Origin of the sequence: Peribacillus sp. AS_2 (assembly GCF_026891895.1) — a bacterium.
In the GTDB taxonomy this organism is placed as follows: domain Bacteria; phylum Bacillota; class Bacilli; order Bacillales; family DSM-1321; genus Peribacillus; species Peribacillus frigoritolerans.
In genome coordinates this window covers 57,672-115,342 of record NZ_JAPTGA010000001.1, presented here as the reverse complement: position 1 = coordinate 115,342, position 57,671 = coordinate 57,672, and the positions used below count along the sequence as shown (strand labels likewise).

The 57,671-nt window shown below is 42.9% G+C and carries 53 protein-coding genes, 1 tRNA gene, 1 pseudogene and 1 riboswitch (2 of these 56 cut by a window edge); of the genes and pseudogenes, 17 read left to right on the top strand and 38 right to left on the bottom strand.

The annotated features are described in order from the left end of the window. From OTG27_RS00535 to OTG27_RS00520, 4 genes are all read right to left on the bottom strand, one after another. Positions 1-241 carry the beginning of a heme ABC transporter ATP-binding protein gene (locus tag OTG27_RS00535; protein ID WP_268935948.1) on the bottom strand. The gene continues 1,232 nt to the left of window position 1, outside the view, so the window shows 241 of its 1,473 coding nt (coding positions 1-241); the start codon lies at positions 239-241; the stop codon falls past the left edge of the window. Positions 242-247: 6 nt separating this feature from the next. Next, positions 248-1,303 carry a FecCD family ABC transporter permease gene (locus OTG27_RS00530; protein WP_268935947.1) on the bottom strand — a complete coding sequence of 352 codons (1,056 nt, stop codon included), beginning with the start codon at positions 1,301-1,303 and terminating at the stop codon, positions 248-250. Then, on the bottom strand, positions 1,266-2,231 hold the full coding sequence (locus OTG27_RS00525) for an ABC transporter substrate-binding protein (protein WP_098185042.1): 966 nt from the start codon (positions 2,229-2,231) through the stop codon (positions 1,266-1,268). The genes OTG27_RS00530 and OTG27_RS00525 overlap by 38 nt, the downstream gene beginning before the upstream one ends. A 179-nt stretch (positions 2,232-2,410) precedes the next feature. Continuing rightward, a riboswitch (cobalamin riboswitch) is annotated at positions 2,411-2,585 on the bottom strand. Positions 2,586-2,671: 86 nt separating this feature from the next. Then, positions 2,672-3,520: a polysaccharide deacetylase family protein gene (locus OTG27_RS00520; RefSeq protein WP_307729986.1), complete on the bottom strand. Its 849-nt coding sequence runs from the start codon at positions 3,518-3,520 to the stop codon at positions 2,672-2,674. A gap of 228 nt (positions 3,521-3,748) precedes the next feature. Here OTG27_RS00520 and OTG27_RS00515 point away from each other — a divergent pair. Beyond that, positions 3,749-3,822: transfer RNA gene (locus OTG27_RS00515), tRNA-Arg, on the top strand. A gap of 486 nt (positions 3,823-4,308) precedes the next feature. Further along, positions 4,309-4,464, top strand: coding sequence for a hypothetical protein (locus tag OTG27_RS00510; RefSeq protein WP_268935945.1), 156 nt, complete (start codon positions 4,309-4,311; stop codon positions 4,462-4,464). Between the two features lie 65 nt (positions 4,465-4,529). On the opposite strand, the gene OTG27_RS00505 is transcribed toward OTG27_RS00510, so the two are convergent. Continuing rightward, positions 4,530-6,722: a DNA topoisomerase III gene (locus OTG27_RS00505; RefSeq protein WP_268935944.1), complete on the bottom strand. Its 2,193-nt coding sequence runs from the start codon at positions 6,720-6,722 to the stop codon at positions 4,530-4,532. Between the two features lie 216 nt (positions 6,723-6,938). On the opposite strand from OTG27_RS00505, the gene OTG27_RS00500 reads away from it, so the two are divergent. Next, entirely contained in the window at positions 6,939-8,489 is a 1,551-nt protein-coding gene (locus OTG27_RS00500; RefSeq protein ID WP_034316019.1) for an ABC-F family ATP-binding cassette domain-containing protein, read from the top strand. A 105-nt stretch (positions 8,490-8,594) separates the two neighbouring features. Here the strand turns inward: OTG27_RS00500 and OTG27_RS00495 are convergent, their stop codons facing one another. From OTG27_RS00495 to OTG27_RS00485, 3 genes are read right to left on the bottom strand one after another with little or no spacing between them, the layout of a single operon-like run. Next, positions 8,595-9,782 (bottom strand): class I SAM-dependent methyltransferase, encoded by a 1,188-nt coding sequence (locus OTG27_RS00495; protein WP_268935943.1) that lies wholly within the window; start codon positions 9,780-9,782, stop codon positions 8,595-8,597. 33 nt (positions 9,783-9,815) lie between these two features. After that, a complete protein-coding gene (locus tag OTG27_RS00490) occupies positions 9,816-10,730 on the bottom strand; it encodes a phosphotransferase (RefSeq protein ID WP_268935942.1) in 915 nt (304 codons plus the stop codon). A 15-nt stretch (positions 10,731-10,745) separates the two neighbouring features. Then, entirely contained in the window at positions 10,746-12,395 is a 1,650-nt protein-coding gene (locus OTG27_RS00485) for a DEAD/DEAH box helicase (RefSeq protein ID WP_268935941.1), read from the bottom strand. 300 nt (positions 12,396-12,695) lie between these two features. Here OTG27_RS00485 and OTG27_RS00480 point away from each other — a divergent pair, with 300 nt between their 5' ends. Continuing rightward, positions 12,696-13,988, top strand: a complete 1,293-nt coding sequence (locus tag OTG27_RS00480; RefSeq protein ID WP_268935940.1) for an NCS2 family permease — start codon at positions 12,696-12,698, stop codon at positions 13,986-13,988. A gap of 94 nt (positions 13,989-14,082) precedes the next feature. On the opposite strand, the gene OTG27_RS00475 is transcribed toward OTG27_RS00480, so the two are convergent. From OTG27_RS00475 to OTG27_RS00460, 4 genes and pseudogenes are all read right to left on the bottom strand, one after another. After that, a complete protein-coding gene (locus OTG27_RS00475; protein WP_268935939.1) occupies positions 14,083-14,625 on the bottom strand; it encodes a hypothetical protein in 543 nt (180 codons plus the stop codon). A gap of 8 nt (positions 14,626-14,633) precedes the next feature. Beyond that, positions 14,634-15,830, bottom strand: coding sequence for a ParM/StbA family protein (locus tag OTG27_RS00470; RefSeq protein ID WP_057278235.1), 1,197 nt, complete (start codon positions 15,828-15,830; stop codon positions 14,634-14,636). Between the two features lie 474 nt (positions 15,831-16,304). Continuing rightward, positions 16,305-16,501: pseudogene (locus OTG27_RS26600) on the bottom strand (ParB/RepB/Spo0J family partition protein); the annotation flags it as partial. 302 nt (positions 16,502-16,803) lie between these two features. Next, positions 16,804-16,926, bottom strand: coding sequence for a hypothetical protein (locus tag OTG27_RS00460; protein WP_268935938.1), 123 nt, complete (start codon positions 16,924-16,926; stop codon positions 16,804-16,806). 292 nt (positions 16,927-17,218) lie between these two features. Between OTG27_RS00460 and OTG27_RS00455 the strand changes: the two genes are divergently transcribed. From OTG27_RS00455 to OTG27_RS00445, 3 genes are all read left to right on the top strand, one after another. Further along, positions 17,219-18,739: an FAD-dependent oxidoreductase gene (locus tag OTG27_RS00455; RefSeq protein WP_268935937.1), complete on the top strand. Its 1,521-nt coding sequence runs from the start codon at positions 17,219-17,221 to the stop codon at positions 18,737-18,739. A gap of 112 nt (positions 18,740-18,851) precedes the next feature. After that, positions 18,852-19,046 (top strand): YwbE family protein, encoded by a 195-nt coding sequence (locus tag OTG27_RS00450; protein ID WP_034316239.1) that lies wholly within the window; start codon positions 18,852-18,854, stop codon positions 19,044-19,046. Positions 19,047-19,187: 141 nt separating this feature from the next. After that, a complete protein-coding gene (locus OTG27_RS00445) occupies positions 19,188-19,847 on the top strand; it encodes an SIMPL domain-containing protein (protein WP_268935936.1) in 660 nt (219 codons plus the stop codon). A 117-nt stretch (positions 19,848-19,964) separates the two neighbouring features. On the opposite strand, the gene OTG27_RS00440 is transcribed toward OTG27_RS00445, so the two are convergent. After that, complete coding sequence (locus OTG27_RS00440) at positions 19,965-20,114, bottom strand: hypothetical protein (protein ID WP_268935935.1); 150 nt, start codon at positions 20,112-20,114, stop codon at positions 19,965-19,967. Between the two features lie 90 nt (positions 20,115-20,204). Beyond that, positions 20,205-21,107, bottom strand: coding sequence for a formyltetrahydrofolate deformylase (gene purU / locus OTG27_RS00435; protein WP_034316032.1), 903 nt, complete (start codon positions 21,105-21,107; stop codon positions 20,205-20,207). A 466-nt stretch (positions 21,108-21,573) separates the two neighbouring features. Here purU and OTG27_RS00430 point away from each other — a divergent pair, with 466 nt between their 5' ends. The 4 genes from OTG27_RS00430 (at position 21,574) to OTG27_RS00415 (ending at position 25,748) form a co-directional block, all read left to right on the top strand. Beyond that, positions 21,574-22,353, top strand: coding sequence for a transporter substrate-binding domain-containing protein (locus OTG27_RS00430; RefSeq protein WP_098864442.1), 780 nt, complete (start codon positions 21,574-21,576; stop codon positions 22,351-22,353). Positions 22,354-22,379: 26 nt separating this feature from the next. Continuing rightward, positions 22,380-23,045: an amino acid ABC transporter permease gene (locus OTG27_RS00425; protein WP_034316037.1), complete on the top strand. Its 666-nt coding sequence runs from the start codon at positions 22,380-22,382 to the stop codon at positions 23,043-23,045. A gap of 11 nt (positions 23,046-23,056) precedes the next feature. After that, positions 23,057-23,797 (top strand): amino acid ABC transporter ATP-binding protein, encoded by a 741-nt coding sequence (locus OTG27_RS00420; RefSeq protein ID WP_034316039.1) that lies wholly within the window; start codon positions 23,057-23,059, stop codon positions 23,795-23,797. 298 nt (positions 23,798-24,095) lie between these two features. Then, the gene (locus tag OTG27_RS00415; RefSeq protein ID WP_053536958.1) at positions 24,096-25,748 is read left to right on the top strand and encodes a glutamine--tRNA ligase/YqeY domain fusion protein; all 1,653 of its coding nucleotides are present in this window, start codon (positions 24,096-24,098) and stop codon (positions 25,746-25,748) included. 49 nt (positions 25,749-25,797) lie between these two features. On the opposite strand, the gene OTG27_RS00410 is transcribed toward OTG27_RS00415, so the two are convergent. The 9 genes from OTG27_RS00410 to OTG27_RS00370 form a co-directional block, all read right to left on the bottom strand. Continuing rightward, a complete protein-coding gene (locus OTG27_RS00410; RefSeq protein WP_268935934.1) occupies positions 25,798-26,652 on the bottom strand; it encodes an STAS domain-containing protein in 855 nt (284 codons plus the stop codon). Between the two features lie 22 nt (positions 26,653-26,674). Continuing rightward, entirely contained in the window at positions 26,675-27,634 is a 960-nt protein-coding gene (gene msrB, locus OTG27_RS00405; RefSeq protein ID WP_098864445.1) for a peptide-methionine (R)-S-oxide reductase MsrB, read from the bottom strand. A 149-nt stretch (positions 27,635-27,783) separates the two neighbouring features. Further along, the gene (locus tag OTG27_RS00400; protein WP_063574601.1) at positions 27,784-28,968 is read right to left on the bottom strand and encodes a NupC/NupG family nucleoside CNT transporter; all 1,185 of its coding nucleotides are present in this window, start codon (positions 28,966-28,968) and stop codon (positions 27,784-27,786) included. Between the two features lie 264 nt (positions 28,969-29,232). Then, the gene (locus tag OTG27_RS00395; RefSeq protein ID WP_268935933.1) at positions 29,233-29,682 is read right to left on the bottom strand and encodes a hypothetical protein; all 450 of its coding nucleotides are present in this window, start codon (positions 29,680-29,682) and stop codon (positions 29,233-29,235) included. A gap of 112 nt (positions 29,683-29,794) precedes the next feature. Next, positions 29,795-31,033 (bottom strand): sensor histidine kinase, encoded by a 1,239-nt coding sequence (locus OTG27_RS00390; RefSeq protein WP_268935932.1) that lies wholly within the window; start codon positions 31,031-31,033, stop codon positions 29,795-29,797. Between the two features lie 10 nt (positions 31,034-31,043). After that, positions 31,044-31,715 carry a response regulator transcription factor gene (locus OTG27_RS00385; RefSeq protein ID WP_034316054.1) on the bottom strand — a complete coding sequence of 224 codons (672 nt, stop codon included), beginning with the start codon at positions 31,713-31,715 and terminating at the stop codon, positions 31,044-31,046. A gap of 108 nt (positions 31,716-31,823) precedes the next feature. After that, positions 31,824-33,002 carry an ABC transporter permease gene (locus OTG27_RS00380; RefSeq protein ID WP_308789431.1) on the bottom strand — a complete coding sequence of 393 codons (1,179 nt, stop codon included), beginning with the start codon at positions 33,000-33,002 and terminating at the stop codon, positions 31,824-31,826. Then, the gene (locus OTG27_RS00375) at positions 32,941-33,681 is read right to left on the bottom strand and encodes an ABC transporter ATP-binding protein (RefSeq protein WP_307729970.1); all 741 of its coding nucleotides are present in this window, start codon (positions 33,679-33,681) and stop codon (positions 32,941-32,943) included. Before OTG27_RS00375 ends, OTG27_RS00380 begins: the two co-directional genes overlap by 62 nt. Position 33,682: 1 nt before the next feature. Next, positions 33,683-34,651, bottom strand: coding sequence for an efflux RND transporter periplasmic adaptor subunit (locus OTG27_RS00370; RefSeq protein WP_268935931.1), 969 nt, complete (start codon positions 34,649-34,651; stop codon positions 33,683-33,685). Positions 34,652-34,876: 225 nt separating this feature from the next. On the opposite strand from OTG27_RS00370, the gene OTG27_RS00365 reads away from it, so the two are divergent. Then, positions 34,877-35,215 (top strand): DUF485 domain-containing protein, encoded by a 339-nt coding sequence (locus tag OTG27_RS00365; protein ID WP_063589618.1) that lies wholly within the window; start codon positions 34,877-34,879, stop codon positions 35,213-35,215. 14 nt (positions 35,216-35,229) lie between these two features. Continuing rightward, complete coding sequence (locus OTG27_RS00360; RefSeq protein ID WP_034316065.1) at positions 35,230-36,768, top strand: solute symporter family protein; 1,539 nt, start codon at positions 35,230-35,232, stop codon at positions 36,766-36,768. Positions 36,769-36,867: 99 nt separating this feature from the next. On the opposite strand, the gene OTG27_RS00355 is transcribed toward OTG27_RS00360, so the two are convergent. The 3 genes from OTG27_RS00355 to OTG27_RS00345 all read right to left on the bottom strand — a co-directional run bounded on the left by OTG27_RS00355 (position 36,868) and on the right by OTG27_RS00345 (position 39,177). Beyond that, positions 36,868-37,317: a threonine/serine exporter family protein gene (locus tag OTG27_RS00355; RefSeq protein ID WP_170946900.1), complete on the bottom strand. Its 450-nt coding sequence runs from the start codon at positions 37,315-37,317 to the stop codon at positions 36,868-36,870. A 16-nt stretch (positions 37,318-37,333) separates the two neighbouring features. Then, positions 37,334-38,089, bottom strand: coding sequence for a threonine/serine exporter family protein (locus tag OTG27_RS00350; protein WP_268935930.1), 756 nt, complete (start codon positions 38,087-38,089; stop codon positions 37,334-37,336). 281 nt (positions 38,090-38,370) lie between these two features. Next, on the bottom strand, positions 38,371-39,177 hold the full coding sequence (locus tag OTG27_RS00345) for an alpha/beta fold hydrolase (RefSeq protein ID WP_268935929.1): 807 nt from the start codon (positions 39,175-39,177) through the stop codon (positions 38,371-38,373). Between the two features lie 166 nt (positions 39,178-39,343). On the opposite strand from OTG27_RS00345, the gene OTG27_RS00340 reads away from it, so the two are divergent. From OTG27_RS00340 to OTG27_RS00330, 3 genes are all read left to right on the top strand, one after another. After that, complete coding sequence (locus tag OTG27_RS00340; RefSeq protein WP_268935928.1) at positions 39,344-40,612, top strand: dicarboxylate/amino acid:cation symporter; 1,269 nt, start codon at positions 39,344-39,346, stop codon at positions 40,610-40,612. A 462-nt stretch (positions 40,613-41,074) separates the two neighbouring features. Then, complete coding sequence (locus OTG27_RS00335; protein WP_230137644.1) at positions 41,075-41,293, top strand: hypothetical protein; 219 nt, start codon at positions 41,075-41,077, stop codon at positions 41,291-41,293. Between the two features lie 68 nt (positions 41,294-41,361). Beyond that, positions 41,362-42,093, top strand: a complete 732-nt coding sequence (locus OTG27_RS00330) for a DUF6060 domain-containing protein (RefSeq protein ID WP_268935927.1) — start codon at positions 41,362-41,364, stop codon at positions 42,091-42,093. Positions 42,094-42,550: 457 nt separating this feature from the next. On the opposite strand, the gene OTG27_RS00325 is transcribed toward OTG27_RS00330, so the two are convergent. The 3 genes from OTG27_RS00325 to gltC form a co-directional block, all read right to left on the bottom strand. Next, positions 42,551-43,750: a class I SAM-dependent rRNA methyltransferase gene (locus OTG27_RS00325; protein WP_268935926.1), complete on the bottom strand. Its 1,200-nt coding sequence runs from the start codon at positions 43,748-43,750 to the stop codon at positions 42,551-42,553. Positions 43,751-43,860: 110 nt separating this feature from the next. Beyond that, the gene (locus OTG27_RS00320; RefSeq protein ID WP_048685684.1) at positions 43,861-44,853 is read right to left on the bottom strand and encodes a PTS sugar transporter subunit IIC; all 993 of its coding nucleotides are present in this window, start codon (positions 44,851-44,853) and stop codon (positions 43,861-43,863) included. Between the two features lie 407 nt (positions 44,854-45,260). After that, a complete protein-coding gene (gene gltC, locus OTG27_RS00315; protein ID WP_268935925.1) occupies positions 45,261-46,166 on the bottom strand; it encodes a glutamate biosynthesis transcriptional regulator GltC in 906 nt (301 codons plus the stop codon). Positions 46,167-46,321: 155 nt separating this feature from the next. Between gltC and gdhA the strand changes: the two genes are divergently transcribed. Further along, complete coding sequence (gene gdhA, locus OTG27_RS00310) at positions 46,322-47,704, top strand: NADP-specific glutamate dehydrogenase (protein ID WP_268935924.1); 1,383 nt, start codon at positions 46,322-46,324, stop codon at positions 47,702-47,704. A gap of 194 nt (positions 47,705-47,898) precedes the next feature. Here gdhA and rbsB read toward each other — a convergent pair whose 3' ends face one another. From rbsB to OTG27_RS00265, 9 genes are all read right to left on the bottom strand, one after another. Continuing rightward, positions 47,899-48,819 carry a ribose ABC transporter substrate-binding protein RbsB gene (rbsB, locus tag OTG27_RS00305; protein ID WP_063574592.1) on the bottom strand — a complete coding sequence of 307 codons (921 nt, stop codon included), beginning with the start codon at positions 48,817-48,819 and terminating at the stop codon, positions 47,899-47,901. 15 nt (positions 48,820-48,834) lie between these two features. After that, complete coding sequence (locus OTG27_RS00300) at positions 48,835-49,779, bottom strand: ABC transporter permease (RefSeq protein ID WP_268935923.1); 945 nt, start codon at positions 49,777-49,779, stop codon at positions 48,835-48,837. Position 49,780: 1 nt separating this feature from the next. After that, positions 49,781-51,262 carry a sugar ABC transporter ATP-binding protein gene (locus tag OTG27_RS00295; RefSeq protein WP_268935922.1) on the bottom strand — a complete coding sequence of 494 codons (1,482 nt, stop codon included), beginning with the start codon at positions 51,260-51,262 and terminating at the stop codon, positions 49,781-49,783. Positions 51,263-51,280: 18 nt separating this feature from the next. Next, positions 51,281-51,673 (bottom strand): D-ribose pyranase, encoded by a 393-nt coding sequence (gene rbsD, locus OTG27_RS00290; RefSeq protein ID WP_034316088.1) that lies wholly within the window; start codon positions 51,671-51,673, stop codon positions 51,281-51,283. After that, positions 51,670-52,554, bottom strand: a complete 885-nt coding sequence (gene rbsK, locus OTG27_RS00285) for a ribokinase (RefSeq protein ID WP_268935921.1) — start codon at positions 52,552-52,554, stop codon at positions 51,670-51,672. Before rbsK ends, rbsD begins: the two co-directional genes overlap by 4 nt. Then, positions 52,551-53,537, bottom strand: a complete 987-nt coding sequence (locus tag OTG27_RS00280) for a LacI family DNA-binding transcriptional regulator (protein WP_063574589.1) — start codon at positions 53,535-53,537, stop codon at positions 52,551-52,553. Before OTG27_RS00280 ends, rbsK begins: the two co-directional genes overlap by 4 nt. Before the next feature lie 913 nt (positions 53,538-54,450). Beyond that, positions 54,451-56,262 (bottom strand): IucA/IucC family protein, encoded by a 1,812-nt coding sequence (locus OTG27_RS00275; protein WP_268935920.1) that lies wholly within the window; start codon positions 56,260-56,262, stop codon positions 54,451-54,453. A 21-nt stretch (positions 56,263-56,283) separates the two neighbouring features. Beyond that, positions 56,284-57,612 carry a lysine N(6)-hydroxylase/L-ornithine N(5)-oxygenase family protein gene (locus OTG27_RS00270; protein ID WP_268935919.1) on the bottom strand — a complete coding sequence of 443 codons (1,329 nt, stop codon included), beginning with the start codon at positions 57,610-57,612 and terminating at the stop codon, positions 56,284-56,286. Further along, positions 57,587-57,671, bottom strand: the 3' portion of a protein-coding gene (locus OTG27_RS00265; protein ID WP_268935918.1) for a GNAT family N-acetyltransferase. 500 nt of this gene lie beyond the right edge of the window; only the last 85 of its 585 coding nucleotides appear in the window; its start codon lies off the right edge, out of view — the gene reads right to left on this strand; it ends in the stop codon at positions 57,587-57,589. Before OTG27_RS00265 ends, OTG27_RS00270 begins: the two co-directional genes overlap by 26 nt.

Below are 57,671 nucleotides of genomic sequence, written 5' to 3'. Positions count from 1 at the left end.
GGAGCACGGCAATGACCTGTGCAAGTTGTTTTGACGAATAATCCTTCAAATCCCTGCCGCTTATCCGTACGCTTCCGCCTTTATAATCGAGCACCCCGCTAAGCATACTTAAAAGCGTCGTTTTCCCGCTGCCATTAGGACCAAGAATCCCGAATAATTCCCCTTTATGTACATCAAAAGAGACAGAGTCCAAAACAGCTTTGTTGTGATATCCACCTGTTAACCCTTTTACTTCAAGCATCCGTTTTTACCCTTCTCTCCGTCTCTTTAATAAAATCAGCGCAAATGCAGGTGCCCCGATAAGTGAGGTGATCACCCCGATCGGCAGTTCCGATGGGGCAATGATCGTTCGTGCTACAAAATCGGCCAATATCAAGAATCCGCCTCCTATCAACAATGACAACGGAAGCAAATGTTTATGGTCAGGTCCCCAAATCTTTCGGACAAAATGAGGAATGACCAATCCTACAAAACCAATCGCCCCTGAAACGGCAACGGCTGCCCCTGTCAATGTCGAACCGGCTATCAAGATCCACATTTTCCGCCGCTTGACGTTCACACCTAAGTGTTTTGCCCGGTCTTCCCCGAAAGTCATCGCATTCAATTCTTTTGTATTCATGATCAAGGTCAACGAGCCAATGATAAAAAACGGCAAAATGATTATGATATAATTCCAGCCGCGCATTGAGACGCTTCCCATCAGCCAGCCGATGATTTGTCTTAATTCATCACCCGTCAGCGCAATCATCAATGAAATGAAGGCACTTAAAAACGAGCTGAAAATGATTCCCGTTAAAATGATCGTTTCCACTTTCATCGACCGATCCATTCTTTTTGCAAAAGTCAGTACGCAGAGCATCGTGAGCACTGAACATAAGATGCTCAATGCCGGAAGAGTATATAAACCGATGAATGGCAGTGATATATTCAAAAATATCGTCAATACGGCGCCGACCGATGCTCCTGATGAAATACCTAATGTATAAGGATCAGCGAGCGGATTCCGGAGCAGTCCTTGAAAAGCCGCACCCGCGATCGCAAGTGATGCCCCAACCAAACCAGCGAGCAGCACCCGCGGCAAGCGGATGTTCATCACGATATTCGTAAGCATCACATCCGGATCGGCAGAAATCGGCAAGTGGAAAATCTCCTTGCCGATTATTTGTATAAGTACGGGAATCGGAACTGGCACCGAACCAAAGGAAATGCCTATCGTCATTGCGAATAACAAAATCAACAACGCAATCAAATAAGCAAACGCCCATTTAGTTGTCAAATTGGTTCGGATAGACTGCTTTGGCAAGTTCCTCTACTCCTTCTATTAAGCGTGGACCGGAACGGGTCACCAAGTCAGAATGGACATCAAAGACTTGGCCATTCTTAACAGCATTTACGTCTTGCCATCCTTTTCGGGCCTTCACTTCACTTACTGCATCTTTCGTATAATAACCATAAGTTGTAATGATGACATCAGGATTTGCAGCAATCATCGACTCTTCATCAATTTTTGCCCAACCGTCCAATTCAGCAGCCGCATTATCCGCTGAAATAATCTGGAGCATCTCATTCATGAACGTATTTTTTCCAGGTGTGTATATTTCCGGTGAAGGCGAAACTTCCACTAAAACGGTCTTCCTATCCTCTTTCTTTACGGATTTGGCTTTTTCCTGGATATCCTTGAGCTTCGTTTTCATATCCGCAACGATTTCGTTTGCCTTATCATGTTCTCCCGTTGCCTTTCCAATCATTTCAATAGATTCATAGACTTGGTCAAAGCTTTGTGCATCATTGACTACGAGCACATCTATTCCAGCATCCTTAAGCTGCTGTAAACCCTCATTTGAATTATGGGCACTTGATGCATGCGCAAGAACAAGGTCAGGCTTCATGGAGACAATCAGCTCCGTATTCATTTCCATTCCGCCAACTTTTTCAATTTCTTTCGTCTCTTCCGGGTAATTATCATTGTCGGAAACACCAACGACCTTTTTACCCAAACCAAGTGCAAAGACCACTTCCGTATTACTTGGTATCAACGAAACGATTTTCTTCGGTTCTTTTTCTATCGTAACTTTTTCCCCACTTGCATCTTTAATCGTAATCGGGAAAGCTTCGTGTTGAGCATGGTTCGTTTGCTCTTTTTCTTTTCCTTCATCAGCAGCACCACCGCAGCCTACCATCATGCCTGCAGTAAGCAACATTAACAGTATCAGACCAAAAATCTTCTTCATTTTCATTCCCCACAATCTTTTTATTTAATTTCTTCATACCTAACAGAGAAAACCAATACTGGAAGATACCCCCCAAAACAAAAAGCATCTCCCGTTAAACGGAAGATGCTTGCATGGCAACAATATCAATACGGACTCTTTCTTAGGGTCTGCCACACACCTTCCCATCCGCGTAGGTTACAGGTGTACGAATTCTGGCAGGTCTCCTGGCTCATGGTCATCGTCAACGGCACCTTCCCATATCTCATACAGTGGTACACAGCCGTCAGCTCCCATATACAGTGGCGGGACCGCGTTGGCATTTCACCAACTTCCCTTTTAAGTCATTAAGACACCAAATCGTTCATATGTATATAATTTTCACTGCCTTCATTATACACCATGTAAGAATCGATTATTATATGATTTTTCTGAACAAGTGCGAAATGCCTCATCCACCTTCAATGCTTTGAAGCATTTTCAATCAGCGACGCAAACCCATTGATCGATAACCCTGGTGAAATCCGAACTCGATGCAGAACATGCATCCCTTGGTCGCTTGAAGCCCCCCCAGGTTCGGTAGTGACTGCCATCTTGTATCCAGCTTCTTCTGACAGCCTGAGACTCTCTTCGTTATACCGGCCAACCGGATAGGAAAGCACTGTCGTGTTCTGGTCGAGGATATGGTCGAACAGCACCTTCGACTGAACCATTTCGGCTTCTTGCTGCTCTGCCGTCATGCGGTTCATCTCCAAATGGTTGATGGTATGGCTTTCAATTGAAATCCCATCCCTGCTCATCTCCAACATTTGATTTTCAGTCAGGTGATGACCTTTATCAATGGACTTCCCGATCATGAAGACAGTTGCTTTCATATCATGTTCTTTTAATATCGGGAAGGCCTCCGTGTAGTTATCTGTATAGCCATCATCAAAAGTAATCCAGACGCACTTCTCACTTGGCATCCGATTCTCGGTTAAAACGAGGAATGCTTCTTCAGGGGATAATGTATAGTAACCATTCTCCCGAAGCCAAGCCATCTGTGATCGGAATTCCTCCCTTGGAACCCGAAGGCCATTCCCTTCAGAAATACTGTGATACATCAATATCGGAAGCTGCACCGGGGACTCGGCCTTTAACCAGCCTCCCGTATCGATTTGCCCCTCCGAATCCTGCCCGGTCCCATTCTCAGCCGCTTCGGCCACTTCAATGTCATCTTCCGCAATCGGTGCAGCCGTCTTTGTGCCTATCCCCTCTAAAATCCCTTGTGTGCATCCAGGTAAAATCAAAACCCCCAGCAATGCCGCCATCCTTAACACTCTATATTTTTTCACTATTATTCTCCTGATTTTTTATAGTATAATAGTACCAGAAAACCAGTGAATAATAAAGTATTCCATTTGATGAAAAAAGAGGAAAAACGAAAGCTTAGCGACACGCTAAACATTTATGAGGATTTTTTTTCATAAGTATGTGCTATTAGCTTGAAAAGTTTGCCTATAAGAAATATAATAAATAAGTCGTCGACTTTAATATATGTCCCAGTAGCTCAGCAGGATAGAGCGACAGCCTCCTAAGCTGTAGGTCGTAGGTTCGATTCCTATCTGGGACGCTAAAGTTTATAAGCCCTGCTATAATGCGGTTCCTCCGTGTTGTAGCAGGGTTTTTTTCTGTTGATTTTTTGATGGGAACGCAGGTCCCAAAGCTGAATTATTTCATCAAGTCTTATAGAAATAAAATCTGATTGCAAAACTATGCATAAAGGTTGGAAATATTGGCGAACAACCATACAACTGTTTGAAAGTAAAAAAAGTCTTATTTATGACGTCAATATATACAAATACTGATTTCTGGATATAATCATGTTTTTTTAAAATATATGTTTTAACCTGTCCCATCCGGGTATACAAATACTGTAAGACATTCTCACCAAAGGAGATGATAGTGCATAATGAGTACAATCAGAAGCCAATGGAACAAAGAGAATGACGCAGCGGTGTTTAGTCCCGGTGATCAGCGTTAGAGTCAATTGAAGAGTTGGAAGATAATCAAGCATGGGAATTACTAGTCTTCTCATCCAAAGGAGGAAGATACGATCATGAGTATTTACAGCCTATGGAATCCAGAGAATGATGAAGCAATTTTCAGTCCGGGTGATCAGAAGCCATTCAGTACGCTCATACGAATAGATTCGGATAAACACACACACACACTGACAAAACACTTGAATATGAATTACATGGCACCGTACTGAATGAAATTTAGTCGAAGCAGGAATATACCGAAAAAGGATGGAGCGATTGCTCCATCCTTTTTCTTTTATTTATCGAATTTCAGTTTCGCCAAGGCATCTGCCAATGCAGTATTGATCGGCTCTTCTTTATTTTGCTTTTTCATATAATTGGATACTTCATTTTTGGATACTTTTTGATTTTTATTTTGCCCTCTTCGTTTATTGTAAGAAGATAGTTTTTCGTGAAAACCGCATTTACAGGTGAATGTCTGTGCTTCTCCTTGACCGCGCATTTCCATCTTTTTATGACATTGCGGGCATCTTGCATTTGTTACACGTGAAACACTTTTTTTGTGGCCGCAATCACGATCTTGACAGACAAGCATTTTTCCCTTTTTACTATTCACTTCCAGCATCAGCTTGCCGCAATCAGGACATTTCGTTCCTGACACGTTATCATGCTTGAATTTTTGGTCACTATTTTTGATTTCATGGACGATATTTTTGGCGTAGGAGCGCATATCGCCGATGAAAGCCTGTTTTGGCAGCTTTCCTTTTGCTATCGCAGTTAACTTTTGCTCCCACTGAGCTGTCAAAGCTGGAGAACGCAAGTCTTCAGGTGCCAATTGAAGAAGTTGTTTTCCTTTCGAGGTGACATGAAGGCCCTTTCCTCTCTTCTCGATCAGGAAGCTATTGAACAGTTTTTCAATGACATCCGCACGTGTTGCAACAGTTCCAATCCCGCCAGTTTCACCAAGAGTCTTGATGAGCTCTTTGCTTTCCCCTGCCATGAAACGAGCGGGATTCTCCATTGCCGAAAGAAGCGACCCCTCATTGAATGGTTCCGGCGGTTTCGTTTCACCCTCTGTTTGTTTCACAGTCGAAATGGTTAAACTGTCACCTTTTTGAACGTTCGGAAGAAGTTGCTCCGCAAGGCCCTCTTTAGCTTCTTCCTCATCGAATTGGTGATCATAAACTTCCTTCCAACCTGACTTCAGGATGACCTTCCCTCTTGCCATGAACATCTCCTGCCCCATCTTTGCGGTGATGGTCGTTTGTTCATATTCAAAAGGCGGCATCAATACAGCAAGGAACCTTTTAACGACCAAATCATAGATTTTCGATTCTTTGTCGCTCAGTTTTCCCGGCAGCGGCGTTTGCTCAGTGGGGATGATTGCATGGTGATCAGAAACCTTGCTATCGTCCACGAACGATTTATTTGTTTTAATCGGGCTGCGCAGGATCCTCGATGCATACTGGGCATATGGTTTAATGCTTACAGCCTGTAATCTTTCTTTTAGCGTATCAACCAAATCCGTTGATAAAAAGCGTGAATCCGTCCTTGGATAAGTCAAGACCTTATGGCTTTCATATAAGCGCTGCATGATCGATAACGTCTCTTTCGCCGAATAGCCGAATTTCTTATTGGCGTCCCGTTGAAGTTCTGTTAAATCATATAAAGAAGGGGAAAAACTTTTCTTATGTGCCTTGTTCACTTCAACCACTTCTGCACTTTTCCCCTTAACGGCTGCAAGAACCTTTTCTGCCTTGTTTTTATCAAAAGTGCGGATATCTTTTGATTGGGCATCTTGCCAGACGAGGCGCAAATTGGGTTCTGCAATTGCCGAAACGCCATAATATTTCTTAGGCTGGAACTGTTTTATTTCCTCTTCTTTTTTTGCAATCATCGCAAGTGTCGGCGTTTGGACCCTCCCGCAGGATAATTGGGCATTATGCTTGGTCGTTAGGGCACGCGTCGCGTTCATCCCAACGATCCAGTCCGCTTCCGCCCTTGCTACAGCAGAGGCAAATAGGTTTTCATACTCCTTGCCATCTTTCAGATTTTTAAATCCATCTTTGATCGCTTTATCCGTTACAGAGGAAATCCAAAGCCGCTTGACCGGCTTCTTCACATTCGCTTTTTCGAGAATCCAGCGTGCAACAAGTTCCCCTTCACGGCCTGCATCCGTCGCAATGATGACATCCTTGACATCATTGCGATTCAATTGTGTTTTAACCGATTGAAACTGTTTGCCTGATTGCTTGATCACGACTAATTTTAAAGCAGGCGGCAACATGGGCAGGTCCTCAAGGCGCCACGTTTTATATTTTTCATCATAAGATTCCGGATCTGCATGGGTAACCAAATGACCCAGTGCCCAAGTGACGATATACTGATCGCCTTCAAAAAAGCCATTTCCCTTTTTCCCGCAATTCAACACTTTCGCTATATCTCTGCCGACCGAAGGTTTCTCGGCCAGTACGACTGTTTTACTCATATTAACATCCTTTCGCTTTTAAACTGGTTCCTCTATTATCTCATATAATTTATGACAGGGCGATAATGCACCATGGCATTGGATCGGTTGGTTCACTTTAAGGATTCCCCGTACCCACATATATGTAAATTAATAGATTAGATAGCATTCCCGTGCAGATTTTAGTATGATGAAACGTAGGGATTTTTTCAAATTAATTGGGAGGTTCAATATAAAATGAGCTTACTTTCTATAGATAAATTAGCACACAGCTTTGGCGACCGTACCTTATTCAAGGATGTATCATTCCGCCTGATGGCCGGCGAACATGTTGGTCTGGTCGGGGCAAATGGTGTCGGGAAATCAACGATGATGAATATCATTACAGGGCAACTCATCCATGATGATGGCCGGGTCGAATGGACACCTGGTGTCGAATATGGCTATCTTGATCAACATACGATACTTTCAAAAGGTAAATCGATTCGCGACGTCTTACGGGATGCATACTTACCTTTATTCGAGCAGGAAAAAGCACTGAATGAAGTTACAGAGAAAATGGGTACTGCCACTCCGGAGGAACTTGAAGAACTCTTGGAACAAATGGGTGAAATCCAGGACAAGCTGGAAGCCGGCGGTTTTTACAATCTGGATATTAAAATTGAAGAAGCGGCACGCGGTTTAGGGTTGGATGCAATCGGTTTGGACCGTGATGTCTCTGCCCTGAGCGGCGGACAGCGGACAAAGGTTTTACTAGCCAAGCTACTTTTGGAACAGCCTGAAGTACTGCTCCTAGATGAACCGACGAACTACTTGGATGTGGAGCATATCCGCTGGCTGAGCAGCTACTTAAAGGAATATCCTAATGCATTCTTATTAATTTCGCATGATACCGAGTTCATGAACGGCGTCGTCGACGTCATCTTCCATCTTGAATTTTCTAAATTGACCCGTTACACGGCAACTTATGAAAAATTCCTTGAGCTGGCTGAATTGAATAAAAACCAACATATTAACGCCTATGAAAAACAGCGCGAATTCATTAAAAAGCAGGAAGATTTCATTGCAAAGAATAAAGCACGCTATTCAACGACCGGACGGGCAAAGAGCCGTCAAAAGCAATTGAATCGCATGGAACGCATCGATCGTCCGGAAACTGCAATGAAACCTACCTTTGACTTTAAAGAGTCACGTGCGAGCAGCCGTTATGTCTTTGAAGGTGAAGATCTGGAAATCGGATATGACCGCCCATTGCTTCCGAAGTTGTCCATGACCATCGAGCGGGGAGAAAAAATTGCCGTGGTCGGATGTAACGGAGTTGGTAAATCCACTCTATTAAAAACGATTTTAGGTAAAATCGATCCTCTAGGCGGTAAAAGATCACTTGGCGATTTCCTTTTTTCTTCTTATTTTGAACAAGAAGTGAAAGCAGGCGATACGACGCCGATCGATGAAGTATGGAATGCATTTCCGCATCTGGACCAACCGCAGGTACGTGCGATTCTTGCCCGTGTCGGTTTGAAAAACGAGCACATTACACGTCCGATGAGCCATTTAAGCGGTGGGGAACAAGCAAAAGTGCGCCTTTGTAAACTCATGCTTACAGAAAGCAATTGGCTGTTATTCGATGAACCGACAAACCATTTGGATGTCGTTGCAAAAGAAGAACTGAAACGTGCATTGAAAGAGTATAAAGGAACGATTGTCCTTGTATGCCATGAACCTGATTTCTATGAAGATTGGGTAACCAAAGTATGGGATGTAGAGGAATGGTCGGCTCAAAATTAATTATTTCGGGGATGCTGCAGCAGCGGCATCCCCTTTATTGTGGAATAAATAAAGAGCTGACTGAAAACGCTCCTTCAGTCAGCCTTCATTCCCTCATCACGCAGCTTAAACTCGTTCCGCCACCAAGCTATATGTTTTCGGAAGCCCGATATCATGGATTTTATGATTCGGTTCTTCCTCGAGCACTTTAATAACGAGTCCTGATTGACCTATTGACGTTATAAGTTCCCCGATTGTCCATTTACGCTGTACAACTCTTGAAAGGCTCCCTTTTTCTTCATCCGGCATATGCTTCGAAAAAGCGACCTCATTGTTTTCGATTGCCGGGGCGAAATAGTTGCCTGTTATTTTATGTTTTTTACCATTTGAAGTAATGAGCTTTGTTGAAATTGGATGAAATTCATGCAGTACAAATCGGCCTCCGGGTTTCAGCATCTTTTTAATTTTTTCAAATAACGGCTGCAGATCTATTAAGTAATGAAGTACACCTAGCTCCATTAAAACCAAATCCTGATTCCCTGATTCATGTTCGGATGAGAGCGAAAGGACATCCGAAACGATATACTCGATGGAGACATTGGCGCCACTTGCCAGTTCATTTGCAAACATTGCGTTTTCCTGGGAAAAATCAACGACTTTCACTTCTGCTCCCAATATGGCCAGTGCAACTGCCTTCACACCGTTCGATCCCATCAAATGTGTGATTTTTTTCCCGGATATTTCCCCCATATATTTATAAAAAGGGTGCAGTCTCCATTTTGGGTTTTGTTTGATTTTTGATGCCAATTCAACGGGATTTCCATAACGATTGACAAGCGCTAAATAATTATTCTGGTTCCAGGCTTGTTCATTTTCCGCTGTGAACCCCTTCTGCTCGCCTGATAAGTAAGCATGAATCTCGGTACTGAACTTTCTCATTTCTTCTTCGTATAAATAACTGTATAACGACCTGCACCAAACCTCCATATCCCCCATCTTTATGGATAAACGATATGGGTCCGTTTTAATGGTCGTGTTAAACCGGCAGCGAACAGTGACAGAAATCCCCTCGACATCCATTAGAAAGAATGCAGTCTCAGGACTTCTTTCAGGCTTTGTTGGCGCGTAATCGGAAAAAAGATCCAAAGCCTCATTAAAGACATCCCATTGTACATCCATGCCAATTTTCTTATATTCATCGATATCCACTCCTTGTACGAAAAGCGCAGATCGACCTGTATATTGGTAGGGAATATTAGCTTGATCCAATATGTTCGCCATTAATGTGATTGTATGATAATAACTTGCCTTCATATGTACCTCCTAAACATCAAAAGAGCATGACAATTATTCTTCTATAGCAAATTTCAAACCGGTACTCGTAATGGCAATCAGCTCTTCATCGTGGCGATCTATGCCATAAACGAGTAATGTAACAAGCATATATATGGCTCTGAACCGGGCTAGGCTCTCTGTTTCCTTTTCGATTTCACCATAGATTTCGAAAAAAGCACTGCGCACCTCTTTTGGGAAATAACTGTATAAAAAGGAGAAATCAATGGCTGGATTCCCGATATGGACATCTCCCCAATCAATGACACCTGCGAGAACGCCTTCGTCATCAAGTAAAACATTCCGGATATGGATGTCTCCGTGAACGAGCGAAATCGGATGCTGAACATCCAATTCACCTTCACCTAAGGTTTCAACAAAATCCTTAACTGCATGCGCCTGTTCAAAGTATCCTAGCTTTATTAGATTGGAGACATTTTCCATAAGTGATTTCTTTCGATAGGGTATATCAAGCCTCATCATCCCATCAGGCTGCACACCTAAACGCTTAGCCTTTTCGACAGGAAAACTGTGAAGAACCTTCAAAAAGCGGGCAAATCTTTTTGCCGATTCGACCTTTTTTGCTTTTGTTCCTTCTACAGGCAAGTGTCCCTTCACCATTTTATAACCGGTAAAAGGATAAGGATACAAAGTGCTTGGTTTCCCAAAAAAGATTGGTTCAGGGATTGCAAGCGGAAAAGTGCCTGCAATGGAAGGCAAAAGCTGATTTTCCACCTGAATCAACGTAACTGCAATAGGGCGGCGGGGAAAACGGAATACAAATTGCCCATTGATTTGTATGACCGTGTTATCGAAACCCTCCCCAAGTTGCTTGATCTCTTTCAACTCAATTTCCGGAAACTGCAGCATGATCAATTTCCCTGCCAGCTCCAGAGAAACTGGATATTCTGCCAACCAAGGCTTGTTCACTCCCGTCTCCCCCTTTTACCGGTTTCTCCCTCTATTGGGGCCGCTGCCAGATCCACCTCTGCGATTGCTCGCCCCTTGTGTACTAGTTGATCTGCGGCTGTCCCTTTGACCTCCTCGTGGATTGTCACGCTTTTGTCCACGGCCGTCTTCCGAGCGGCCACCCCGCGGATTCTCTCTCCTTGGTCCGCGGCTGTTTTCCGAACGGCCTCCACGTGAATCCTCACGTATAGGTCCACGGCCGTCTTCCGAGCGGCCATCCCGCGGATTCTCTCTCCTTGGTCCGCGGCCGTTTTCCGAACGAACTCCCCGTGAATCCTCACGTATAGGCCCGCGGTTGTTTTCCATCCGGCCTCCACGTGGTTTCTCCCTCTCGACTTCACGATTGTCCGCTTGATTTACAGAACGGTGACTGCCCCGATTCGGTCCCCTCGTATCGATCCGTTCCCGATGTTTCCTTCCCCCTCCCGAACGCGGGCGGCGAGCACCCTCATCGGAAGGGTCTTCATGACGCTTCCTTTTTTGCCTCACCTCATCGGGTTGGAACATTTTCACTCCTTCAATCGTCCTTCTTTCGATTTTCATGGAGATCCCTTTTTCAATATCGCTTAATAGCTGAAGATCCTTCGTTGCTATGAAGGTGACAGCCAAGCCATTCTCACCCGCACGGCCCGTCCGCCCGATTCGGTGGATGTAACTTTCTGCATCCTCGGGAACATCGTAATTAAACACATGGGTCACGCCTTCTACATCAAGCCCTCGTGCAGCAACATCCGTCGCCACTAAATATTGAAGCTTTGCGTCTCTGAAGTTTTTCATGACACGTTCCCGCTTTGCCTGTGAAAGGTCACCATGAAGCTCTTCAGAATTGAATCCAGCTGCCTTCAGGGCATCATTCAATACCGAAACGCGACGTTTTGTACGGCAAAATATGATTGCAAGGTATGGCTGTTCTTCTTTTATCATGTTGATTAATGAAGATTGTTTGGCACGATCGGTCGTCTCGATGACAAGCTGCCTGATTTTCTCGACCGTTACTTGCTCAGCCTTCACAGCGGCAGTTAATGGTTTAGTCATATAGCGTTTAGCCAATTGATGAACCTGTTCTGGCATCGTCGCTGAAAAGAGCAGCGTTTGGCGTTCCTCTGGAAGCTGTTCCATGATCTCTTCCACTTCTGGTAAAAACCCAATATGAAGCATTTGATCAGCTTCATCCAGCACAAGCGTTCCAGTTTGTGAGAGATCGATGGTGCCTCTTCGTAAATGATCTAATAACCTGCCGGGCGTGGCGACCACCACGGAGATGTTTCTTGTCAGCTTTTTCATTTGCTGCTCGACATCCTGTCCGCCATACACTGCAAGCACTTGAAGTCCTTCGATTTCATCAGCGAATTTTTTCAATTCAGCAGTGATTTGCAAAGCCAGTTCCCTTGTTGGCGTGACGATCAGTGATTGTATGTGGGATGCGGCGGGATCGACTTTTTCCAGGATTGGCAGCAAAAAGGCCAAAGTCTTCCCCGTCCCTGTCTGCGCCTTTGCGATGACATCCCTTCCAGCAAGGATATCGGGTATCGATTTCTCCTGAATCGGGGTAGGGGCGGATATTCCTATTTGCTTTAATATGTTGTTAATCGCCGGGCTGACGCCAAGGTCGATGAATTCTGTCATGTATGGGCCTACTTTCTGAATTTCTTCATTTAATTTACTGATAAATCCACTTAAATGGTAACAGCTTCCTTCATTTCAAGTCATTATCCTTAGTCTAAGCTATTTGTTAGTATATCATTATCTATTTTCGAGAAAACCTGTACCTTAAAATTTTTCATCCTATTGTACTTTAGTTATTTTTCTAATATAATTTATAAGATTTATTATCCATCTATCGAGCTACTTACTTGAAAAAGGGTAAGCATCTCCTCCTTGTAGATTTTTGCAAGGATTTTTTGTATATAAAAAAGGAGTGACCGCATGTTTAAATTAAAAGAACGGAATTCAAATATTAAAACGGAAATACTTGCGGGGCTTACAACCTTTTTAACACTGGCTTATATCATCGTTGTAAACCCCATGATCCTTTCTGATGCGGGTGTTCCCTTCGACCAAGCATTCACAGCAACCATACTCGCAATAATAGTCGGTACACTATGCATGGCCCTTTTAGCCAATTACCCAATTGTCATAGCCCCGGCAATGGGATTGAATGCTTATTTTGCATACTCGGTATTGGGAACCCATGATATCTCATACACAGTTGCCTTCTCTGCAGTCTTTGTTACCGGTATCATCTTTATCCTTTTATCCCTAACCTCTTTCCGCTCAAAATTGATCGAGGCCATCCCTAATAACTTAAAGCATGCAATCAGTGCCGGAATCGGGCTCTTCATTACCTTCATCGGACTTCGTTTGTCAGGTGTCGTCACACAGCAAGAATCCAACCTGGTTACCCTTGGAAGCTTCAGGGATCCCAGTGTGGCACTTACATTGGTTGGTTTGGTCATAACGATCGTGCTGATCGTTCGCAATGTGCAGGGAGCGATATTCATCGGAATGATCGTGACTGCCATAATCGCTTTCTTTACAGGCCAATTGGAAATTAACGGTCTGGTTTCCACCCCTTCGTTACCTGAAGGGATAATAATCGCCAATCCAATCACATCTATCACCGATGTGATTAACTATGGGCTTTATGGCGTCGTCTTCTCCATTTTGCTTGTCATGCTTTTCGATACGACCGGTGCTTTATTGGGCATTGTCCGTCAAGCTGGATTGCTGAAGGAGAACAAGCTTGAAAAATCAGGCAGTGCCTTCTTTGCAGATTCGATCGGCACTACTGTCGGCGCCATGTTCGGCACAAGCCCGACCGCTGCCTCGGTTGAATCATCAGCTGGTGTAGGAGCGGGCGGCAAGACAGGTTTAACCGCGCTGGTGGTGGCCATCCTATTCTTAATAACCGCCTTTTTCAGTCCGCTGATAGGAGCTGTCTCAAATGTAGCGGCAATCACGGCACCTAGCTTGATCATCGTCGGAAGCATGATGATTAAAAGCATTAATGAAATTGACTGGACACACTTTGATGAATCATTTCCAGCCTTTTTGGTCATTGTCGCCATGCCTTTAACATCAAGCATCGCCAACGGGATAGCACTCGGATTCATCGCCTACCCCATTTTAAAAATGGCAAGAGGCAAATTCCGTGAAGTGCATCCGTTCGTGTACATGTTTGCCGTTTTATTCCTTTACCAACTGATTTTCCTGGCTTGATCATCTTAAGAGGAATCCTTGGGGTTCCTCTTTTTTTAGCCCCTGCAAAGAAAAAGGAGGATATCCAACTTGTCGTCAGATATCCTCCTTATATTCACTGGTTCATTTGATCAAGAAAATCACCCAGGAGATCGTCAAGACTTTCCTCTTCAGGTTCTGTTTCTTCCTCTTGTTGTGAGGGTTCATTCAAATTCCAATCAAAGTCATCCAAATCTTTCTTAGGCAGGTCCTCCTGGACCTCCACGGGCTCCTTTTCCTCGGGCTCGGCCTGCACAAACAATTCCTCACTCAATACATTATTATTCAAAGAGGCAAGCAAGGCCGTAGCGCGTAAAGGATCGGATAAAAGGTGGTACATAATCGTTCCAAGCATAGCTTCTGAGTGGGAATGCTTGAGCCAATCACGCTGAGATTTGCTTAACTTGTTCGGCATCGGCAGGGCAATCATTTCCCGATCCTGATGGGTGGATTGCCCGACTCCATCGAGAACATACTCAGCAATTTTACTGGAAAAATTCCTTCTTTCCGTTTCCTTCAATTTCTGCAGCTGTCTTAACGTATAGTCTGAGACATCCGAAGGGATACGAAAAGTGATGGCTTGTCCTCTTTTAATTTCAGAAGAAGCTGTTTTTTTCATTCTCTCACCTATTTAATGGAACCCGTTCTTTGTTCTTTCTTCTTTTGCTGGGACTGATTCTGTTCCTTTGCATTCCGGCGGCGATTAAAATCCGAAATCAATTTATAATAGGCGTTTGCCATCATCCAAACGCTTTCCCGCTCATCTTCGAAAAAGTCTATATTGTAGCCATCGAAATTTTGATTCAAGGTTTTCAAGTAATCTTTCAAGACAATCGATCCCCCGCCTACAAAATAGCAGATTTCCGTTTGTGAGTTTTTTTGCCATACGTTGCGCAGGTGGCGATATTGCTTTTTGGCCAGTTCTCCCAAAATACGGTCAACGATATCATGAACGCTTGTCCGGCTTCCGCGAACCATAATATGATTGCGATCATTTTTCTTCGTGATGATTTCAACGACGTCGCGCCTGCTATCCAACTCGACACCATGTTTCTTCCTGATTTCTTCGCGAATCGATTCAAGGGCTTCAGCTACTCCCAAATTGAATCCTTGCGCTTTGTCATCGTCAACTTTACGATTTTTAATGACAGCGATATCCGTCGATAATCCACCGATATCCTGAATCAGTATTCTTCTATCTATTAATTCACGATTAATGATATTCAAATCTTTATCCATAACCAAATTTATGTATGCTGCAAAACCCTCTGGATAGACTTTCACTTCATCAAATTTGATATTAACCTTCATGCCTTGGTATTTAGGAGTAATTAAAAATTCCACCTGGTGGACTGAACCAAGTAATTTCGAGCGGTATCCGACGTCTTTCCCTTCTTTAACCTCCCGAAGTGGCAACCCTGTTCCAAGAGTATAGTTGGCTTCCACAACGTTATTCACTTTTTTGAATGTATCGTTGTCCCCCAACTTGGCAGCGTCTAATGCAAGAGCCGCAAAAAGCATGACTAATGTTTGATCTTCTTCCGATTTACTGCTTCCTAAATCCAATTCGGTAGGATTATCACTTTTTGTCGCCAAGTTCCCAACGCGATAAATCGCATTATTGTCTTGCAGAGCCGGTGAATGGACCCTGATATGAATCCCTTCCAATGGGTTTTTTTCATCAAGTTCCTCAATCCCAATGACCGGACGGTCCTCTATGTCTTTTGCAATGACATTCGGTATATATAGTTCAGACTCTAGCTTTCCAAAAATAGCCTTGATAGCATCATTTCCTACGTCTACTGCTGCGATTCTAGAACTCATCTAAAAACATCCCCTTTTTCATGGAAAAAATTTAAGTGAAGCATTCCCTTTAAGAATAGGAAAAGTTTTAACGTTAGTCAATCCTTCATTAGTTGTAGCTATATTTGTCGAATTGTTTTCAAATTGTTTACAATAGGAACAAATATGTATACACCTTATAAATAGCTATGTGTACTTGATTGTAAACATGTATACATTTTCGTTTGCAATGTATCTATTTCTGTTTACATGTATTCTCATTTGTAAACAAACCAAATAATGTATTTTTTTAAATATTTCTTCTTACAAAAATCAGCAGATAAATAGTAGATTTTAGATAGGATAATAATTGGACGATTCACTAATGAACTGTATAGAGGTATTCAAATGGCTGAAAAATACAGAAACTTCCCAAGTTCGGGAACACGATTGTTGCAGTGCGTTAAATTCCCCTTCATTTTCTAAACCAGATACAGATATAACCACTGACGTCTTCGAGCGGGCATGGCGTTCCGTAATTTGCTTTTAAAGAAGTGCATCCTAACCTCCCGGGAATAGGTCAATCTACCGAAGCTTATTCTCCACGGTAGATTGACCTATTCCCAGTCTTTGTGCCAGAGCTTCTTGCGTTAAACTATGCAACTCCAATAGTTTTCCATAAGCAAAGCTTCTTCAATCGGTGTCAGTCCTTCGGCGGAATTACAGGGAACAAGGTATTAAAGTTACACTGATAGATGCTGGTGAAATCCTTAACGGAACAACGGGACACACCACAGCATGACTGGTTTACGACTTTTTTGTTCACTAAAACATGATGAAGAGAAAGCCAAACTATATTATGTAGCAATGCAGAAAGAATGGGCTTATGTAGAAAAACATTGCATTGAATGTAATTTGACTGCAATGGATACCTATATTCACGCAAATACTGATAGATATAAATGTAAAATCCCAAAAGAACCAAAAGCCTATCGAAACTAGCCATTCGCGGGGATTATGCAGAAAAAATCCCTTTCTCCTTCCTTGTAATTCTTCCATAATCAAGCACAGTTTCACCCACTTTAAAGTATTTAACGGCCCTCCTCTCAACGATTCTGGAAGCTGAAAAAGTTTCCACTATAGTCTATCCTTCATAAGTTGTAGCTATATTTGTCGAATCGTTTTCAAATTGTTTACAATAGGAACAAATATGTATACACCTTATATATAGCTATGTGTACGCATTTGTAAACATGTATACATATTTGTGTACAAAGCATCTATTTTTGTTTACATGTATACATAATTGTAAACGAACCAAATAATGTATTTTTTTAGTCTTTCTTCTTACAAAAATAAGCGTATAAATAGCGAATTTGGGTATGGTAATAAATGGACGATTCACTAATGAACTGTATGGAGGTATTCAAATGACTGAAAAAAATACAGACCTTCCCCGATTTCCGGAACCTTATTGGCGCAGTGCGTTAACATTCCCTTCTTTTTCTAAACTAGATACAGATCTAACCACTGACGTCTTAATAGTAGGCGGCGGAATTACCGGAATCACATCTGCTTACCTACTTGCTAAACAAGGTGTAAAAGTCACACTGATTGAAGCAGGCCAAATCCTTACCGGAACGACAGGACACACTACAGCAAAAATCACGGCCCAGCATGGCCTGATTTACGACCAGTTGATCACTGACCATGGCGAGGAGAATGCCAAGCTTTATTATGAAGCCAATACAGATGGAATGAAGCTGATTAAAGACTTGGTAGAAGAACATTCCATTGAATGTAATTTGACTGCACAGGATGCCTATGTGTACGCAAATACGGACGAATATATAAGCAAAATCCAAAAAGAACTGAGAGCTTATCAAAAACTTGGCATTCGGGGGGATTATGCGGAGAATATCCCTTTCTCCATTCCATGTAAAGCTGCTGTGATAATGAAAGATCAAGCACAGTTTCACCCATTAAAATATTTAACGGCCCTCATTTCGACAATTCTCGATGCAGGAGGCACCATTTATGAACGGACAACGGCAATGAAAATTGAAGATGGCGATCCACCAACCGTTCTGACTGATACGGGACATTCCATCAAAAGCAATCAGGTTATCGTGGCCTCCCACTTCCCTTTCAATGATGAAAAGGGCTTATACTTTGCCCGTGTTCATGTAAGTAGGTCCTATGTGCTTGGCATCAGGACTGAACAGGAGTATCCAGGCGGGATGTATTACAGTGCAGACAGCCCTAGCCGCTCCCTTCGCTATACGGAATTGGACAATGGGGAAAAACTTATACTTGTTGGCGGAGATGGCCATAAAACAGGCCAGGGAATCTCGACGATCGAGCATTATGAAGCACTGAAGGACTTCAGTGCCCAGTATTTCGATGTGAAAGACATTCCCTACCGCTGGTCGGCACAGGATATCGTGACACCGGATAATATCCCCTTCGTCGGTCCAGTGACAGCCAACCAACAAAACGTTCTGATAGCTACCGGCTATGCGAAATGGGGAATGACGAATGGATCGATTGCCGCCAGGATCTTAACTGACCGGATTTTGCAAAAAGAAAATCGGTATGCGGAATTGTATGATCCTGCCCGTTTAAAAGGCGTGAAGAATATTCTTCAAGATAATGCTGATGTGGCGAAGCATCTGATCAAAGGCAAATTGGCTGTCAATCATAAAACGCCGGAAGACATAGGAATTGATGAAGGAGCAATCGTGAAGGTGGATGGAGACAAAGCTGGGTGTTACCGTGACCATGATGGCCAGCTTCATATTGTTGATTCCACATGTACACACATGGGGTGTGAAGTTGCCTGGAATAGCGGCGACCGTACTTGGGATTGCCCATGCCATGGCTCCCGCTACTCCATCGCTGGTGAAGTGTTAAATGGCCCTGCTGTCGAACCATTGAAGAAAATTCGCTGATTGCCAATTTGTGATTTTATCTAATAGTCGACTGGGCCCGCCGTTTTCCTTATACTGAAGTTACTGCATGGTTGAATGGCTGCAAATAACTCTGAAAAGGAATGAATCGAACATGAACGGTAAAAACCGGAAAGATATTACCCCAGGTGCCTCTGTGGATATTGTACTTAAAGCAGATCAACGCACCGGAAAGCTGACAAGCGGCACTGTAAAGGATATTTTAACCAACTCCAGCACCCACCCTCATGGAATTAAAGTAAGATTGACTGATGGCCAGGTAGGCAGGGTTCAAGTCATTCATAAGTAATGTGCACTCGGTCCAGGCCGAGTGTTTTTTTGTGTGATTGTTCGATGGATTAATGACAAAGGGGGATATTTCAATCATGTTTCCCATTCATAATTCGTACAATAGGGGTGAGATTATCTCTATAAAAAGGCTGGTGTCAAAATGAATCAAGAATACAATGCCCCCTTCAGGAATCATTACCGCACCGATGAACATATATTGAAAGTTTCCGGCTCAGAGACGCTATCTGCTGCTCCGGATCAAGCCACGATCACCCTTGGAGTCATAACGGAGGATGAGGACCCGCAAAAGGCCCAGCAAGCCAATTCCCAAGCAATCGCAAATGTCATCGCATCACTTAAATCCGCAGGCATTCCCGAAGAGCAATTGAAAACGAGTGATTACAGAATCGATCCACAATATGATTATATTGACGGAAAGGAATTGTTCAAGAACTACAAAGTACAGCACATCATACAAGCCCAAACGACCGACATCGAGAAAATAGGCAGCATAATCGACACGGCCGTCAGAAGCGGCGCCAATTCAATCACCAGCATCCGCTTCTCTTTATCCAATCCAGATGCATACTATAACCAGGCACTTTCTCTCGCTTTAAAAAATGCATACGAAAAAGCTCTTTCCATGGCTCGAACGCTAGGAATCTCATTGAACCCAGTCCCTAATAGGGTTGAAGAACTATCTGAAACGGCAACTCCAATGCTTTTTCAAACAAGTACTCTCTCAAAAATGGCGACTACCCCGATTCAGCCTGGTGAATTGAACATAACTGCATCAGTAAGGGTGGAATACTCGTACTAGCACTCACTTAATTCCATCCTAAAAAACCCCCCTTAACCTAAAGGGGGATTCAGACTGCAGACAAATTAGAGAAGAACTAATTTACTTTCAATTCGGTTAAAAAGGTTCAAGGTGATTTCAGAAATCCGCTCCCTTTCCGCCGACTGTCTGCCAAGCCTCCTCGCCGGCAAGCGTTCCCGGGGTCTCAGCTAGCCAGTTATTCGGCAGGAATGTCGCAAATTTCTTCAATCCAGTAAGGGTTTCATTCCTATAATCAAGTAAAAACATACAGGATAATTCAGTATTCCACTAAAATCATGGTTCTAGGATGAACGCAAACGGAACCCCCCTTGGCAACCCAAAGGGGGGTTTTTCATTTTAAAAGACTACCGTTTTATTTTCATGAACAATGACGCGGTCCTCCAAATGCCATTTAACGGCACGTGCCAGCACCCGGCGTTCAGCAGAACGACCGATTTTCTTCATATCCCCGGCAGAATCACGATGGTCCACACGTTCGATATCCTGCTCGATGATTGGACCTTCATCCAAATCATTCGTCACATAATGGGAAGTCGCCCCAATCAGCTTAACACCTCTGTCATAAGCTCGTTCATAAGGCCGTGCTCCAATGAAGGCAGGTAAAAATGAATGATGGATATTGATGATCCTGTTCGGATGGGCCGCTACGAAGTCCGGCGTCAATATCTGCATATACCTGGCCAATACAATAAGGTCCACTTTGAATTCTTCCAAAAGTCCAAGCTGTTTAGTCTCCACTTCCTTACGTATATCCTTATTTGCAGGAATATAATAAAACGGGATGCCCATCGATTCGACAATTTCCCTCGTATCTTCATGATTGCTGATGACCAGTGCAATGTCAGCCAATAAATCCCCGCTTTGCCACTCCCATAGCAATTCCAGAAGGCAATGGGGTTCCTTCGAAACGAATATTGCCGTCCTCTTCAGATCACTCACATGATTAAATGTCCATTGCATCGAGAATGCTGTCGAAACTTCCTGGAATGCCAGTTGCATATCCGCTGCCTTGTCATTCAATCCTGGACAGTCAAACTCGATCCTGGTGAAAAAGGTACCGCCCTCAGGATTCATCGAATACTGACTCAATTCAACAATATTTGCATCATATTCTTTAAGAAAAGCCGTAACTGTCGAAACAATTCCCGGCTGGTCCGGACATTTTATAATTAAACGGCCTCTATCTTGATTTCTTTCGCGATATTCCTGTAACTGCTCTTGCACAAAGTTGCTAACCATTTTCCCAACTGCCCTTCTTCTATTTTGCTATATTATACTTCAATTCATGTCTGAAATTAAAGTCAGTCAATCAAATCGGGACTTTGTTGGTAGACAAAATCAACATTGCCTAAAATACTCCACAGTTTTATCCCATCCCATCCCATTCATTAGATACGGTTATCATCAGTTTTTCGCTTTCGATAGATACATCATCAGCCTGAATTGTTTCAAAATTTCTTCTCCTATTAAGTAATTTTTGTCATTTTTTCAGGAAATTACATGTAATTTGGAAGGAAATGAAGGCAAAGGCCGAGAACCTTTATGAAATGCATAGTGAAGGGGGATTCTTGGATGAAATGTCGGTATGTGCTGGACAGCCTTTTTGGTTTCAGTTTTATTTTCCATAGTTAATAAGGTTATTCATTGCCTCATAAGGGTATAGACCATTCTATTAGTTTTTTTCAAAGGGGGAAATGAAATTATCATGAAATCATCCGTTACATTCATTGTATCCATTCTGGCTGTCCTTGGTCTTCTTTCCGGCTGTGCCGAAAAGGACCAGCTGGAGGACGGGAGTAAGCTGATCAATGAGGACCAGTTTGTTTTTGCTGCCTCAGGTGAATTCAAGCCATTCAGTTATGTCAATGATGACATGACCGTAACCGGATTCGATATTGAAGTTGGCGATGCAATTGCAAAGGAACTCGACCTAGAACCTGTGCCTAAACGGATAAAGTTCAAAGGTATTGTGGAAGGTGTTAAAACCGGTCGGGCAGATGCCGCGGTTGCCAGCCATACAATCAATGAAGAACGAAGTAAACATGTTGCCTTCTCGACCCCTTATTACTACTCAGGTCCTCAAATTTTCGTTCGCCCGGATAGTGATATTAAAACGGTTGAAGATTTAAAGGGTAAGGAAGTTGCGGCTTCTAAAGGCTCCACGTACGCAACGACAGCAGAAAAATATACAAACAATGTAAAAACCTATGACAGTGATATCACCGCCCTGAAGGCATTGAGCGGAGGACGTCATGATGCCGTCATCACCGACTTCGTAACCGGCAAGGAAGCGACCAAGGAAGGTTTCGACATCGAAGGAAGGCAATTGATCGAACGAAGCGAACAGGCCATCGTACTGCCTGACGACAACCCTCAGCTGCTTGCACGCATCAATGAAGCTCTTGAAAACCTCCGTGAAGATGGAACGCTTGCTGAAATCAGCAAAAAGTATTTTGGTGAAGACATCACAACTAAGCCTGAATAAAGATTGATAGAAAGGGAGTCATTACATTGCCAAGTTTTTCACATTTTTTTGATACATTATTTAGCTCCTCGGACGTATTCATCCGGGCCATGCTCCTCACATTGGAACTGACGGTAGTCTCCATATTGGTGGGTATCTTCATCGGTTTGCTATTTGCCCTATTAAAAATATCAAATATAAAAATTCTTGCATGGATTTCAGATACATATGTATTCCTGGTACGGGGAACGCCTTTAATCGTACAGATATTCATACTCTATTTCGGTATCAGCAATCTCTTCTTACTGCCGGACTTCTGGGCGGCGTCACTTGCCCTGGCTTTCCATAATGGAGCTTATATCTCAGAGATTTTACGTGGTACGATTCAATCCATCGACAAAGGCCAAATGGAGGCCGGACGCTCCCTTGGCATGAGCAATTCGCTCACCTTAAGGAGAATCATCTTGCCTCAAGCCTTCCGCCGCGCATTGCCGCCGCTTGGCAACCAATTCATCATCGGACTGAAGGATTCATCACTGGCAGCTTTCATATCCATGAATGAGCTGTTTAATGTAGCCACTACGTTGGGCTCGAATAATTTCGATGAAATGACTTATTTATTGATTGTAGCGGTCTACTACTTGATTCTAGTGGCTTTCCTGACCATTATCGTCAATTTATTCGAAAAGAAACTGTCCATCAGTGATCGATAGGGGGAATTGAAATGGAACAAAAAGAAATGATTCGCATTAGGAATTTAAATAAATCGTATGGAAACCTGCATGTACTTAAAGATATCGATATGAAGGTACTCGACAGCGATGTTGTCTGTCTGATCGGACCAAGCGGTTCCGGAAAAAGCACCCTGCTCCGATGTTTGAACTATTTAGAGAAGAAAGACAGCGGCCAAATCCTCATTGAAGGAACGGAAATCAATCCTGGTACCCATGATATTAATAAAATCCGCGAGAAAGTCGGAATGGTATTTCAGCATTTCTACCTCTTCCCGCATATGACCGTACTGGAAAATGTCATCGAAGCACCGACACACGTCAAAAAAGTCCCTAAGGCCCAAGCGATTGAAGAAGCAAAGACATTGCTTGCCAAAGTCGGTTTATCAGATAAAGCGGATGTCTATCCAAGCAAGCTCTCAGGCGGGCAGAAACAGCGTGTTGCCATCGCCCGCGCCCTTGCCATGAAACCTGATATCCTGCTCTTTGATGAGCCTACCTCGGCTCTGGATCCCGAACTTGTGGGTGAAGTTCTTGCCACGATGAAGGAACTTGCCTTGGAAGGGATGACAATGGTAGTCGTTACACATGAAATGAGCTTTGCACGTGAGGTCGGGGATTGGATTGTCTTCATGCATAATGGGAGGGTTGTCGAAAGCGGACCGCCAAAAGAATTCTTCACCAATCCAAAAGAAGAACGTACAAAAGAATTTTTACAAACGACAGTCTTTTGATTTTAATTCTAAAATCTGACTGCTAGCGAGTTTATAAGCAATACAGGCATGAATTCCTGTATTGCTTTTTTAGATGAAAAGGGTCTAATTTGTTTCTTTAATGTCCGGTTAGGTCGTTCCCTAAATTACATGATCAAAGTTTCAGGGATATTTCCGCTCGGATTGTACAAACTAAATACTTGATGAATTGTTTCAGATAAACCGTGATTCCGGCTCGAACATGGAAAAATATCTGTATTTATGGTATATATACAGGTAAAATTAAAAGAAGTATATAAATGAAAGAGGTCGAATTCAGTTGGAAAATAACTCTTCGAATTTTATTAAAAATATTATAAAAGATGACCTAGAGTCCGGAAAACATGATCATGTCATCACCCGCTTCCCTCCTGAGCCGAACGGATATTTACATATCGGGCATGCCAAATCAATCATTTTGAATTTTGGGGTGGCTGATGATTTCAATGGGAAAACCAACCTTCGTTTCGATGATACGAATCCATTGAAAGAGGATATTGAGTTTGTAAACTCCATTAAGGAAGATGTAAAATGGCTCGGTTACGACTGGGATAACCTTTTCTTCGCTTCCGACTATTTTGATGAAATGTATAAAAGAGCTGTGCTGCTCATCAATAAAGGACTGGCATATGTGGACGACCTTAATGCCGACCAAATCCGTGAATATCGCGGAACGCTGACAGAGCCGGGAAAAGACAGCCCCTACCGCAATAGAACCGTCGAGGAAAACCTTGAACTATTTGAAAAGATGCGCAGCGGCGAATTCGAAAACGGCGCAAAAGTATTGCGTGCAAAAATCGATATGAGCTCACCTAACATTAATTTGCGTGATCCCGTCATATACCGTATCTCCCATACTGAACACCATAATACCGGCAACAAATGGTGCATCTACCCGATGTATGCCTTTGCCCACCCGATTGAAGATGCCATCGAGGGAGTCACACACTCCATTTGTACGCTTGAGTTCGAAGATCAACGCCCTCTTTATGACTGGATCGTTGAGAATTGTGAAATGGAAAGCAAACCAAAGCAATATGAATTTGGCCGTCTTAACCTGACCAACACAGTAATGAGCAAGCGAAAACTGAAGCAGCTTGTCGATGAGGGCTTCGTGGACGGTTGGGACGATCCGCGGATGCCTACTGTTTCAGGCTTGCGGAGACGCGGGTATACACCCGAAGCGATTCGTGCATTCTGCCAAGAGATAGGTGTCGCCAAAACAAGCGGTATCGTAGATTCTCAAATGCTTGATCATTTCGTGCGGGAAGACTTAAAGCTGAAGGCTCCACGGACTATGGCCATCCTGAACCCGCTTAAAGTGGTCATCACCAACTATCCGGAAGGCGAGATAGAGTGGCTGGATGCTGAGATCAATCCGGAAGTACCGGAAATGGGTACACGCCAAATCCCGTTTTCACGTGAAATATATATCGAACAGGACGATTTCATGGAAAACCCGCCGAAAAAGTATTTCCGACTTTTCCCGGGCAATGAAGTCCGTTTGAAGCATGCTTATTTCATTAAATGTGAAGAAGTGATTAAGGACGAAGCCGGTAACGTCATTGAACTTCGCTGCACATACGATATTGAAACGAAAAGCGGATCGGGCTTCACTGGCCGTAAAGTGAAAGGTACATTGCACTGGGTCGAAGCTTCACAAGCGGTTTCAGCAGAATTCCGCAACTTTCAGCCTTTAATCTTGGATAAGGAAAATGATGAAGAGGAAGAAAAATCATTCCTGGACCGGGTAAACCCTGATTCTATCGAAATTTTACAAGGATTTGTCGAGCCTAACATGAAAGATGCTAAGCCTCAGGATAAATTCCAATTCTTCAGGCATGGCTATTATAATGTTGATTCAAAACTCACTGCGGCCGATCACTTGGTCTTCAACCAAATCGTCGGATTGAAAAGTTCATTCAAGTTATAGAATCACGAAAAAGAACCAGATTCCTAGCGGATCTGGTTCTTTTCATTTATCATTTTTTCTCGTATAGCTTGATCCCTTGCTTGGAAAGGGCTTGTTTAAGAGTACTATGTGTCGAAACCTGACTAAAATCAAGGCCTAATTGAATCGATGTCTGGGCCACTTCAGGTCGAATACCGGAAATGGTCGATTGAATGCCTAACAGGTTCAGGGTACTTATCAATTGATAGATTTGTTGGGCAACCATCGTATCCAAAAGGGAGACTCCCGATAAATCGATGAATAAGTGGGTGATATTTTTGCTAATGCATTTGCTTGGAGTCCCATTCAAAATTTCCTTTGCCCGATAAGTATCGATTTCACCGATTAACGGCAATACCGCAATGGCATCAACAATGGGAATGACAGGTGCGCCCAGTTCATTAATCAGCTCCTGTTGGGCTGACAAACGTACTTTTGTCAAAAGGTAATACTGCTCGGTGAACTCACGGTTCAATTGATCGAAGGCACGATTAATAAGCCGGCTCCACCGGATGATTTTTTCTTTCGTTATCTTCGTATCCATGAGCATATAATCAGTGATGAATGCCCAATATATTTCACGTACCTTATTAAGCGCTTCCAACACTTCGTGAATGGGGGTAACCGATTCAACCCTACTCTTCGCGACAAGTGTGGCCCACTGCTCCATCGTTTCAATAAAAGCAGTTTCATCTTCAAGTAAAGCACTCGTCACTGTCTTGATGGTCCATGTATTCTGTTCCCTAAGCAGCTTTTCGATTTCCTCATTAGAATCTATTGAATAGATCGACCCAGACTGCTTTTCCCTTAAAGCCAGCCAGTTTTCCGTAATCTTAGACGAGTTATCAAGGATATATCGATATAAATTTTCATCTATTTTATCCATTTGTGTTCCCCTGTCTCCCTAGTTATTTCATTTTGAATAGTATTATTAAATCTCCATATCCCGCTTTCTCCATTTCATTTCTGGGGATGAATCGAAGTGCCGCAGAGTTTATGCAATATCTCGTGCCTTTAGGACTTGGACCATCGGGAAAAACATGTCCAAGGTGTGAATCGGCATCCCGGCTGCGCACCTCGGTCCGGGTCATTCGGTGGCTGAGATCCATTTTTTCATTAACACTTGCCGACATGATGGGCTTCGTGAAGCTTGGCCACCCACAACCGCTATCATATTTATCCCGCGAACTGAATAGGGGCTCCCCAGAAACGACATCCACATAAATGCCTTCTTCAAAGTGATCCCAATAAGCATTATCGAAAGGCGGCTCTGTGCCATTTTCCTGGGTGACATGAAACTGACTCTCCGTTAAGGTCTTTCTAAGGTGTGCATTATCCTTTGGCCAATTTTCTTTAATGAAAGCATCCCGTCCTGAGCCTTTACGGTACAATGCATAGCGAAATTGGTTTTTCCGATAGAATTCTTGATGATATTCCTCAGCGGCGTAAAATTCCCCCGAGGGTAGAATACCCGTAACAATAGGTTTCTTAAACCGCCCGCTCATCATTAAATCTTCCCTCGATTGTTCTGCCTCCCGTTTCTGACGTTCATTAAGATAGAAAATGGCTGCCTTGTATTGCTTTCCCCTATCCGAGAACTGTCCATTATCATCTGTTGGATCGATTTGCTGCCAGAATATCTCTAATAACGTTTTATAGGAAATGATTGATGGATCGAATACCACTTGAACCGCTTCAACATGATCAGTCGCACCGGTAATCACTTGTTTATAACTTGGAGCGGCAAAATCACCGCCTGTATAACCTGATGTCACTGAAATGATACCGTCCATTTCATCAAAGGGAGCAACCATGCACCAAAAGCAGCCTCCTGCAAAGATAGCTGTTTCTTTTCCATCCATCGTCATCCTAAAACTCCCCTTTCACTCCTGTCATTTTATGTATTATATATCAGCAAGCCAAGCACCTTCAAATTCAAAAACTCTACCTTGCGTAACAAATATAAAAGAGGCACTTAGGAGTAAACCCAAGTGCCCTTTTGTGTTAAATCCGTTATTTAAAGTATTACACTTACAATGATCGCTGATAGGATGCTGACAAGAGTCGCGCCATATAACAGCTTCAAGCCGAAACGGGCTACAACATTTCCCTGTTTTTCATGAAGTCCTTTGACTGCACCGGCAATGATACCAATTGATGAGAAATTGGCGAATGAAACCAAGAAAACCGAAACGATCCCTATCGTCCTTTCGCTCAAGGCAGCTGATGCTTCCCCTAAGCTCAGCATGGCAACAAATTCATTGGTTACCAGTTTCGTCGCCATGATTCCGCCAGCAGTCACGGTTTCTGAAATCGGTATACCCATGATAAAGGCAAACGGTGCAAAGATATACCCCATGATGTCTTGGAAGCTGATGCCAAAAATCATGTCGAATATGCTGTTGATCCCGGCGATTAAAGCAACGAAACCAATTAACATCGCCGCTACAGTGATGGCAACCTTGAACCCATCCATGATATATTCCCCAAGCATTTCGAAGAAAGACTGCTTCTCTGCCCCTTCTTCAACAGGGAGAATATCCTCTTCATCCGTTACGGTATAAGGATTGATAATGGATGCGATGATAAATCCACCAAACATGTTAATAACAATGGCCGTCACAACGTACTTTGGTTCAATCATCGTCATATAAGCACCGACAATTGACATCGATACAGTTGACATGGCTGATGCACAAAGCGTATACATGCGAGATGGCGGAATGGCACCGAGTTGTTTTTTCAAGGTTATGAAAACCTCGGATTGGCCTACTATTGCTGATGCAACCGCATTGTAAGATTCCAATTTACCCATTCCATTCACCTTACTTAGAACGAATCCAATCCACTTCATGATGAACGGAAGGATCTTGAAGTGCTGTAAAATCCCGATTAATGCGGAGATGAATACGATAGGAAGAAGGACATTTAAAAAGAAGGGCGATGCTCCTTCATTTACGATCCCGCCAAATACAAAGGTGATCCCTTCATTTGCCCATTCCAAAAGTTTTCCGAAGCCATCGGCAATTGAATTGATGATCACTAAGCCAAACTTCGTGTTTAATAATAAATAAGTTAAAACAAGCTGAATGACCAACATGAGGATGATCGGTTTTATTTTAACTTTCTTCCGGTCACTGCTGACTAAGATAGCTAGTCCAAAAACAATAAGCAGTCCTAAAATTGCAATCAGAAATTTCATATATTCTGCCTCCACTAAGGGTGAATTTAATGTTCGTGCATTAATAGTAGGATACCCTCAAATAATTTATGCAAACGTTTTCTCTTTCATCCAAAATACATGTACGTACCTCTCCAGAAGTCTATATTAAACTAATATTTTTTTTAGTGCAATTATTATTTCCCTTTTTAAAATAACAATTAGTGACAATAATGGGTTTCGTGAATTAAAAAAGAAGGCTCCACTTCGAAAGGAACCTTCTCTTGCATAAATAATATCGACTATTCAGGCAGCTGTTTTTCTTGTAATCACCGTTGTCGCTAATCCAGTGACTCCAATTACAAAGATGATGATGGAAGCGGCCAAGCCACATGCCCCTTGATAAAAGTCGATGAATTTCCCAGCAAAAGAGTCTCTGCCTTGGAAACCGCCGCCGCTTGGCATTTCTCCTGGAGTCCCGGAACCATTAGGCCCCCCTTGTGGAGTGCCCTGCGTATCATTGGTTGCCGTTTCCGTCGATGAATCATCTGTCTCCGTACTGCTACTAGCCGATTCCTCCGTATCCGATTCGGTTGTGTTGCGGTCGGCAGGCTGCCCCATCACCGCCTGTCGATTCATGGGCTCATTGCCGCTGCCATCCACATACATCATGATCCCGATGACTGCTTGGGCCATTAAGAGGGCTGAAACCAATATTCCAACCAAAAAGTGTAACCTGCCAAGTCTTTTCATCAATGATTCTCCTCCGAAAATAAATGTATTTATAAGATGATTATCTAAAAAAACCCTTAATTTTTCCTTAAGCAGCAAGGAAGAAAGTAAGGGTCTTTTTCGTATTGGATGGCAGCTAATTTTTCCTTTGATTTCTCGGAAAAGTGATTTCAAAACGGGTCCGTTCATTCTGCTCACTTGTAACCTTGATGTTCCCTTGATGTGTGTTTACAATCCATTTGGCTATGGATAGACCTAAGCCAGAGCCTTCGTTTTCCGAACGGGATTGCTCCACTTGGTAAAAACGGTTAAAAATCAAGGGGAGTTCTTCCTGTGGAATGCCTATTCCATTATCTTCTACAGTAAGAATGATGGATGAAGCATTCTTGATGCAGGATAGGGAAATTTCCCCGCCTTCCTCGGTGAATTTCATGGCATTATCCACCAAGATCACCAATAGCTGATGAATTCTCTCTTTATCCCCATGAAACACTACCTGTTCGGGAGCATGGCTAATGATTGATTTCTCTTGAAAAGAAGCTATATCCGTATACTGTTCCACGATATCCATAAGTAGATCATCAAGGAAAAAGTTCGATTTCTTAACCTCCATTTGATTCGAATCCGTTCTGGTCAAGGTCAAAAGTCCGTTAACAAGCTTATTCAATCGGCGGACTTCTTTCGAAATGATGGATATATCAACGGCTTTTTCCTCGATTGTCGCGTTAGGTGATTGAAATAGCAAATCAGCCCGCGATTGAATGACAGCAAGCGGCGTTCGAATTTCATGCGAAGCATCCGAGACAAACTGCTGCTGCTGATCCCAGGATTTCTTGACCGGGATCAAGGCCCGTCCTGCCAGAAGATAACCAGCGCCCACCGCCACTAGACTTCCAATTCCTCCACCAACGAACAATATGAGCAGCAAGCGATCGAGCATTTCCTTTTCTGTATCCACATTCCTGATGAATTGTACGGCCATCTGTCCATACCCCGTATCGACCTGGGTGGAAAGGGCCCGATACGTGTATCCATTCACTGAAATTTCTTCAATGTCATCAAAAGTTTTAGGGAAAAATTTTTGTTCATTGACCTTAAAAAAATTATCTACACTCAGTCTTGGCTCAATGATCGTATCATCCGGCCCCCAAACGATGACGCTTGGCCCCGGTCCTAATAGAAACTCACCTTGCGGACGTCCGCTTGGCATACCGCCATTATTGAAATCCCGGTAATCCTTTATAAGTGAATCATTGACATCCTTATAGATCTGGTCTTCTGTATAGAAATAAATCGTTCTGCTTAATATGGCTATTAAGACAATAAAGACAATAGAATTCAATATTGTTAGTTGAAGCCTTGTTTTTTGGAACATAATGATCCCCTTATGGTTGTTTTAGCATATAACCAATACCCCGAACGGTTTGAATATCTTTATGATAATTGAAAGGTTCCAATTTTTTTCTAAGGTGATGGATGAACACTTCCACAATGGCAATCGTCGTATCTGAATCAAACCCCCAAATGCGGTCGAAAATCTGCTCACGGGTCAATATTTTCCCATTATTTTGAATCAGGTATTCCAGTAATTCAAACTGTTTCAAGGTCATTTTAATGACCTTTCCATCAACCAAAATATCCTTTTCTTTTTCCAACAGTTCAATATTACGGTATTTCACATGCTGTTCTAGCGAAATAATGCCACTCCTTCGAAGCAGGGCACGAATCCTGGCCTTAAGTTCAGGTGCCTGAAACGGCTTGACTAAATAATCATCGCCACCCATTTCCAATCCCCTGACACGATCCTCAAGTGCATCTTTTGCCGTCAAAAACAAGACACTTGTATCTATTTTTGCTTCCCTGATTTTTCGTACGATTTCAAATCCATCGATTCCCGGAAGCATTACATCCAAAATGATGATATCGTAAATACTTTGTTGGGCCATGAATAGCCCATCTTCCCCATTATCCGCTGTATCGACTTCATATTCATCCGTCAAAATCTGTCGGATCGACTCTAATAATGAAACATTATCTTCTACCACCAAAACCTTCATGCAGGGTACCTCCCAACCGCCTCAATTGTGATATATGTTGATTTTATCCTTTTTCATATGCAAAAGAAAGCGGGCTTTTAATGCCTGCTTCCTTTCAAAATGGTATGTTCATTCGTGACGCAGTGCCTGGATTGGATTTAATTTGGATGCCTTATTGGCAGGAAATACACCAAACATTATCCCGATTAAAATGGAGAATAAAAAGGCAAACAATGTCACCGTCCATGAATAACTAATCGTTAAACTTGAAAAAGTTGAAATCAATTTTGCGATTCCCAAGCCAATTCCAACTCCCAACAGTCCCCCGAAGCAGCTCAGGACCATCGCTTCAATTAAGAACTGAAGAAGAATCGACTTCCGATTTGCTCCAATTGCTTTCCTAATCCCGATTTCCTTTGTCCTCTCCGAGACAGAAACCAACATAATATTCATGATCCCGATTCCGCCTACCAGTAACGAAATACTGGCAATGCCGCCAAGCATGAGTGTGAATGTGTCCGATACAGAGCTCATTGTATCCATCAGATCTTCTTGATTGGACACCGAGTAGTTATCACTCTGTTCTGGGAATGATGTAGTCATCGCACCTTGTACCTGGTACATCGCCCTATCCATGATATTCTCGTTCTCCGCTTTTAAATAGACGGTTCCGATTGTCGTGCTGCCTGTAGCCCTTTCGGCAGTGGTGATAGGTGCAATGATGACATCATCCCCGCTCGATCCCATTGAGGTGCCTACCGATTTCAGGACACCGATCACGCGATAGGAAACACCGCCGATAAGCACGTTCTGGTCCACGGCTTTTTGATTTTCAAAAAGCGTGGTGGCTGTATCCGACCCCAGGACAACGACCTTGGAGCGTAATTCCGTTTCCATATCCGTCAAAAACCGGCCTTGACTGAGCTCTAGATCCCTGACTGATAAGTAAGAAGAAGTTGCACCGGTCATTGAAACCTGCGCCGTAGCTTCTCCGTTCTTGGCATAAACGCGTCCAGTGACCACAGGCGCCACTTCCGATATCCCGCTCAGCTCTTTAAACTGTTCAATTGTATCATCGGTCAGCTCCACGGAGTCGGTATCCGTGACACTTACCGTTATCAGGTTCGTTCCCAGACTATTGATTTCATCCTGAACGGACTGTGAAGAACCCTGCCCAATCGAAACCAGAACGATTACGGAGGCAACTCCAATTATGATCCCAAGCATGGTTAAAAATGCTCTGACTTTATTGGTTTTGATACTGCGTATAGCCATCTTCATTGATTCGCTCAGATTCAATCCAATCACCTCCGTTTTCAAATAGCTGACCATCCTGTATCCGGACGACACGAGTCGCTTCTTTAGCCACTTCCAAGTCATGGGTTATAAGAATGATTGTTTGTCCCTTTCCGTTCAATTCTTTCAGCATCTGCAGCACTTCTTTACTCGTTTTACTATCAAGCGCCCCCGTCGGCTCATCCGCCAATAAAACGGGAGGATTACCGGCAAGTGCCCTTGCAATCGCAACTCTTTGCTGCTGTCCGCCCGACAGTTGGGTCGGCTGATGATTCTTCCGGTCACCAAGGCCCACCATATCAAGGCACGCATTGGCCACTTCTCTTCTTTCCTTCACGCTTGCCCCTCTATAAACCAGGGGAAGTTCGACATTCTCCAATGCTGTCAGTTTTGCCAACAGGTTGAAATTTTGAAAGATGAACCCTATTTTAATATTACGAATGGCAGCTAACTCAATATCCTTCATCTTTTCCACTTCTTTACCATCAAGAAGATATTCACCTATGTCAGGCTTATCAAGGCAGCCAATCATATTCATGAAAGTCGATTTCCCTGACCCTGAAGGACCGATGATCGAAATGAAATCGCCTTTATCGATTGTAAGACAGACATCCTGAAGTGCCTTGACCGTTTCACCGCCTAATTCATATGATTTAGACATGTTCTTAATTTTGATGATGGGTTTCGCCATTTTACTGACCTCCCTTTCCACTCGGCATTCCGCCACCGTTTGGCATCCCTCCGCTTGGCATTCCGCTGCCGCTCTGCATTCTTATCTCGCCTCCTTGGCCTCCCCTCATTCCTTCGCCGCCGCTGCCAGTGGAGCTTTCATTGATGGTGATAGGCAAGGAAACAGACTGTCCCTCTTCAAGCCCCGAAGTTATTTCAATATATCTATCGTTGCTGATTCCAGTCTCAACCACTTTCTTTGTACTGGCAGCTCCTTCAGTTGTATCCGATTGTTGTATATTCACATATTTCTCTTCCCCGTCGATTTGGACTGCTTCAATCGGAACATATACAGCATCTTTTACACTATTCGTCAAAATGCTCACCTCAGTCGACATCCCAATTTTTATATCGCCTGGTTTGTCAATTTTGATAGTGACATCGAATGAAGAAACTCCATTCTCATATGTACCTTCCTTTGCTACACTGGTTACTTCACCCGTAAACATTTCATCTTCAAAAGCACTGGCTTTAATTTCAACCGTTTGTCCTTTTTTAACACTTGGAACATCCAACTCATCAACACTGATCGTGGTTTTCAATTTTTTATAATCCGTGACATGTGCCAACACTTCACTGCTTGATACACGATCCCCTTCTTCAACATCCATTGTTGTAACGGTACCATCGAATGGGGCCGTTATCGGGTCACTTCCATCCGTGAAGGTAATAAGTTCATCACCTTTCTCAACCAATTCATTCTTCCCTACCAGGACTTCGTCCACTTCACCCGTTACGGAAGATGTAATGTCCTCACTATTGATTGCGGCGACCGATCCGGAACCGCTTATTTGAACTTCAAGATCTCCCTTTTCAACTGTAGCCGTCACCGATTTCGCAATGACAGGCTCAGCATTGTCCTTCATGAAAAACCAAACGCTTCCCCCAATCGCCAGCACTAAAACCGTACCTATCGTTATCAACTTTTTCATCACTTTTCTCCTTTCAGGTTTCCTTCGTTGAAACCAGTATCGTGAAAGAAGCTTAACTTTTCCTTAATGGTTTTGCTTGTGCGTAAAAAGAAAAAACTATGTCGAACGAAAAAAACTTTAATTCCAGCATTTGATTTTACAATATATTCTGAAAAATATATACTGATACTGTTATCGGAAAATGGTAATGAAAACCAAATCAATAATGATGAAGGGGGAACCAACTTGGCATCAAACGATTCAATCGCTAAGGAAACCGAGGTAAGCGCTTCCACGGACTATACCAAGATCGTCCAATCACAATCTTTTCAAGAACTCTTAAGGAAAAAACGCAACTTCATCGTCCCGCTATCCATCTTTTTCATGGTCTTTTATTTCACCCTACCCATACTAACTTCCTATTCTAAAGTTCTTAACTCAATTGCCTTCGGGGCAATCAGCTGGGCCTGGATTTTTGCCTTCGCCCAATTTATCATGACCTGGACTTTATGCATCCTCTATTCCAGAAAAGCGGCGACATTTGACCAATTAGTAGAAAAAATCGTTAAAGAAGCGAAAGGATAAAAGGTGAATTCACAATGAATATTCTTGCTTTTATATTATTTCTTATCATTGTCGGACTAACATTGGTCATTACCTATTTTGCTTCACGGCGCACCAAAACGACCGCGGACTTTTATACGGCGGACAGCAGCCTCACTGGCTGGCAGAATGGCTGGGCCATTGCGGGAGATTATATGTCCGCCGCCTCATTTTTGGGAATAGCCGGCATGGTCGCACTCTCTGGATTTGATGGTTTTTTCTATAGCATAGGTTTTCTGGTTGCGTACCTGGTCGTTCTTTATATCGTGGCCGAACCGCTTCGTAACCTTGGCAAGTACACATTGGCGGACATGATCGCTGCCCGTTTCAATGAAAAGAAAGTACGCGGGGTTGCTGCCCTTAACACCATTTCGATTTCAACCTTTTATATGATCGCCCAATTAGTCGGTGCAGGTGCCCTTATAAAACTCTTACTTGGAATTGATTATCTTTACTCCGTCATCATTGTAGGTATTTTAATGACCGTATACGTCGTATTCGGCGGTATGACGGCCACCAGTTGGGTCCAAATCGTTAAAGCCGTTTTATTGATGGCAGGTACATTCATCATCTCCATCATCGTGTTGGCGAAATTCGACTTTAGCGTGATCGAGATGTTCAGGCAGATGAAAACAGCCACCCCTTTGGGCGGGGATTTCCTTAACCCCGGTAATAAATTCAAGGATCCTTTGGATACACTATCCCTTAATTTAGCGCTTGTACTCGGTACGGCTGGACTACCTCACATTCTCATCCGTTTCTTTACGGTGAAAGACGCCATCACAGCCCGAAAGTCCGTGGTATATGCCACTTGGATCATTGGCATCTTTTATATAATGACCATTTTCCTCGGCTTTGGAGCGGCAGCCTTTGTTGGTTATGACAAGATAATAGCCGCGAATGCGGCCGGCAATATGGCTGCTCCGCTGCTTGCGGAAGCCATTGGGGGAGACTTCCTGTTTGCCTTTGTCTCTGCAGTTGCTTTCGCTACCATTTTAGCGGTTGTGGCAGGTCTCGTTCTATCGGCAGCATCTGCTTTTGCCCATGACTTCTATGGCCACATCATCCGGAAAGGTCAAGCCACCGACAAAGAACAAGTCGTTGCTGCTCGTTGGGCATCCATCGGAGTATCCATCCTTTCCATCATCCTGGCCTTATTTGCCCAAAACATGAATGTCGCCTTCCTTGTTTCACTCGCCTTTGCCGTCGCTGCCAGTGCCAATCTGCCCATCATTGTCTTCACGGTATTCTGGAAACGTTTTAACACGACTGGGGCTGTAACAGGCATGTTAGTTGGACTGGTCAGTTCTTTATTGCTTGTATTCCTAAGTCCCAATGTCTGGTCTCCGGTGGAGGGAGCGGCAATATTCGTTGGGGAACCATTATTCCCGCTTGCCAACCCGGGCATCATCTCCATCCCGATTGGTTTTATCGCAGCCATCGCCGGAACACTTCTGTCAAGCAAGAAAGCTGATGCCAAAAAATTCGACGAAATTTTGGTTACTGCCAACACTGGGATGAAAGATCCTATATAAACTAGATTCATTTTAAAATATCAAAAAGAGAAAGGAGAGCAGGCTTCGGCCTGCTCTCCTTTCTCTTTATTCAGAACATACTCATCAGGAAGATTCCTGTTAACTTCTCAATCTTACCTTCCTTCTATTGTACTTAGTTACTAACTGGTTCATGACTTCTGCAAAGATCAGTCCCATCGCAATGGCACCAGCCAGCATGAAAACCTTGGCTGCCAGCTGAACGGCGACATAAAAATCATTTCCGACAAAATGCTTCATCGCATCATACGACAAACCTCCAGGGACGAGGGGGATGATTCCCGATACATTGAAAATCGTGATCGGCGTTTTATACCTTTTAGCAAAATACTGGCTGATGACCGCAACGATAAATGCAGACGCTAATGTTGCAATGATGCTGTTTATCTCATTTTCAACCAGAGCATAGTATAAGATCCACCCCAACATCCCTACGAAACCACATTGAAACAATGAATTCTTTGGTACATTGAAGATGACTCCAAAGGCGGCTGAGGCAATGAAACTTGTAATAAGCTGTGCAATCATCATTCTTCCTCCCCTAAAATCATAAGAAAACAAACGCGGCCGATATTCCTGCCCCAATGGCTAAAGCAGTCAAACCAGCATCCGCACCCTTGGATAGACCCGAAACCAAATGCCCTGCAATTAAATCCCTGGCTGCATTCGTTATTAATAGTCCTGGCACAAGCGGCATCACCGCTCCGATGATTATCGTGTCCAAATTACTCCCTACTCCAATCTGGACAAAGAACATAGCTACTAATCCTACGACTAAAGAGGCGATGAATTCAGCAAAAAAACGGACTTCCAGTAACCTGTGCAAATAAAGCAGGCATGAGAATCCCATTCCTCCAGCTATGCAGGACCAGATGAAATCACTCCACTGTCCTTGGAACATGATTAAAAAGCAGCCGCTCGCTATAAATGCAGCAAAGACCTGCACCCACATGGGATACCCCATCCCGGCCTTTTCGATTTGTTTTAACCGTATATATGCTTCCTCCGGTGTCATTTCCTTGCTGGAAATGCTTCGGGATATACTGTTAACCAGCGTCACCTTATGTAAATCTGTAGATCGTTGGGAAACCCGGATCAATTTTGAAGCTGGGTGCATGCCATCCAGCGAAAAAATAATTCCAGTAGGGGTTGAAAAACTGTGTGATTCACCGCACCCAAATGCTGCAGCGATTCTAACCATCGTATCTTCCACCCTTGATGTTTCCGCTCCGTTCTGAAGCATGATTTTCCCCGCAAGTAAACATACATCTATAATTTCATTGTATGGTAAACGATCATCCATTTTATCCTCTCCATTACTTCCTGCATGAGTTTCGCTCAATAACAGATAAATGATCACACCAATTTAAATCCACCTCATAATAGCCCAATTCCTATGAAAAGGATATATAAATATTACCTATTTAATTTATCAATTCCATTAACCTTCACTACTATCCCCTAATACCAGTATTCCCCTTATTCCATGCCGAAACCATTTAGTTAGAAGAAAATTCAATTATATCCATAATTAAAAGGAGTGCAGACACGGTCACTGCATCCCCCTTTTCCTATCCTGTACGACTATACTCCCTTTTGAATGAAGCAATTCACGGTTTCATTAAACAAATCGCTTTCTTCCATGAACGGACAATGGCAACTATCTTCAAAGATTACTAGTTTGGAATTCGGAATGTTCTTATGCAAATGTTCCCCAGCTGCTACAGGAATGACTTTTTCATGCCTTCCAAAACAGAGAAGTGTAGGTACATTGATTGATGGCAAGAAGTCACGATAGTCCACAATCGATTGGTCAAATAGAATGCTGCCAGCAATGGATTCCGGCATTTTGGTCACTTCCCCAAGCATCCAGCCTGCATCCTCTGCAGATAATTCATTGTTGAACATGGAAGCAAGGAATTTATTCAAAAATGGGGTACGATTCGTTTGAATTTCTGTCATGAAGGCAATCAACGTTTCCATATCAAATGCACCGATATGAAAATCGGGCCACTTAAAATCAGAGGCCAATTCATCCACGATTACAGTTGAATGAACATTTTCCTCACCGAATTGCTTAAGATAATCCCAAACGACAAATGCCCCCATCGACCAGCCTACAAGTATGACATCCTTTAATCCCAGCTCACCTATGAACGCATGAAGATCTTTTGCATAAATGGAGACCGTATTTCCGTAATGTACATGATTTGACTGGCCATGACTTCTTAAATCAAGCAATATCGTTCTATATTTTCCTGAAAAGTACGGCAGCTGCCTTTTAAAGAACTGGCTGCTCATCCACACACCATGGATAAAGATAATCGGTCTCCCCTGGCCCTTTTCTTCATAAAATAACCGAACGCCTTCTTCCACCTCTACAAATGCCATTCTATCCCTCCTTCTCGATATTTTCACCATCCATCCCCCATTATTATTTATTGCCTTTATTCTTTTAACATTCCTTCCTATAAAAATATATTGTCAAACCCGATTTTAGAGTTGATAATGAAGTATATTTTTATTGATATCTTCATCCTGAAAGGACGGAATTTAAATGAAGAGCTTTATCAAAAACTATCGATCCTCTTTAATACTGCTCACTGCCATCATTATCGGTGGGATAGCGGGCGTGGTTTTCGGGGAGAAAACCTCGATCATACAGCCGCTAGGGGACTTATTCTTAAATCTGATGTTCACGATCATCGTGCCATTGGTATTTTTCAGCATTGCTTCAGCGATTGCCAATATGAGCGGAATGAAGCGTCTCGGAAAAATCATGGGAAGTATCGTTCTCGTTTTCCTGACAACAGCCGCTTTAGCTGCCGTCATTGGATTTATTGGGACAACCATCGTCAATCCGTTGGAGGGCACTGATACGACAGCCATTAAAGAACTGATGGAAAACAGTTCCCCTGAAGAGACCATCGAAGAAGTTTCCTTCTTCAGTCAACTGGTCAGCACTGTAACCGTTTCCGACTTTCCAGAACTGTTCTCCAGAAGCAATATGCTTCAGCTTATCGTTTTCTCAGTATTAATCGGACTTTCCACTGCACTGGCTGGTGAGAAAGCAAGACCGATTACTGAGTTTTTGACAGCAGGTACAGCTGTCATGATGAAGGTCGTCAAAATCGTCATGTACTATGCGCCAATTGGACTTGGTGCTTATTTTGCGGCGATTATCGGGCAGCTTGGGCCGCAGATTTTAGAAGGATATGCTCGCACTTTCATTCTTTATCTAGTCTTGGCGTTGATTTATTATTTCGGCTTCTTCACTTTGTATGCCTTTATCGCCGGCGGGAAAGATGGAGTTAAACTATTTTGGAAAAATGCACTGACACCATCCATTACAGCCATCGCAACTTGTTCAAGTGCCGCGTCCATTCCAGTCAACCTGGAATCAGTCAAGAAAATGGGCGTGCCTAAGGATATAGCGGAGACTGTCATCCCACTCGGAGCCAACACTCATAAAGATGGTTCGGTATTCGGCGGTGTATTGAAAATCGTTTTCCTATTCAGCTTATTTGGAAAGGATATGACAAGCATTTCAAGCATTTTAAGTATACTTGCTGTTGCCTTTTTGGTTGGAGCTGTTATGGGTGCCATTCCTGGGGGCGGCATGATTGGGGAAATGTTGATTCTTAGCGTATTCGGCTTCCCTGTGGAAGTCCTGCCTATCATTGCCGTTATATCCACGATCATCGATGCTCCCGCTACACTGCTTAACTCAACAGGAAACACGGTTTGTGCCATGCTTGTCACAAGGCTTGTTGAGGGGAAAAACTGGTTAAAACAAGCTTTCGTTAAAGAAAACTCAGCCGTATGATTCTTATGACTGACTGGCTCCTGGTTAAAACAGGGGCCAGTTTTTTCATTTTCACGACTTTTGACAAGGGGTTCCTTCCCCTTGCATAGAATTAAAGATTGAAGGAGGGAAAAGGCTACATAGTTCGCTGGCGTGGAACATGTAGGCAACCATACCTTGCGAAAAACGTTTGGCAATTGGTTTTATAATGCTACGAAAGATATCGCCATGTTACAACGAATCCTACATCATTCCCATCCTTCTGTTGCCCTAACATGTCAGTAATCGGTAATCATCCCTTATGAAAAATCATTGTGAATGGAGTAGTCTTTCTGTCATTAATATAAAAGTATTGGGTGGGATGCTTTCTGTGCATCTCTAGTTTGTTAGAAACGAAAAATTTTATTCTTCTAAAACATCTTTAATTATTATTAATCTTCGTGTATGGTTTAATTAGTATATTTAAGTAAGGATGTGTAATACATGGAAAAAGGTTTTCTTATATTTTCTGGCGTTTCTTTTTTAGTTGGTATTATTATTCTTTTCATATCAAAAATAGTTACTGCTAACTTAGAATTAGCGGAAAATATAGGTATAAATATGATACAGGATTATAACTTTAGTTATTATGCTATATTCTCTTTTGGTATAGGTATTATATTTTTAGCGCTTAGTTTTTTCAATTATTTTACAAGAAAGTAAAATAATAATATAAATATCCCCTAAAAAAAGTTATTATTATAATATTAGAGAATAAAAGGGGAATGTTTATGAAATATATTAGAATTATTTTATCGTTATCTGTTATCTTTTTTACTTTTTCATCATTTTATTTTAATGTGAATGCTGCAGAATCAGATGGAATTGGTGATGAGAACACTTTTTATTCACCCGAATTTGGAGCTTACGTTAATGCTTACAAAATAACTGATACTGGATTACAAGAATTAACTGAGGAAGAAAATGAAGAATTAACTGAAGAAGTAACTGAAGTGAAAAATTTAAATACCAATTCAACTAAAGTACAATCAATGAATCAAAAAACACTAAATGATAGTACGATTATGGATTATAGAGAAACTAAAAAATTCAAACCCACCAAATCAACAAGATACGTAGGAGATCCTATTAAAGTAACACAAGATATTGGTTGTACTGTTTCAAAAGGTTGCTCTATTGGTTATGGTGTATCTTATACAACAACTGTTTCTGTGTCCTACACAGCAAATTCAAATTCAGATAAGGGCCTTATAAAATCCGCATTAGGTATTACTTATTCAAAAGCTAAAGCAACAACAAGTTCGTTCACTTATAATCTAAAAAAAGGTGAAAAAGGTTATGTAGCTTTTAAACCCTATAAAATAAAAAAAGATGGATACTTTCAACTTTGTGGTAATCAAGGTGTAGGTTGTAGAAAAACTAGTCAAACTGGTTATGCTCGTGTACCTGTTAAATTAAAAGATGGTAAAGCTGATGGTATATTTTATTTTGTATTAAAATAACTGATACTATTTTTCATTTTGAAAATTCAAATGGTACTTTAAAAACTGGGTTTTCTTCTGTCTTGTAAAAGTATGAGCATCTTAAGTATGTTTCTACTCCTTGAGCGACGAATAAAAAAGGAGTCGTTCTCCCTAATGACAGCTAACAAGAAGGGATCACAAACCTCGCCTGCGATTAAAAATATGTGAATTTCTTATTTGTCCATAAAAAGCGGTGGTAGTTTTTGGAATAAACTGCCACCGCTTTTTATTTTCCTCTTCTTTGCTGCTGCTATTTCCGATGTTTTTTAGCATATTCCAGAGTGGAAGTGATATCGTGAAACCTTCCTTACATGTATCGAAAGGTTTGAATAGTGAACGGCCTATCCAGTGAATCTAATGTCCAGTCGTTCCACATGAAACATTTACATTATAAAAAAGGCATTCACAGTTCTGCTTGAACTGTGGACGCCTTTTCTTATCCTTTAATTTTCTTAATGAAGACTACTTTTAAATAATTCCCTTCCTTATACTCAGGAATTGTTTTAAAATCAGCCGGCAATGAGAATTGTTCCATGATTTCATAATTTCCATTCATTTCCTTGAAAGCAACATCAATGAAGTTCTTGAATTTTTTCATGTCGAACGTACTGCAATTAGTTGAGGCGATAATGACCCCGTTGTCTTCCGTAATGGAAATGGTATCCTTCAGTAGATTCGTATAGTCTTTTCCGGCACTGAAAGTAAACTTCTTCGATTTGGCAAAGCTAGGCGGATCAAGGATGACCATTTCAAATTTCAAGGCTTTCTTCACCGCATATTTAAAATACTTGAAAACATCCATCACCACGATATTGTGATCTTCAGGATCTATGCCATTCACACTGAACTGCTCGATCGTCTTTGGTAAACTTCGATTCGCCAGGTCGACACTCGTTGTTTTAACAGCACCGCCTAAAGCGGCAAACACGGAGAATGCCCCCGTATAGGAGAACATATTCAAAACCGTTTTCCCTTTTGCGTATTCATCGCGGATTTTCCTTCTGACATCGCGTTGATCAAGGAAGACACCTACCATTGCCCCATCATTCAGATAAACAGCAAAATGGACTCCATTTTCCTTTACAAGAAGCGGAAATTCCGGCTGTTCGCCCATGACAAAATCGTCTTCATCCACGTACTGTCCCTTTGTATCAAAGCGTTTCTTCTGATAAATCGATTTGACCTCGACCGTTTCCTGCAATGCCTTAATGATGTAGTCCTTAAAGGAATATATTCCTTTGCTATACCAGCTAATGACATAATGGCCATCATAATGATCAATGATTAAACCGCCAATTCCATCACCTTCCCCATTAAACAAGCGGAAAGCTGTAGTCTCCCCATCTTCAAAAAAAGACTTTCGGAATTCATATGCAGCCTGGATTTTTCCGTTAAAGAAGGATTGATCGATCTTTTCATTCTCTCTTCGGGTCAATATCCAGCCATAGCCCTTATTCTGTATGCCATAATATCCTTTTGCCAGAAAGCGGTTGTTCTCATCCACCAAGCGCACCAAGGACCCCTCTTCCTGAAGGTCATTAAGATTGGCTATCGACTCTTTAACAATCAAGGGAAAACCCTTGCTGATTTTACTCACGAACTTAGCTTTCACTTTTATATCGATTTCTTTTCCCATCTATATCATCCTATCTTTGCAAATGCTTTCCTCCCCATTTTACCCTAATCCCCTTATAAATAAAAACCAGCCCGGTTCCTTAACCTGGCTGGTTTCCAAGAAAACTTTGATTATGAAACTTCCAAATGAAGATCGCCTGGCTTAACTTTACCCATCATCTTCAATACGCGATGTAAGGCAAGCGTGATCACAGCTGGCAATACCATCCCCACTGCCACATAAACCAAGAACGTGTATAGCCCCTGACCGGTTATGATGGCAATAGGGGCAATCATTGAACTTAACCCCATGCCTCCAAGCTCATATGGCACTTGAAAATCGAATGCCAAGGTAGCGATAGGCGCACAGATGATTGCCGCCACAAAAGGCGGAACTACATATAATGGTTTTTTGATCAGGTTAGGAAATTGAACTTTTGGCGTAACGACCATCTGTGCCAGGAACCCGCCCATATCATTATCTTTATAAGACATGACAGTGAACCCGACAAACTGAACCGTACATCCGATTAGGGCTGCAGCACTGGAAACGGGATCCAATTGCAGGGCGATCGCCAATGCGGCGGAAGACGCCGGTGTCATCAATAAAATGCTCCATACCAAGGCTATGACCATGGAACCGATTAATGGGGAACCCTCGACCGCTGCGGTAGTTTGACTGCTTATCCATGTTAGGAGCGGAGTGGTGACAAGAGCCAGGCCGTATCCCGAAACTCCACCGACAAGAACGGCACCCATTGGGATGGCCATGATGTCCAACTTCGTTTTGCCGATTATGCGCTTACCTATATATGTTGCAATCACCGCTGCCAAGACAGCACTTAGCGGCTGGCCCGTAACAATCGTGAAGGCACCCTCAGCCGTTTTGTGAATGGCAGCACCTCCAACAGCACTTGAAGCCATGGCGCTAAAGATAATTAATGAATTCCCTCCTAGCTGATAGGCGATTCCTGCTCCTAAAGCTGGTGCCAGCAAGACCTTCGCGGCCCCGCCTATTGCCAGAAAGACCTCCCAACCTAAATATCCCCCTATGGATTCAAACAATAACCCGATCCCTAATGTAACCAAAACAGCGTTGGCTATCCCCGTTGATGCCTTGTACATTCGATCGCTGATGTATTCTTTCCTGCTCACTATATCTCCACTCCTTATTAATTATCAGAATATTCAATTTAGGAAAATCAAAAAAAAAATAAAGGTCTTCTTTTAAAAAGCCTAATAAGTATATCGTACCGCTGCCTGAATGTCTGTTAATGTCTGTTCGTATAATAACATGAATTTTCTGATAATGTAAGAGGTATTTTTATTCTAAAAAAATAAAAGCGCTTTCAAAAATAGAGATTTAACACATTACTGTTCAATATAAATCAATAATTCATTATTTCAAAATAAGTTACCTCCTTTTAAGGATGCCTACATGGAAATATTTTGGAGCATTTGCGACAAAAAAAAGAACCCGATTAAGGATTCTCTCATTAGCTGTATTTATGCCTTTTCTAAAAAATAACATCCTATTTTTGAAATCCTTCCAATTTGGCAAAAGTGTCCTTCAAATATTGGTAAAATAATTTCTCCGTTGGCATCAGTTCCCTATCAATCGGAACGATGACTCCTACAGCCCTGGTAACGGAAGGTTCCTCCAGCGGCAATCTAACCGTAAAACGCGGCAAGCTATCGACTAAGGAAATCTCAGGTATCAAAGTTATACCCAGACCTGCCGCCACCAGGCCTTTTATGGCATCAGTATCTTTCCCTTCAAATGCCACTTCCGGTTCAAAGCCATGCAATTTGCAAGCTTTCATAACGAGATCCCTTAAAACATAACCCTTTGGAGATAAGATGAACGGATTTCCTTGAAGCTCATTCAAGGATAGTGATTTCTTCAGGGCCAAAGGATGGCTTTCTGGCAGAAGGGCAACTAAGTTCTCAATAAACAGCGTTTCCCCTTTGATTTTCTTTTCATTCACCGGCAGGGGGCCAATCAAGGCCATGTTAATGTTTCCTTTAATCACAGAATCTATCAGGTAGCGATAGGAACCTTGTTTCAATGTGAATTTCGCCTGGGGGTAACTTTCCCTGAAGTCGGAAATGACCCTTGGCAATACATAAGAAGCCAAACTGCTGGGAAAGCCAATGCGGATTGTCCCTTTTTCCGGATCCAGACTTTCGGCCATCTCACGCTTGGCACGATTGATTATATCCATAGCTTGTTCCATATGAGATAAAAATGTATGGCCTATAGGCGTCAATCTAATCTTTCGGCCTTCCCTGATAAACAAGGGCACACCCAGCTCTTCTTCTAAATTGTATATTTGGCGACTGACAGCAGACTGGGCAACATGCAAATCCACTGCTGCTTCCGTCATATGTTCACGTTTTGCCACTTCAATGAAATATTCAATTTGCCTTAATTCCAATCTAAGCTCCCTCTTTCATATCAAAACAGCATGTTATTTATCTAATATTCAGATTGTTCGTTTCATTCTTAAATTATATCATGAAAGTATCATATAAAAACCGATAGACTTACCCTATTTAATATTTTATGACTTTAACTAAAGGAGAGAAAACAATGACCACTTCACAGGAAGTCGAACATGAGGAATTGCAGGTTGCCAGAGAGTTCGTAAGTCAAGTATACGCGCAGGTAAAGGAACGTAATCCTCACGAAAGTGAATTTCATCAAGCCGTAAAGGAGATATTCCTTTCATTGGTCCCGGTTTTTGCAAAACATCCAGAATATATGAAAAGCGGGATATTGGAGAGGCTTGTAGAACCCGAAAGAATGATCACCTTCCGTGTCTCTTGGGTTGATGACCTGGGAAATGTTCAAGTCAACCGTGGTTTTCGTGTGCAATTCAACAGTGCAATCGGACCATTCAAAGGCGGTCTCCGTTTCCACCCCACTGTCAATTCCAGCATCATAAAGTTTCTTGGTTTCGAGCAAATCTTTAAAAACTCGCTTACTGGCCAGCCGATCGGTGGGGGTAAAGGCGGATCGGACTTCAATCCAAAAGGAAAATCGGATGCGGAAATCATGCGTTTTTGCCAAAGCTTCATGTCGGAACTATCTCGTTATATCGGCCCTGATACAGACGTACCGGCTGGTGATATCGGAGTCGGTGCAAGGGAGATCGGTTACTTGTTCGGCCAGTATAAAAAGATGCAAGGCAGCTACCATGCCGGTGTTTTAACCGGTAAAGGCATAAGTTACGGCGGAAGCTTGGCCCGTACAGAGGCGACTGGATATGGAACGGTTTACTTTGTCGAAGAAATGCTAAAAGACAAAGGGTTACAATTCCATGGCAGCACTGTCGTTATCTCAGGGTCTGGCAATGTATCCATTTATGCCATTGAAAAAGCTACACAGCTAGGCGCTAAAGTTGTTGCATGCAGCGACTCCAATGGCTACATATATGATGAAAATGGCCTGAATCTTGATACAGTCAGACGTCTAAAAGAAGTGGAACGAAAACGTTTAAGCGAGTATGTCGATGCGCACCCGGAGGCTGTATACCATGAAGGAAGCTACGGCATCTGGTCTGTACCATGCGACATCGCACTGCCTTGTGCCACACAAAATGAAATCGATGAAGAAGCAGCAAAATTACTGGTCAAAAATAATGTGAAGGCAGTCGGTGAGGGCGCTAATATGCCTTCAACCCTTGAGGCCATTGATGTATTCCTTAATAACGGCATCCTTTTTGGACCAGCAAAAGCAGCCAATGCAGGCGGCGTAGCCGTGTCTGCACTCGAAATGGCCCAAAACAGTGCCAGGATGCCTTGGACTTTCGAAGAAGTCGATGCCAAGCTGCATGAGATCATGAAAAATATCTATAAAAACAGCATAGAGGCTGCCGAAGCATATGGTGCGCCTGGCAATTTAGTTGTCGGGGCCAATATTGCCGGATTCCTTAAAGTGGCGGATGCGATGCTGACTCAAGGTGTACTCTAGCAATCAATGGATGTAATGGGCGGTTCCGACACGGGGCCGCCTAAAAAAATGAACTACTTTTCTATCTCCTCTTATTGATATCATTTCGAGCTGAATATCCACACTAAGATCACATCAATGAGATCAAAACATTTCTTTCTCACTACAAAAAGAGTGCCGGAAGATTTCCGGCACTCTTTTTGTTTGGGAGACAATCACTCTTTGGTGACCAATTTCAATGGAACGGATATTGTGTCATCCACTTTGTCGCCTTTTAAGATCTTTTCAGCCGCATTAACCGCTTCTTCACCGATAAGTGCCGGTTGTTGGGCGATTGTAGCTTTTAGTTCACCGCTTTCAACTGCTTTCAATGCATCATCATTTCCGTCAAAGCCAACGACGATGATGTCTTTGCCTGCCGCCTTGATTGCTTCAATTGCTCCTAGTGCCATTTCATCATTATGGGCGAATACCGCTTGGATGTCTTTATTGCCTTGCAGGATATTTTCCATTACGTTAAGCCCTTTTGTCCGGTCGAATTCCGCAGTTTGACTTGTCAGGACTTCTAACTGCTTGTCCGCAATATTGTGGAAACCTTTCCCGCGTTCACGAGTTGCAGATGCTCCGGATACCCCTTCAAGTTCCACTACTTTCGCTTTTTCGCCAAGCTCTTTAACTAGATATTCTGCAGCCATTTCCCCGCCAGCCACATTATCGGAAGCGATGAACGTTTCAATGTCGCCTTCGTCTGAAGAGCGATCAATCGTGATAACGGGAATGCCCGCATCATTTGCATCTTTAACGGCTGAAGATATTGCCGCAGAATCAGTTGGATTCACAAGAAGGACATCAACCTTTTGAAGGATTAAATCTTCAATTCCGCTGATTTGTTTTGCGGTATCATCCTGGGCGTCAACAACTGTGACTTTCATGCCCTTTTCTTTTGCCTTTTTTTCAATGCCATCTTTTAAGGAAACGAAGAATGGGTTGTTTAAAGTAGAGATGCTGACCCCGACTTTCACGTCTTTCATCGAGTCTTTCTTTTCTTTTTTATCATCTGTTAGACCAGAATCCATTGAACAGGCAGCCAAGACCATTAAAGAAAGAACCATGATGATCGATACTATTTTTTTCATTGATTACACCTCTTCTTATGATTTTTTACGGTCAAGTAAGACCGCGATTAATATAACTGCACCTTTTACCACTTGCTGGTAGAAGGAGGATACACCAAGTAAGTTCATACCGTTATTCAAGGTACCGATGATCAGGACACCCACCAGCGTACCGAACAACCGCCCTTTACCGCCTGAAAGGCTCGTTCCGCCCAGCACCACGGCTGCGATGGCATCCATTTCATAGGATTGTCCTGCCGTCGGCTGTGCCGAATTCAGACGCGACGTTAAAATGGCACCGGCAATTGCCGCCATCGTACCGGCCAGACCATATATGGCCACCTTGACCCGGTCAACTTTAATCCCCGAAATCCGGGAAGCCCTTTCATTTCCGCCGATGGCATATGTTTTACGGCCAAAGGATGTTTTATGAAGCAGGAACCATAGGATCATGAAAGCGATGATCATCACAACGGCCGGTACTGGCACTCCCAGGAAGTAACCTCTCCCAAGCATCTGGAACATAAAGGAATCGCCAATCCCAGTAATCGGCTTTCCATCCGTGTACACAAGCGTTAATCCCCGGAAAATCGTCATGGTGGCCAGTGTCACGATGAAAGGGGCCATCTTACCCTTTGAAACGAGTATCCCATTGATTACACCCATTATTGCACCTAGTAGAATGCCTACCAATATTGCTAAAATCGGATCTAAACCCGAGACCATCATACCAGCCATGAGTGCGCTGGATAGAGCTAAAATGGAACCGACGGATAAGTCGATGCCGCCTGTCAATATGATAAAGGTCATTCCAAATGCAATAAGTGCATTGATGGAGGTTTGACGCAATAAATTCAAAATATTATTCGGTTCCATGAATGATGGATTTAAAACGGTTATTACGATAAATAAAAGTACCAGGGCGAGTAACGGACCAAATTTTTGCCAAATCCCGCTTTTCCCTGTAGCCTCAAGTTTCATCCTAGTTCCCTCCTGTCGCCAATGCCATAATTTTTTCTTGCGTCGCTTCCTGCTTTAACAATTCCCCAGCAATCTCACCTTCGTGAACCACAAGGATTCTATCGCTCATTCCAATGATTTCCGGAAGTTCTGAGGAAACCATGATGATGGCGATGCCTCGCTCCGTCAATTCATTCATCAATTCGTAAATTTCACGTTTTGCACCAACATCTATGCCCCGGGTCGGTTCATCCATAATTAAAACTTTAGGGGAAGTGCCGATCCATTTGGCGATTACCACCTTCTGTTGATTTCCTCCGGATAGGTTGCCGATGACCGTTTCAGCAGAAGATGTCTTCACGTGAAGGCGCTTAATCATCATTTCGGCAAAGTTCATCTCATCCTCCGTTTTCACGATACCGCTAGGAGCAAAACTCTTGAGATTCGGCAAGCCGATATTTTCCCTTACAGAAAAGTCCAGGATCAATCCCTCTTCTTTACGATTTTCCGTAATGAAAGCCAGGCCGTGTCGAACTGCATCCGTTGGTTTTCGTATGGAAACTTTCTTGCCTTCAATGGTGATTTCACCGCTGTCTATTTGGTCGACACCAAAAAGGGCGCGCATTATTTCCGTTCTGCCTGCTCCCATCAATCCGGCTACACCGACAATCTCACCTTGCCGAACCGCGAAATGGATATCTTCAAAAAGCCCCTTTCTGGTTAAACCTTTCACATCAAGGACTATGTCGCCAGCATTCGCTTCACGATGAGGAAAACGGTCCTCCAGCTCCCGCCCGACCATTTTCTGAACGACTTCATCGAAATTTGTTTCTGCAATTCTTTTCGTATCGACTGTCTTTCCGTCACGCATTATGGTGATCCTGTCACAAATGGCGAATATTTCTTCCATTCGGTGAGAAATATAAACAAGCGATACACCCTTTTTGGTAAGCCCCTTCATCACTTCAAAGAGCTTCTCTATTTCCCTATCAGTTAAAGCGGCTGTGGGCTCGTCCATGATGATGACTTCGGCATCCGTCATGAGCGCCTTGGCAATTTCAATCATTTGCTGTTCACCGACAGAACAGAATCCGGCTTCCTTATCAAAAGGAAGGGAAATATTAAGTGTTTTAAAAATCTCCTTTGCACGCGCTTTCATTTGTTTCGTCTTCAGGACACCGAAGGGATTCACCATTTCCCTGCCGATAAATAGATTCTCCAGCACGGTCATTTCTGGCCAAATATTCAATTCCTGACGGATAAAGGCCATTCCTGCCTCTTCGGCTTCCTTTGAATCCCTGAAGGAGGTTTCTTTACCGTTAATCTCGATCGTTCCTTGATCTTGTTTATGCAGCCCGGTCAAAATGTTCATCAAGGTTGATTTCCCTGCTCCATTCTCCCCCATTAGTGCATGTACTTCCCCAGCCTCTAAAGAAAAATGAACACCTTCCAATACCTTGTTTTGACCAAATGCTTTATAAATATTGTGCATTTCGATTTGCATGCTCATCATCTCATTTCTTTAAAAGAATACTCCAGACTGCAATATGCAATTTGAATATGGCGTCGTCTCCCCGGTCCGGATAATGGCTTTCGCGTTACTTGTCAGCCTTTTAAAATCCTCATGGGAAACATATTCAATCGCTGCTCCGAATTGCTGCTCCATGTATTGATGCTGTTCCGGGTTTTTAACCTTCACTTCTGTGGCAGCGATAACTTTTTCAACAACCATATCTTCGTGAACCGCCCGGACGACATCTTGAAATGATGGCGTTCCAGGCGTCAATGCTAAATCTATCTTGCAAACTCCGGGCGGCACCGGCAGCCCGGCATCACCTACGACAATATAATCGGTATGACCAAGGTCAACCAAGACCTTTGCTATTGAACTATTGATGATTCCTTGACGTTTCATGCTTCAAAGCCCCTCTCGACCTCTACCCTTTGCGGCATGCCGCCTTGAGCACCTAATTTCGTCACGGAAATGGAAGCTGCCCGGTTCGCGAACAACAAACTTTCGTCAAAACTTTTTCCTTCTGCAACAGCCACCGCAAAGGCTGCATTGAATGTATCCCCTGCACCTGTTGTATCCACCGCCTCCACTTCAAAGCTTGGAACAACCTTTTCTTCATGTCCATCAAAGTAACGGACGCCATTTTTCCCTTCGGTAATGAATAATTTATTTGGATACTCAGTCAAGACTTCCGTTCTATCTCTCCCATCGAATAGGATCTCGAACTCATGTTCATTCGGAGTAAGGAATGATGCCTGTTGAATGACAGCCTCGCTTAACTTGCGGGCGGGAGCTGGGTTCAATAGTAATCTCTTTTGAAGCATGTTGCACAAGTCAGCCAGATACTCCACAGTTTCCTCGGGTATTTCCTGCTGAACCAACACGATATCCGATTCCTCTATCACCTTTTTCGCCTTTTCTACATATTCAGGAGTAATGAAATCATTCGCACCTTTTACGACAATAATGCTGTTATCACCTTCCGAAAGGGTAATATGTGCTGTCCCTGAAGCAGAACCTGTAACCGGTTCCACATGCTTCGTGTTTACATGATTTTTTTTCAGGTTATCTAAGATGATCTCTCCATAGACATCATCTCCTACACATCCAACCATCGACACTTCTGCACCAAGACGTGCCGCTGCAACAGCCTGATTGGCTCCCTTTCCTCCAGGAACCGTGATAAAGGACTCTCCTAAAACCGTTTCCCCCGCCATTGGCCGTTTGGCTGATGTCACCACTAAGTCCATTGACGAACTTCCCACTACTGCAATTCTAATCATGTCTTCTCCGCCTTCCTTCTCGTTGTTTGTCTCTCCACAAAAGAAACAGGGAGCTTTTTATGTGTTACTTCCATTTTTTCTTGATTGATCCTTTTAATTAGCATTTCCGCCGCTTGTGCCCCCATCTCATAGGCTGGCTGCCGAATGGTCGATAACGGTGGGTGCAATAACGCTGTGAAGGAGATATCATCATAGCCGATCAATTGTATGTCTTCCGGTATCCGTATTCCCCGCTTTAAAATCTCTTGAAGTGCTGCGGCTGCAACAATATCATTACAAGCAATGATTCCATCCGTTTCCGGATATTGCTCGAAAAGCTGCTTGACGCATGTTTGGCCGCCTTGAAGAGTCAGGGATGAATCCATGACTTGCACGTTCACTTTTGCTTGTTTCAATTCTTCCAATGCTGCCATATACCGTTCATATACAGGCTTTATTTCGACTGGCCCCCTAATGAGGACGATATTCGTACTGCCTCTATCCAGCAATACGCGTGCTGCCAGCTTACCACCTGTCCTTTGATCGGAATAAACAGCTGGTAATTTCTCTGCTGTACGGTCGAGAAGGACAACTGGAATATCCAGATTATCGAAATTCTCATTGGCTTCTTCACTAGTTGAAGCAATCATGCCCACTACATTGTTTTGCAGGAAAGTGTCAATATATTCTATTTCTTTATCTCGCTTTTCATCACTATTTCCAAAAATCAACCGATAACCAAACTGCTGCAGATAATCCTCGACACCTCTTGCCATTTCCGGGAAGAAGGGATTCGTAATGTCCGGCAAAATCAAACCAACCAATTTGGATTTACGTTTGTAGAGGGATCTTGCCACTTCATTCGGTTTATAATTCAATTTTTCAACAGCTGCCATGACCACCTTTTTTGTGTCCTCATGTGCATAACCACTGCCATTCATAACTCTGGAAACCGTTGCTACAGAAACTCCAGCTTCCTTTGCCACATCCCGAATAGTTGCCAAAATATCACCCTCTATACTTTTGTGTAACCGTTTACACATAGCATATCACCAATTTAAATGAACGGCAAGCCTTATTCCAAAGATAAATTTCAGGAATTTTGACCCAAAAAAGTATAAAGCAATTCTTTTTTTATGCGTACATTTCGTCTCTTTGGGTTTCCCATATGTTTAACATCCTCATTACCTCAAGATTTAATCTATTAAATCATAAAAGACTGTAGACCAACATCAGTTCTACCTTAAAACTAAGTTGTTTTGGAGCGGAAATCAACGGTCAAATTGTAAAAACCATAAAAATACTGTGGAAAGGTGGTCATCACATATTAACATCATCAACTCCTTAGATATGGTTTCTATCTAAATTTAAAAATAAAGTTGATTGGAGCGGGTGTACGTGACTCCTGCGGGAAAAGCGCATCTACGGGAGACCCCGCAGGCGCAAGCCGAGGAGGCTCCCCGACCGCCCGCGGAAAGCGAGTGCCTGAAGCGGAAATCAACGTTCCCATTTTACAAACCCAGAAAAAAACTGTCGGCAAACAATTATTATCTAGTTTTGAACAAAAGGGTTCTATCTAAATAAAACAAAGTTGATTGGAGCGGGTGTACGTGACTCCTGCGGGAAAAGCGTGTCTAGGGGAGACCCCGCAGGCGCAAGCCGAGGAGGCTCCCCGACCGCCCGCGGAAAGCGAGTGCCTGAAGCGGAAATCAACGTTCCCATTTTACAAACCCAGAAAAAAACTGTCGGCAAACAATTATTATCTAGTTTTGAACAAAAGGGTTCTATCTAAATAACACAAAGTTGATTGGAGCGGGTGTACGTGACTCCTGCGGGAAGCGAGTGCCTGAAGCGGAAATCAACAGTCAAATTGTTAACCATAAGAAAACTGGCTCAAAAGTCTGAGCCAGTTTAACTTTATAGCGTTTTTGCAGGTAACTTTTCATAAAGGGCATTATTCACATGCCCAAACTCAGAGGCATGCGGACGGTCTTCACCATCGCTATACCCATATTGAAGCATCCGATTTCTATTCAGGCAGAGCTTTGTTAATTTTGGCGCAAAGAAATTGAACGTATCGAAACGATCCTGTAACATAGGGTATTTTTTCTGATGTGTCAGGATTGTTCGAGTGACGCCTTCCCAGAAAGCATTCTCATCCAAAAGGGACCTCTTCATCAGAAGTGTTGACAAGTATCGGAAATGACAGATGAATAGTCCCGTAAAAATGAATTGAACCAGCCCCTCCGGAGTCTCACTTCTTAGTACTTTCCTTAAATCATCGGGGAGGCTGCTTAATTCAGGAAGCGGTTGATCACTTACGTTTACATCATCTACAAAATCCTTGATGGCCAAACGGTGAGGTTTGTAATCCTTCAAAACTAAAATGGTATTTTGACCATGCGGCGAGAAGACCAATCCATATTGATAGATGAAATGCAGTAATGGTGATAGGATGACGTCAAATAATTGAGCTGTCCAGGCTTCTGCAGTCAATCCCGATTTTTCAATAAGACTTTCCACATATGGTTTACCTTTGCTGTCGACATGTAAAAGGGACGCAAGCGTAATGGGCTTTTCGCCTTCTTCCATATAACTGTAAATGCTTTCTCTCCAAATCCCCCCCAGCATCTCCAAATATTGATACGGTACATTCTCTAGCTTGGAATAATACGGGTGATCAACATTTAAACTGGCCACTTCACCAGGAAGCACTACTTTGCATTGTTCTTTCAAGAATGAATCATTTTCATAAATGTTCTTTATATACGTTGTGATTTTTGGGGCAATGACCGTGCGTTCAGCTGGCAATCCACGGTAGACTAGCGTATTTAAAATGCTCATCGGCAGCTTGACGTGGTGTTTATCCTTATTCGATACATTAACAAATGTCCGGATGGATTGTTGCGGCAAATATTTATCAGGACCATTTCCCAAAGCTACGATCTGCCCTTTAGCCAAGTCATCGGTAAAGTTCTGGATGATTACATTCTTCCACTGCCATTCATGAACTGGGAGGTAGTAATAGTTTTCTGCGTTCAGACCTTTTTCTGTCAATGTCTTTGCAAATGATTTTTGGGTTTCCCCATCCAGTTCATTCTCCATCAATTGCTTATAGGATAACGTTTCGACTGAATTGAACTCACCCCTCGTTTTATGGACGGCAATCCAGGATAACTGAACTTCCTTCTGGTTTTCTGGGGCGAACTTCAAATAATCATCATAACCGAAACCGATTCTTCCCTTGTTATAAGCAATCCAAGGGTGACCGCTCATTTCGCCTTCAAGTAATGCATAATCCAGTTCGACTAAATCATCCGCATCTTGTTCAGGTTTGGATAGCAATTGGAGATCCGCAAGCAGCGTATGATGGAATTCTTTGATTAAATGTCCTGTTGTTTCTGCAGTCATCCCAATTAACGGCTGGATGTCCAAAATGAATTGAATAGCATCTTTAGCCTGTGTAATACCTTCCGTTTCACATACCTGGATTGACTCGGCCTGTACTTCATAGCTGTCAAAAAGACGGGGCGACGCTAAAAATCGATAAGATTTCCCCTCATTTATCTTTAACTCATATAGATTTGCTGCTGCGTTTTCGTTCAGGACAGCTGGATGGATCATATCCTCATACATATACTCAGAAATCATCTTGGCCAGCAGGTTTTGGTTTACTATCGACCAATTTTTTTCTGAAACTGCCTGTTCCACTTCATTTATGAACTGCATATAATTCTTCCTTCCCTTTTCTTAGTAAGCCATGACGGGTGTTTTTACACGGAATGACTGAAATGCACCCTTTGGCTTCGATGGATAAACTTCTTTACCTGCCAATTGATTGATGATAATCGAGTTTCGGAATGCCCCCAGGCCTAGATCCGGAGCACCCACACCATGTGTATGTATCTCGCCATTTTGAATAAATAGGTGATTCGGTGTAGAGATGGCCGTTCCTACCTTATAGTCTTTCGTTATTGCAAGACGCCCCAAGTCATCGCGGACTAAATGGTCCTCCATGGTTTCAAGGAATGCCGGAAGGGTTGATTTATAGCCCGTCCCAAAAACAATCGCCTCTGTGTCCACATCAAATTCGCTATCTTCAACCCACTGTCGGCATTTCAATTGCCAGCCATTTTCGGCGGGGGTAACTGCCGCAACTTCCGTCATGGCCCGAAGTTCAATGGCAAGTTCGGCATTTCCAATCGATTTCTCATACATCTTGTCAAAAATTGCTGCAATGGTCGTAGCGCTAATCCCTTTATACAATAAATCCTGTTTCGGCAGGATTTCATCCTTCTTTTCCTGCGGCAGCCGATAAAAGAAATCAAGGTAATCCGGAGTGAAGTATTCCAATCCGAGTTTTGAATATTCCATAGGGAAAAATCCCTTGGATCTTGTATACCAGTTTAGCTGGTAGCCATATTCCTCCTGCTCATTAAGCAAATCCAGAAAGACCTCGGCTGCACTCTGTCCAGATCCGACAACCGTTACGGATTTTTTCTTTAAGATGTTTTCTTTATTCCGTATATAATTGGCCGAATGCAGGATGCTCTCTCCCATATAGGGCTGAAAGGCCGATGGAACAGTCGGGGAACTGCCAATTCCCATGACTACATGGCGGCTATAATAGACTTCGATCTTTTGTGTTTGTACATCCCTTACACTGATTTGATAGCAGGGTTCACCTTGATCTCCTATATATTCAACCGCCTCCACCGCTTTGCCAAAACGGCAGCTATCAAGTTGATGGGCAGCCCAGCGGCAATAGTCGTTATATTCCTTTCGTGGAATCAAGAATTTTTCAAGGAAGTAGAAATGATAAAGCCGATCATGCTGCTGTAAATAATTCAGGTAGCTATATGGGCTTGTCACATCTGCCATGCTAACCAGATCGGCAAAGAACGGCACTTGCAGCGTTGTCCCTTCCAGCAGCATCCCTTCATGCCAATTAAATTCCCCCTTTTTCTCAAAAAAGACGGCATTCAACTCCGGGGTTTTCTCCAAAAGGGCCGCAAGTCCAAGGTTAAATGGACCAATCCCTATCCCTACCAGGTCATAGATAGATTGTTGCTTCTCCATAGTTCCACTTCCTCTCGAAATTCCCCCGTGTGCATGACATAAGCAATGCTGTTTTGTCA

Bases quoted from the DNA above. Each gene is read 5' to 3' on its own strand.
- OTG27_RS00525 (WP_098185042.1), bottom strand. From the start codon at position 2,231: ATGAAGAAGATTTTTGGTCTGATACTGTTAATGTTGCTTACTGCAGGC.
- OTG27_RS00520 (WP_307729986.1), bottom strand. From the start codon at position 3,520: ATGGCGGCATTGCTGGGGGTTTTGATTTTACCTGGATGCACACAAGGG.
- OTG27_RS00510 (WP_268935945.1), top strand. From the start codon at position 4,309: ATGAGTATTTACAGCCTATGGAATCCAGAGAATGATGAAGCAATTTTC.
- OTG27_RS00505 (WP_268935944.1), bottom strand. From the start codon at position 6,722: ATGAGTAAAACAGTCGTACTGGCCGAGAAACCTTCGGTCGGCAGAGAT.
- OTG27_RS00500 (WP_034316019.1), top strand. From the start codon at position 6,939: ATGAGCTTACTTTCTATAGATAAATTAGCACACAGCTTTGGCGACCGT.
- OTG27_RS00495 (WP_268935943.1), bottom strand. From the start codon at position 9,782: ATGAAGGCAAGTTATTATCATACAATCACATTAATGGCGAACATATTG.
- OTG27_RS00485 (WP_268935941.1), bottom strand. From the start codon at position 12,395: ATGACAGAATTCATCGACCTTGGCGTCAGCCCGGCGATTAACAACATA.
- OTG27_RS00480 (WP_268935940.1), top strand. From the start codon at position 12,696: ATGTTTAAATTAAAAGAACGGAATTCAAATATTAAAACGGAAATACTT.
- OTG27_RS00475 (WP_268935939.1), bottom strand. From the start codon at position 14,625: ATGAAAAAAACAGCTTCTTCTGAAATTAAAAGAGGACAAGCCATCACT.
- OTG27_RS00470 (WP_057278235.1), bottom strand. From the start codon at position 15,830: ATGAGTTCTAGAATCGCAGCAGTAGACGTAGGAAATGATGCTATCAAG.
- OTG27_RS00455 (WP_268935937.1), top strand. From the start codon at position 17,219: ATGACTGAAAAAAATACAGACCTTCCCCGATTTCCGGAACCTTATTGG.
- OTG27_RS00450 (WP_034316239.1), top strand. From the start codon at position 18,852: ATGAACGGTAAAAACCGGAAAGATATTACCCCAGGTGCCTCTGTGGAT.
- OTG27_RS00445 (WP_268935936.1), top strand. From the start codon at position 19,188: ATGAATCAAGAATACAATGCCCCCTTCAGGAATCATTACCGCACCGAT.
- OTG27_RS00440 (WP_268935935.1), bottom strand. From the start codon at position 20,114: ATGTTTTTACTTGATTATAGGAATGAAACCCTTACTGGATTGAAGAAA.
- purU (WP_034316032.1), bottom strand. From the start codon at position 21,107: ATGGTTAGCAACTTTGTGCAAGAGCAGTTACAGGAATATCGCGAAAGA.
- OTG27_RS00430 (WP_098864442.1), top strand. From the start codon at position 21,574: ATGAAATCATCCGTTACATTCATTGTATCCATTCTGGCTGTCCTTGGT.
- OTG27_RS00420 (WP_034316039.1), top strand. From the start codon at position 23,057: ATGGAACAAAAAGAAATGATTCGCATTAGGAATTTAAATAAATCGTAT.
- OTG27_RS00410 (WP_268935934.1), bottom strand. From the start codon at position 26,652: ATGGATAAAATAGATGAAAATTTATATCGATATATCCTTGATAACTCG.
- msrB (WP_098864445.1), bottom strand. From the start codon at position 27,634: ATGACGATGGATGGAAAAGAAACAGCTATCTTTGCAGGAGGCTGCTTT.
- OTG27_RS00400 (WP_063574601.1), bottom strand. From the start codon at position 28,968: ATGAAATTTCTGATTGCAATTTTAGGACTGCTTATTGTTTTTGGACTA.
- OTG27_RS00390 (WP_268935932.1), bottom strand. From the start codon at position 31,033: ATGTTCCAAAAAACAAGGCTTCAACTAACAATATTGAATTCTATTGTC.
- OTG27_RS00385 (WP_034316054.1), bottom strand. From the start codon at position 31,715: ATGAAGGTTTTGGTGGTAGAAGATAATGTTTCATTATTAGAGTCGATC.
- OTG27_RS00375 (WP_307729970.1), bottom strand. From the start codon at position 33,681: ATGGCGAAACCCATCATCAAAATTAAGAACATGTCTAAATCATATGAA.
- OTG27_RS00370 (WP_268935931.1), bottom strand. From the start codon at position 34,651: ATGAAAAAGTTGATAACGATAGGTACGGTTTTAGTGCTGGCGATTGGG.
- OTG27_RS00360 (WP_034316065.1), top strand. From the start codon at position 35,230: ATGAATATTCTTGCTTTTATATTATTTCTTATCATTGTCGGACTAACA.
- OTG27_RS00355 (WP_170946900.1), bottom strand. From the start codon at position 37,317: ATGATGATTGCACAGCTTATTACAAGTTTCATTGCCTCAGCCGCCTTT.
- OTG27_RS00350 (WP_268935930.1), bottom strand. From the start codon at position 38,089: ATGGATGATCGTTTACCATACAATGAAATTATAGATGTATGTTTACTT.
- OTG27_RS00345 (WP_268935929.1), bottom strand. From the start codon at position 39,177: ATGGCATTTGTAGAGGTGGAAGAAGGCGTTCGGTTATTTTATGAAGAA.
- OTG27_RS00340 (WP_268935928.1), top strand. From the start codon at position 39,344: ATGAAGAGCTTTATCAAAAACTATCGATCCTCTTTAATACTGCTCACT.
- OTG27_RS00335 (WP_230137644.1), top strand. From the start codon at position 41,075: ATGGAAAAAGGTTTTCTTATATTTTCTGGCGTTTCTTTTTTAGTTGGT.
- OTG27_RS00330 (WP_268935927.1), top strand. From the start codon at position 41,362: ATGAAATATATTAGAATTATTTTATCGTTATCTGTTATCTTTTTTACT.
- OTG27_RS00325 (WP_268935926.1), bottom strand. From the start codon at position 43,750: ATGGGAAAAGAAATCGATATAAAAGTGAAAGCTAAGTTCGTGAGTAAA.
- OTG27_RS00320 (WP_048685684.1), bottom strand. From the start codon at position 44,853: ATGTACAAGGCATCAACGGGGATAGCCAACGCTGTTTTGGTTACATTA.
- gdhA (WP_268935924.1), top strand. From the start codon at position 46,322: ATGACCACTTCACAGGAAGTCGAACATGAGGAATTGCAGGTTGCCAGA.
- rbsB (WP_063574592.1), bottom strand. From the start codon at position 48,819: ATGAAAAAAATAGTATCGATCATCATGGTTCTTTCTTTAATGGTCTTG.
- OTG27_RS00300 (WP_268935923.1), bottom strand. From the start codon at position 49,779: ATGAAACTTGAGGCTACAGGGAAAAGCGGGATTTGGCAAAAATTTGGT.
- OTG27_RS00295 (WP_268935922.1), bottom strand. From the start codon at position 51,262: ATGCAAATCGAAATGCACAATATTTATAAAGCATTTGGTCAAAACAAG.
- rbsD (WP_034316088.1), bottom strand. From the start codon at position 51,673: ATGAAACGTCAAGGAATCATCAATAGTTCAATAGCAAAGGTCTTGGTT.
- rbsK (WP_268935921.1), bottom strand. From the start codon at position 52,554: ATGATTAGAATTGCAGTAGTGGGAAGTTCGTCAATGGACTTAGTGGTG.
- OTG27_RS00275 (WP_268935920.1), bottom strand. From the start codon at position 56,262: ATGCAGTTCATAAATGAAGTGGAACAGGCAGTTTCAGAAAAAAATTGG.
- OTG27_RS00270 (WP_268935919.1), bottom strand. From the start codon at position 57,612: ATGGAGAAGCAACAATCTATCTATGACCTGGTAGGGATAGGGATTGGT.